Origin of the sequence: Streptomyces sp. NPDC020845 (genome assembly GCF_044334165.1) — a bacterium.
GTDB lineage: Bacteria > Actinomycetota > Actinomycetes > Streptomycetales > Streptomycetaceae > Streptomyces.
Window position 1 is genome coordinate 51743 of the sequence record NZ_JBIRSJ010000017.1, and the last position, 56950, is coordinate 108692.

Sequence of the window (56950 nt, forward strand, 5' to 3'; positions counted from 1 at the left end):
CGGGGGGCCCGGGTGCCCCCCCCGCCGGGGGCCCCCCCCCCCCCCCCCGCACCCAAACCCCCGGGGGGGGCGGTCCCCCCCCCCACCCCCCCCCCGCCCGGCGTTTTCCGGCTCGGCCGGCGTTTGCGAGTGCGCGGCGGAGCCGGCTGTATCGCCACGCGGCGGAGCCGCTCATCGATACGGCCGGCTCCCCCGCGTGGCAGCACCGCAGGCAGGGGCTGCGAGGGAACAGCCCCTGCCCCGAGGCCCCGGGCCGGCCCGGCGGGTGCCCGGCTCTCGCCGGGCACCCGCCGGACACCCGTCAGATGTGTGCCGCTCCCGCGCCCGCCTCCGCGTTGTCGCCGCGCTTGGTGAACGCCGCCACCGCGGCCGCCAGGAGCGAGACGACGCCGGCGACGGTGAAGGCGACGCCCATCCCCGACACGAAGGTGTCATGCGCCACGCCGGTGATCTTGTCGACCAGCTCCGGCGGCGTGTTCGGGGCGAGCGGGGCCTTGCCGACCTCGACCGCCTTGGACGCCTGGTCCAACTCCTGCCCGGACAGCGGCCCAAGGCCGGCCCGCTGCCAGGCGCCGGGCAGATCGTCGTCGACCTTGGCGGCCATGACCGCGCCGAGCGCGGCCGTACCGATGCTGCCGCCGACCTGCATGGAGGCCTGCTGGAGGCCGCCGGCGACGCCGGAGAGCTCGATCGGCGCGTTGCCGACGATGACCTCGGTGGCGCCGACCATCACGGGGGCGAGGCCGAGGCCGAGGAGGCCGAACCACAGGGACATCTCGCCGGTGGAGGAGTCCACGTCGAGGGTGGACGCGCCGAACATCGACACGGAGGTGATCAGCATCGCGGCGACCAGCGGAATCCGCGGCCCGAGCTTGGTGATCAGCAGCCCGGCCACCGGCGAGGCCACGATCATCATGGCGGTCAGCGGCAGCAGGTGCAGTCCGCTGTCGACGGGGCTCATGCCGTGCACGTTCTGCAGGTAGAAGGTGACGAAGAAGAGCCCGCCCATGAACCCGAAGGCCATCAGCACCATCAGCACGGTGCCCGCGGACAGCGGTACGGAGCGGAACATGCGCAGCGGCAGCAGCGGCTCGCTGGTCCTGGTCTCCCAGAACGCGAACGCCGCGAAGCAGACGACGGAGATGCCGAGGAACAGCAGCGTCCGGGAGTCGCCCCACTGCCATTCGCCGGACTTGATCACTGCCCAGATCAGGCAGAACATCGCGCCGGACAGCAGCGCGATACCGGGGATGTCAAAGGACTTGGGGGCGTTCTCGGCGCGGTGGTCCTTGAGGATGGCCAGCCCGAAGACGAGGGCCAGGACACCGACGGGAACGTTGATGTAGAAGACGGACTGCCAGTTGACGTGCTCGACGAGCAGACCGCCGATGATCGGTCCGCCCGCGGTGGACGCCCCGATCACCATGCCCCAGATGCCGATGGCCATATTGAGCTTCTCGGCCGGGAAGGTGGCGCGCAGCAGGCCGAGCGCGGCGGGCATCAGCAGGGCGCCGAACAGGCCCTGGAGTACGCGGAAGACGACCAGCAGGGTCACGCTGCCGGACAGGGCGATGGCGGCCGAGGAGGCGGCGAAGCCGACGACCCCGATCAGGAAGGTCTGGCGGTGGCCGAAGCGGTCACCGAGCTTGCCGGCCGTGATCAGCGAGACGGCGAGGGCGAGCAGATAGCCGTTGGTGATCCATTGGGCGTCGGCGAGCGAGGCGTGGAGGTCTTCGGCGATGGCGGGGTTGGCGATCGCGACGATCGTGCCGTCGAGGGCGACCATCGTCACACCGATGGCGACGGTCAGCAGCGTCAGCCATGGGTGGCCCCGCAGTCCCTTCGGGGGATCGGGTATGGGAGGTTCCGGCGCCGCGTGGGCGACGGTGGTCTCAGACGTCATGTGGGGAGGCTAGTGTCAGTCGCTGACAATTGACAAACAAGTTCACGATTCGGTAACTGCCGGCTTTCCCGCGGGTATGGTGAGCGGCCCGAACGCGCCAGAAAGAGAGCCCCACAGGTGACAACGGACCAGGCGGTGGCCCCGCCACCAGCGGGACTTCGGGAACGCAAGAAGCAACGCACACGAGCCGCCCTGGTGCACTCGGCCCTGGAGCTGTTCACCCGGAACGGATACGACCACACGACGGTCGACGAGATCGCGGACGCGGTCGACGTCTCCCAGCGCACCTTCTTCCGGTACTTCGCCAACAAGGAGGAAGTCGCCTTCGCCGCCCAGGATGTGGCGGAGTCCCACTTCTTCGCCGCCCTGGTCGGCCGCCCCGCCGACGAGGCCCCGCTGGCCGCCCTGCACGGCGCCGTCCTCGACGCCTGGGACACCATCGGCGAGGCCGTCGCGCGACTGGTCCCCCAGGACCTCCATATGCGCATGTACTGCGTGATCGAGTCGACCCCCGCGCTGCTGGCCGTACATCTGCGCCGCACCGCCGAACTGGAGGAGCGGCTGGCCCGGGAGATCGCCCGCCGCGAGGGTCTTGACGTCGACGCGGATCCGCGGCCACGCCTGGTGGTCGCGGCGTTCGGCGGGGCGATCCGGGTGGCCGGCCGGCTGTGGGGCGAGCGCCAGGGGACCAGCATGGAGTCGCTGCGGGGCCTGACCGCCTTCCATCTCGACCATGTCGGGGCGGCGCTGGCCGAACGATGGGACAGATAATCCCAAATCAGACAAACCCAATAAAAAGCCTCCGGCGAAATCCCCTTCAAACGTGAGAAGCGTCACGGCATTTGGCAGCCACTACCACCCGTCTCCTAGGGTGTCCCGCGGTGACTTCCTTCTCTGAGCTCGGCTCCCCCTCCTCCGGCTCCACCGCCTGGCGTGCGCTGCTCGCCCTGGCGGTGGTGTTCGTCCTGCTCGCCACCACCGGCTGGACCGCCATGCGGCAGCAGAGAGGGCCCGCGGGGTCACTGGCCGTGGAGCTGGCCGCCTGGCGCAAGGGACACCTCCCGGCGGTGGCCAGGGGGCACCGCCCAGCGGTAGCCGGGGGAGGCGTACCGGGCGGCCGGGCCCTCCCCGACCCGTCCGGCCCGCCGCGCCGGCTGGCCCGCTTCCTGGACTCGCTCACCGCCGCCCAGCGCGAGCGCCTGGCCCGCCGCTACCCGCTGGTGCTCGGCAATATGAACGGCGCGCCGGTGGAGCTGCGCTACCACGCCAACCGGATCGCCCTCGTCCGGGCCCGGAACATCGAGCGCAAGCGGATGCACGACAGCGCGCTCACCCCGCTCGGCCGGCAGAACGCCGGGCGCCGGATGGAGCGCTACGAGGAGCTGCTGAGCGGCCACCGGCAGATCCTCGCCTTCGATCCCACCGGCTCCGGGCGGGCCGCCGAGGTCTTCGGCGACCTGGAACGCGCCGGCCGCGTCTCGGTCGTGGTGCCCGGTGTGGACACCAACATCCTGAGCTTCCAGAAGGACAAGCGCGGCTACACGGCGGTGGACGGCATGGCCCGCGCCCTCCACGACGCCGAGCGGGCTCTCGACCCGAACGGCAACAACGCCGTCATCGCCTGGGCCGACTACACCTCCCCCAGCGGCGTCGGCATGGACGCCGCCACCGGCAAGCTCGCCGCCGAGGGCGCCCTGCGGCTGCGCGCGCTGGTCAACGGCCTGCCCGCGCTCACCCGCGTCTCGCTGATGTGCCACAGCTACGGTTCGGTGGTGTGCGGGGTGGCCGCCCGCGATCTGGCGCCCAAGGTCACCGATGTCGCCGTCGCCGGCAGCCCCGGAATGCGCGCCGACCACGCCTCCGATCTGGGCACCAGCGCCCGGGTCTGGGCGATGCGCGACTCCGGCGACTGGATCCAGGACATCCCGCATGTGGAGGTCGGCGGGCTCGGCCACGGCGCGGACCCGGTCTCCTCCGACTTCGGAGCCCGCGTCCTGTCCGCCGACGGGGCACAAGGGCACGCCGGGTACTTCGAGCCGGGCACCACCAGCCTGGAGAACTTGGCCCGGGTGGGGATCGGCTCGGTCCAGTCCGTGCGCTGCGCGGACGGCGACACCTGCCGCTCCGGTCTGAGCTGACGGCCGTACCTGCCCCGTCGGACAGCCCGCTCCGCCCCGTCCGGCAGCCCGATTTGCCCCATCCGCCCCCCTGCCGTCGGCCCCGAGCTGACAGTGGGAACCTGAGCTGACGGCTGAAAATTAGCTGACGGCGCAAATTGATTTGACGCGCGTAACCTCCGAGGGGGGACGGGCGGGCCCCCGCCGCATACGATGAGCCGCATGGGTGATGTGCTGGCCGGTTTTCAGACCGTCTGGGAGTTCGATACCGACTCCGTGCTCATCCGCTTCGAACGGGGGATTCGTACGCCGAAGCTGCTGCAGGCGCTCGGCGAGCGTCGCATCCCCTACGAGGCGCTGTCCGCGGTGGAGGTCACCCCCGGCAAACGGGGGACGATAGTGCTGCGCGCCGTGCCCAGACCCGGCGCCGACCCCCTGATGGACGCCGCCGACGGCCAGCTCAAGGACGGGGGTGACCCGTACCGCCTGGTGCTGCCCGCCGAGCGCGGATCGCTCGCCGAGTACTACGCCGAGGAGATCCGCACCACCCTCGGCCCCGCGGCCGCCACCGCCGCCGAGTCCTATCTGGTCGCCGCGCCCACGCCGCCGCTGTCGTTCAAGGCGTACGACGGCAAGGCGTCCTTCGACGGCAAGGCCGTCTCGTTCCGCTGGTTTTGGACCGGTGCCTCCTCGGCCAAATGGAAGGCCGGGGACCAGCGCTTCCGGATCGACGAGCTGTCAGGCGTCGAATGGCGCTCGCCGGAGTCCAAGGGGGGCGCCGGCGGCTCCCCCAAGCAGGGGCGCAGCGGCTATCTGCGGCTGCTGGAGCACGGCGCGGAAGGCGGGCACCGCGGCGCGGACGGCTCGACCACCGGCATGGGCGGGGCGCGTGCGCGTGCGGGTGCGGGCGTGGTCGCATCCGGCTCGGCGGGCGCGGGGAGCACCGGAACCGTGACGCGGCCCGACCACGACCCCGCCGCGGTCGTCTTCGGCCTGGGCTACGGCCTGGTCCACGAGTCGCTGCCGTTCGCCGCGGCCGTGCTGGAGGCCGTACGGAGCTCCACCCCGGACCCGTCCGCCGGCCGCGCCCGCTCAGCGGCCCAGCCAGGACGACGCGACCCCGCCGATATCGCGGACCGCATTCGCCACCTCGGCGAACTGCATACGGCGGGACTGCTGACGGACGACGAGTTCAGCTCGAAGAAGGCCGAACTGCTGGCGGAGCTCTGACGGCCCCGGGCACCTGGGGGCTGGGGGCGCCTGGGGGCTGGAGGCACCTGGGGGCTGGAGGCACCTGGGGGCTGGGGCGACTGAGGGCAACCCCATACCGGGGTATGACGTCCGGGCGCGCCGTCACCCCTACGCTGTAAGCCGCCATGTCCCAGCCGCCGCAAGCCCAGACGCCGCCCGACCGCGGGGCGTCAGGGGCGTCCACCGCCGTGCCGTCCGCCGCGCACGAGAGCCTGCTGTCGGCCACCCGACAGCACACCACCTCCCTCGCACGGGCGCTCGTGACGCCCACATACCCCGCGACCCCGCTGCTCGCCAGGTCTCCCAGGCGCTGGCTGCGGCGGCTGCCGTACACGGTCGCGGGCCTGCTCACCATCATCCTGGTCCCGGTCACCGCCCAGCTTCTCACCAGGGACTACGGCCTGAACGGCGGGCTGGCCAGCATCCTGGCCGCCGCCCAGGCCGGACCGCTGCTGCTGGCCGTCACCCGTCCGCTGCCCGCCTGGTGGATCGCCTTCATCGCCGATACCGTCGGCGCGCTCGCGGTGTTGGGCTACGCCGACCTCCCCGAGCGCAGCTGGCCGTGGCAGCCGCCCAACATCATCGGCTATCTCTTCCTCCTCCTCTTCCTCGCGCTGCGCGAGCCCCGCCGCACCCTGGTCGCGGTCTGGCTGGTCACCGGCGGTGTGGGCGTGCTCCTGGGGATACCCGGCGCGAGGTACAGCGACGGCACCAATGTGCTGCTGTTCGTGCTCGGCGGTGTGGTGCTGCTGGTCGGCGGCGCGCTGCGGGAACGCGGGGACGCGCAGCGGCGGCTGGCCGAGCAGGAGACGATCAGCGAGGCGGAGCGGGCCCGCCGCACCCTGCTGGAGGAGCGCGCCCGGATCGCGCGCGAGCTGCATGACGTGGTGGCGCACCATATGTCGGTGATCACCGTGCAGGCGGACAGCGCCCCGTACCGGATCGGCGGCCTCCCGCCCGAGGCGGAGCGGGAGTTCGACACCATCGCGGCCACCGCCCGCGAGTCCCTGGCCGAGATGCGGCGGCTGCTGGGCGTGTTGCGCAGCGAGGACGCGCGCGGGGAGCGCGCGCCGCAGCCCGGGCTTGACCGGGTGCCACAGCTGGTCGAGGCGACCGTACGGGCCGGGATACCCACCACGCTGTCGATCGCGAAGGACGTGGCCGCGCTCGGGACGCTGCCGCAGGCGGTGGACCTGTCGGCGTACCGGATCGTGCAGGAGGCGCTGGCCAATGTGGTGCGGCACGCTCCGGGCGCCCCGACGAACGTGTCGATCCTGGCTTCCGCGGACCGTACGGGGCTGACCGTGCTGGTCGTCAACGGCCCGGCGAGCGGCACACCGGGACCGCCCCTGGAGACCACCGGCACCGGCCACGGCCTGGTCGGCATGCGCGAGCGCGTCCGGCTGGTCGGCGGCACCCTGGACACCGGCCCGCTGCCCGACGGCGGCTTCCGCCTCGCGGCCCGGCTCCCGCTCGTCGAGATGGCTGAGTCCACCGACGACACGGACGGAAGCCCGGCGGGCGACAGCCCGGAGCACGACGGCCCGGCACACACAGAAAGCACAGACGGCGCGGAAAGGTACCCTCTCGCCCCATGACCATCCGGGTGATCATCGTCGACGACCAGGCCATGGTGCGCGCCGGCTTCGCCGCGCTGCTCGCCGCGCAGAGCGACATCGACGTGGTCGGCGAGGCCCCCGACGGGAAGCAGGCGGTCGACGTCAGCCGCAGCACCCACCCGGACGTCGTGCTCATGGACGTCCGGATGCCCGAGATGGACGGCCTGGAGGCGGCCCGGCGAATACTCGACCCGCCGCCCGGCGTCACCCACCGCCCGAAGGTGCTGATGCTCACCACCTTCGACGTCGACGACTATGTGTACGAGGCGCTGCGCGCGGGCGCCAGCGGCTTTCTCCTCAAGGACGCGCCGCCCGCCGATCTCATCTCGGCCGTACGGATCGTGGCCGCCGGGGAGGCGCTGCTCGCCCCGTCCGTCACCCGCCGCCTCATCGCCGACTTCGCCCGGCAGCGCCCCGCACCGCGCAAGAACTTCACGGCGCGGCGCAGCGGGCTCACCCCGCGCGAGACCGAGGTGCTGGAGCTGATCGCCCGTGGTCTCTCCAACCAGGAGATCGCGGAGTCGCTGGTGCTGGCCGAACAGACCGTCAAGACGCATATCGGGCGGGTGCTCGCCAAACTGGGGCTGCGCGACCGCGCCCAGGCGGTCATCTTCGCGTACGAGTCGGGCTTGGTGACACCGGGTCAGTAGCCGGCGCCCGCTGAGCTTTCGCCTTGGCCCCCGCACCGGGCCACCCCCTACCCAGGTATGACCCGGCAGTTGGCTCCGAGGTGTGACGCTTCGCCACCCACCGCCTTCCTACGTTTCCCTCCGTCATCGCACAACGGAGGGGGACGCGACCATGTCGCATACACAGGTCGGCAGGCACCGGGCCCGCAGCCTGATCACCGCCGCGCTCATGGTCACCGTCATGGCGGGCACCGTCGGCTGGACCGTGGCCCATGAGCAGCAGCCCGTCACCGGCCCGCCGCCCGGTACGGCCGCCTGGCTCGCGGACCACTCGCCGGTCCCCGGCGCCGCGGGCCGGCTGCCCGATCCGGCCACCGCCTCGCCCGCCGAGATCGCGCGCTTCTTCGCCGGGCTCACCGCGTCCCAGCAGCGGACCCTGGCGCTGCGTCACCCCAGCGTCGTCGGCAATCTCGACGGCGCGCCCGTGGCGCTGCGCTACACCGCCAACACCCTCGCGATCCGGGCGGAGCGCGCCAAGGAGCGGGCCGCCGACCCGAAGAGCCCGCTCATCGACCGGTACACCCGACTCCTCACCCCCGGCCGCCGGATCCTGGCCTTCGATCCGCGCGGCCGTGGCCAGGTGGCCGAGGTGTTCGGGGATCTGATGGCGGCGCAGCGCACGGCGGTCCTCGTCCCCGGTTCGGACACCGACCTGTCGACCTTCGACCGTACGGACCACCACCCGTACGGCTCCGCGGCGGGCATGGCCAGGTCGCTGCGCGCGCAGATGGGCCGGGAGGCGCCGGGGGTCCGTACGGCCGTCGTCGTATGGGTCGGCTACACCACCCCGCTGGGCCTGGGCCCGGACGCCGCCACCGGTCGCCTCGCCAAGGCGGGTGTGCCCCGCCTCGACCGCTTCCTCGCCGGTCTGGCCGCGACGGCCGGGGATGCCGCGCAGGCCCCGCCGGCTGTCTTCTGCCACAGCTACGGCTCGGTCGTCTGCGGGCTGACCGCCTCCCGTCTCGACGGCGCCGAGATCTCCGATCTGGTGGTGTTCGGCTCCCCCGGTGTACGCGCCGACAACGCCGCGGACCTCGGCCCGGCCGCCCGGGTCTGGGCGGCGCGCGACGGCTCCGACTGGGTCCGGCGGGTGACCGGCTTCGACTTCCTGGGCCTGGGCCACGGCGAGGACCCGACCGACCAGTCCTTCGGCGCGCGCGTGGTCTCCGCGGACCGGGCCCACGGCCATACGGGCTACTTCGCCCCCGGTACGGAGTCGCTGCGCAACTTCGCGCGGATCGCCCTCGGTCGCTACGCGGCGGTCAGCTGCGCGGACAGTGCGGACGGCGCGGACCACGGCGGCGACTGCCGCCACGGCCTGGTGTGAGGGGGCTCATACGCGAACACGGCAACGCCGGCCTGGACGGATCCAGGCCGGCGTTGTCGTACGGCGTCGGCCCTATGGCCTCAGCTGTGTGGCGTTACGGCTTGTCGAAGGTCCAGACGGCGTGGTCGCCGGGGCCCACGACGAGGGTCGAGTTGCCGATCCGCTCCACGTGCCGGTCGTCCACCGACGCGTTGAGCGACATCTGGATCTGCTTGAGACCCACCTTGTCGGCCGGAACCACGTCGTACTGAATCGTGGTCAGGCCGTCCTTCACGAGGACGCCGCCCGGGACCTCCTTGATGTCCAGCCCGCCGGCCTTGAACAGCGGCAGCTGCGTGTTGAGGTCGCGTTCGGTGACGGCGAAGCGGATACGGGTCAGGTCCCGCATCTGGTGGTCCTTGTAGGTGTCCGGCAGGTAGCGCTGACGGCTGGTGTCACCGGGGTAGCTCGCCGGACCGGTCTTGCTGCGCGGGTCGGCGAAGTACTCCTCCCGGTACTCCATCGCCCACGAGCCGAAGGAGTCATAGGGATAGTCGGCAACGGGGAACTGGACGCCGTCGAACCACGGCACCAGGACGCCGTCGCCGAAGTTACGCGACTGGAGGAATTCGTCCAGCTTGTTGAACCCCTGATCCCGCAGCCCCTGGCTCACCTTCGCCAGGTCGCCGTCGTGCTCGGTCGAGTACGCGACGGAGCTGGAGCCGAAGTTGGCGTCCTGGCCCGGCAGGTCGCCGGTCCCGAACAGCTCGATGTAGGTCTGGCCGCCGTAGAGGTAACGGCCCTTCCAAGTGAGGTCACCACTGCTCGTGGTGCGGACCTCGAAGTTGGCGAACTTCCGCAGAAAGTCCGAATTCTCCACGGCGTCGGCCGTCTCGCGGTCGACGACTCCGTAGGAGTGGTTGTAGTAGAGCACCTGCTCAGCGGCCGACTTCTGGCTCTCGGCGGTCCGCGCCGACTGCGCGCCGGCCTCGACGGTCCCCGTGAAAGCAACACCGGCGACGACAGCGAAGCCGACGGTTGCTCTTAACATCCGACGAATAAACATGGTGCAGATCTTAGTGAAGTGGGTATCGGAAAGGGAAGCGCTATTTGTTATTCCTTGAATGAACGGTCGACAAGACCGGGACTCGGAAGACAAAAAGCACCACCGGGACCAAGTCCACCCTGCAATGCTTTTCCGGTGAGTTCCGGAAATGAGCGTTTTCCAACTTGCCGTAACGCCCACCTTCGCAATGGTCGCCCATACGCCCAACTCCGCCGGAGCGCCGGGGCACGGTCCGAGTGCGGACAACAGCCGCAATTACCGTATCGCCGTGGAGCGACCGGAGGCGGGCCGACCGGCGTTGGTCCATCTGGTGAAACGCGGCAAGAGCGAGTTCATACTGTCGGGGGAAGAACGGGGAGCCGGCGCAACCGGAGTTGCGCTGCCCAACTGCCGGTGGTCGTTGTGCACTGCGCGGCTTCGGCATCAAACGTTTTTCCAAGAGGGGGTGGGAGGAGGCCCGATCCCGCGGGGCATCCCCTCGCCGGAAATTCGATGGCTTTCACACCCGCTCCGTCACCCGGCGGGCACCGGCGTAGATATCGATCTTGAAGTCGAGAACCTGCAGGGTGTCCTGAAGCTCGGCGATTCGCTGCCGCACGCTCTCCCGGTGCGCGGTCAGCAGCTCCTCGCGCTCGCCGAAGGTGTGCTCCCCCTCGCGCACCAGCTCGGCGTAGCGGACCATGTCCGCGACCGGCATCCCGGTCAGCCGGAGCTTGCCGACGAGGGAGAGCCAGTCGAGGTCCTTGTTGGTGAAGCGGCGCTGGCCGGTGTGCGTGCGGTCCACATGCGGCATCAGCCCTATCCGCTCGTACCAGCGCAGGGTGTGCGCCGACAGCCCGGTGTGGGCGACGACCTCGCTGATCGTGTAGCGGTCCTGTCCGGTGGGCCGGGGGTGGGTGGCCGTCCCCGCACATGTCTGCACCTTCACCGGCGCGCTCTCCAACACGGTCATGCCGCCTCGCCGCCCTCTCGCAGTCGTAGATCCGTAGGCCTTTACACCGTCCTCAACGCTATTGACTTGGAGTGCACTCCAAGCAAGCGGAGTTTTGGCGAAATCTTGGGCCCGGTGAGTGCGCACGGCGCCCGGCATTAGGCTCTGCGGCATGGAGAGCCTGCGGTTGATCGAGAACTGGCCCGTCCCCACGGCGGCCGCCGCCGTCGTGCGCGCGGACGGCACGGTGGCCGGATCGTACGGCCCGGCCGGCCATCGCTTCCCCCTCGCCTCGGTCACCAAGCCGCTCGCCGCGTACGCCGTGCTGGTCGCCGTCGAGGAGGGTGCGGTCGAGCTGGACGAGCAGGCAGGGCCCGAGGGCGCCACGGTCCGCCATCTGCTCGCCCACACCTCAGGGCTCGCCTTCGACGAGCACCGCGCGGCCGCCGCGCCCGGCACCCGCCGGCTGTACTCCAACGCGGGGTTCGAGGTGCTGGGCGATCACATCGCCAAGGCCACGGACATCCCCTTCGCCGAGTATCTGCGCCAGGCGGTGCTGGAGCCGCTGGGCATGGCCTCGACCGATCTGCCCGGCTCCCCCGCCAAGGACGGCGTGTCCACCGTCGCCGACCTGGTCCGCTTCGCGGCCGAGCTGCAGGCCCCGCGGCTGCTGGCCGCCGAGACGCTGGCGGCGGCCACCTCCGTCGCCTTCCCCGGCCTGGGCGGGGTGCTGCCCGGCTATGGGCACCAGCGGCCCAACGACTGGGGGCTCGGCTTCGAGATACGCGACGGCAAGTCGCCGCACTGGACGGGCGCCGCGTCCTCGCCCCGCACCTTCGGACATTTCGGGCAATCCGGTACGTTCCTGTGGGTGGACCCGGAGGCGGGGGCGGCCTGTGTGGCGCTGACGGACCGCGCCTTCGGCCCCTGGGCGATCGAGGTCTGGCCCGCGCTGACCGACGCGGTCCTCGCCGAGCTGCGCGCCTGACCCACGTACAACAACACGTACGACAAGGGGCCCTCAGCCGTACGACGGCTCCGCGCGCATCGCCCACACCAGCAGCTCCGCCCCGCTCGGGGCGTGGGCCCAAAGCCCCCGCCCGTCGGTGATCCGCGCCGCGTCCCCCGCCGTCAGGGTCTGCTCGGCGAGACGTATCTCCCCCCGCACCACATGCGCGTACACCCAGGGCGCGGCCGGCAGCTCGATGCGCTCCCCGGCGGACGGCCGCGGCCGCCATACGCTGAGCGTGGCATCCGCCCGCTCCAGGGCGTACGGCGCGGAGTCGGCCAGGCCGCGCACCACCTCGTACCCGGGCTCGGCGCCCGCGTCCGCCGAGGTGAAGCCGGGTGCCGGGGTCAGCCACAGCTGAACGAAGGTCAGCGGCTCGGGGCCCTCGTTGCGCTCGCTGTGCCGCACCCCGCCGCCCGCGCTGAGCCGCTGCACATCGCCGGGGCGCACCACGGTGCGGCCTCCGGTGGAGTCCTCGTGGGTGAGCTCGCCCTCGACCACCCAGGTGACGATTTCCACATCGCGGTGCGGATGCTCGGCGAAGCCAGCGCCCGGCGCCAGCCGCTCCTCGTTGCAGGCCACGAGTGACCCAAATCGCACATTTTCCGGGTCGTAATACCCAGAAAAGGAAAAGGCGTGGCGCGTCTCGATGCCCGCCCCGTCTCCACCCCGGTACCGTTCACCGGCGCGCTGTACCCACATCACCCGGCCCACAGTACCCACGCCCCCACCCTCGTCATCCGATAAGGCAGTCTTGTCCTCGTGCCAGAACCAGCCGCGAACAGCCCTCATCCGCACAGCGCCACCCTGCGCCGCCTGGAGAAGTCCTCCGGGAAGCTCGCAGCGAGCGCCATCGCCCGCATGGACGAGCAGCTGCCGTGGTACCGCGCGATGCCGCCGGAGAACCGGTCCTGGATCGGGCTGGTCGCCCAGGCGGGCATCGCGGCGTTCACCGAGTGGTTCCGGCACCCGGAGGCCCCGCAGGCCATCAGCACCGATGTCTTCGGCACCGCGCCGCGCGAGCTGACCCGGGCGATCACGCTGCGGCAGACCGTCGAGATGGTCCGCACCACGATCGAGGTCATGGAGTCCGCCATCGACGAGGTGGCGGCCCCCGGGGACGAGTCGGTGCTGCGCGAGGCGCTGCTGGTGTACGCGCGGGAGATCGCCTTCGCCACCGCGCAGGTGTACGCGCAGGCGGCCGAGGCCCGGGGGGCGTGGGACGCCCGGCTCGAGTCGCTGGTGGTCAACGCCGTGCTGTCGGGGGAGGCCGACGAGGGGGCGCTGTCCCGCGCCGCCGCCCTGGGCTGGAACGCCCCGGAGCATGTGTGCGTGGTGCTGGGCACCGCGCCCGACGGAGACAGCGAGCTGACCGTCGAGGCGATCCGGCGCGCCGCCCGGCACGCCAAGCTGCAGGTGCTCACGGGTGTTCTCGGCGACCGCCTGGTGGTGGTCGCGGGCGGCTCCGACAATCCGCTCCAGGCGGCAAAGGCGCTGATCGGGCCGTTCGCGGCGGGTCCAGTGGTGGCGGGCCCGGTGGTCTCCGATCTGCTGGCCGCGACCAAGTCCGCGGCGGCCGCGGCGGCCGGGCTCAAGGCGTGCACCGCCTGGCCGGACGCACCGCGGCCGGTGCTCGCGGACGATCTGCTGCCGGAGCGCGCGATGGCCTCGGACCCGGCGGCGCGTGACCAATTGGTGGAGGAGATCTACAGACCGCTGGAGGAGGCGGGGTCTGCCCTGCTGGAAACTCTGAGCGTATATCTGGAGCAGGCAAGCAGTCTGGAAGGCGCGGCACGCATGCTCTTCGTTCACCCGAACACCGTGCGCTACCGGCTACGACGTGTGACCGACGTCACCGGATGGTCGCCTTCCGATGTGCGGTCGGCGTTTACTCTGCGCATAGCCCTGATCCTGGGGCGTCTGGCCGACGCGGACCCCCAGGTCTAGGTCTTTGTCGGAGTCCAACAATTCCCCTAACGGTTCTTCGTCCTTGTCCTCACGGGCGGTCGAGACCGACCACAAGAGAGAGTGTGAGGGTGCTCGTACTCGTCGCTCCCGGCCAGGGCGCCCAGAAGCCCGGCTTCCTGGTCCCCTGGCTCGACCTCCCCGGCGTCACCGAACGGTTGACGTGGTGGTCCGCCGTATCCGGCCTTGATCTGATCCACTACGGCACCAAGGCCGACGAGGAGGAGATCCGGGACACCGCCGTCGCCCAGCCGCTGCTGGTGGCCGCAGGGCTCGCCTCCGCCCACGCCCTGTTCTCCGAGGGCGCCGAGGACTACCGGGATTTGCTCGGCGCGAGCGCCGGGCACAGCGTCGGCGAGATCACGGCGGCCGCGGTCGCCGGTGTGCTGACCGACGAGGCCGCCATGGTGCTGGTCCGCCGCCGTGGGCTCGCGATGGCGGAGGCCGCGGCGCAGGCCGAGACCGGTATGGCCGCGGTGCTCGGCGGCGAGCAGGACGACGTCGTCGCCCATCTGACCAAGCTCGGGCTGACCCCGGCGAATGTGAACGGCGCCGGCCAGATCGTGGCGGCCGGCACCGCCGAGCAGTTGGCCGCGCTGGCCGAGGACAAGCCGGAGGGGGTGCGCCGGGTCGTTCCGCTGAAGGTGGCGGGCGCGTTCCACACCGACCACATGGCCCCGGCGGTCTCGGCGCTCCAGACGCTGATGGAGGGCGCCCCCGTCGCCGATCCGCGTCTCCCCTACGTCTCCAACCGGGACGGACAGGTCGTCACCTCCGGCTCCGAGGTCGCCCAGCGGCTGGTCGCCCAGGTGTCCAACCCGGTCCGCTGGGACCTGTGCATGGAGACCTTCCAGAAGCTGGGTGCCACCGCGATCATCGAGGTGGCGCCGGGCGGCACACTCGTCGGCATCGCCAAGCGCGCCCTGCCGGGCGTCAAGACGCTGGCCCTCAAGACTCCCGACGACCTCGAGGCGGCCCGTGCGCTGATCGCCGAGCACGCTGTTCCGGTCGCCGGCACCCCGGCCGAATAGGAGCTCCCAGAGCATGACCGCGAAGATCAAGCCCAGCAAGGGCGCACCGTACGCGCGCATCCTCGGTGTCGGCGGCTACCGTCCGCACCGCGTGGTGCCCAACGAGGAGATCCTCAAGCACATCGACTCCTCCGACGAGTGGATCCGCAGCCGCTCGGGGATCGCCACGCGGCACTGGGCCGGGCCGGACGAGACGGTGGCCACGATGTCCGTCGAGGCGGGTGGCAAGGCCATCGCCGCGGCGGGCCTGACGCCGGAGCAGATCGGTGGCGTGGTCGTCGCGACCGTCTCGCACTTCAAGCAGACCCCCGCGGTGGCGACCGAGATCGCCCATCTGCTGGGCACGGGCAAGCCGGCCGCGTTCGACATCTCGGCGGGCTGCGCGGGCTTCGGCTACGGGCTGACCCTCGCCAAGGGCATGGTCACCGATGGCACCGCTGAGTACGTCCTGGTCATCGGCGTGGAGCGGCTGTCGGACCTGACCGATCTGGAGGACCGAGCGACGGCCTTCCTGTTCGGCGACGGTGCGGGCGCCGTGGTCGTCGGCCCGTCCAAGGAGCCCGCGATGGGCCCGACCGTCTGGGGCTCGGAGGGCGACAAGTCCGAGACCATCATGCAGACGCTGCCGTGGGACGTGTACCGCGACGAGAAGGCCGCTGAGGTACGCTTCCCCGCGATCACCCAGGAGGGCCAGGCGGTCTTCCGCTGGGCGGTCTTCGAGATGGCCAAGGTCGCCAAGCAGGCCCTCGACGACGCCGGGGTCAGCCCGCAGGACCTCGACGTCTTCATCCCCCACCAGGCCAACATGCGGATCATCGACTCGATGGTCAAAACCCTTGAGCTGCCGGAGCATGTCACGGTCGCCCGTGATGTGGAGACCACCGGCAACACCTCGGCCGCCTCCATTCCGCTCGCCATGGAGCGGCTGTTGGCGACCGGGCAGGCGAAGAGCGGCGACACCGCGCTCGTCATCGGCTTCGGGGCGGGTCTCGTGTACGCAGCGACGGTCGTTACCCTCCCTTAGTCAAGATCCCACGCAGCCCCGAACAGGTCGGACGCTGCGCACTCACCGCAATCACCCGAAGAAGGAGCGCCGCAATGGCCGCCACTCAGGAAGAGATCGTCGAGGGTCTCGCCGAGATCGTCAACGAGATCGCCGGTATCCCGACCGAGGACGTCCTGCTGGAGAAGTCCTTCACGGACGACCTGGACGTCGACTCGCTGTCCATGGTCGAGGTCGTCGTCGCCGCCGAGGAGCGCTTCGACGTGAAGATTCCGGACGACGACGTCAAGAACCTCAAGACCGTCGGCGACGCCGCCGACTACATCCTCAAGCACCAGGGCTGAGCCCCGGGCGCTGTCGCCACCCGAGCGGTGGCAGGTCCAGCACCTTCTCTCCACGTAAAGTAGGAAATCCTGTGAGTTCGACCAATCGCACCGTGGTCGTCACCGGTGTTGGTGCCACGACGCCGCTGGGTGGCGACGCCGCTTCCACCTGGGAAGGACTGCTCGCCGGGCGGTCCGGCGTCCGCCTCCTCGAGGAGGACTGGGCGGCCGACCTGCCGGTCCGTATCGCCGCGCGCATCGCGGTGGAGCCGGGCACCGTCATCCCGCGGCCGCAGGCCCGTAAGCTCGACCGCTCGGCGCAGTTCGCGCTGATCGCGGCCCGTGAGGCCTGGGCGGACGCCGGTTTCACCGCCAGGGCGGGCGCAGAGACATCAGCCGCTGCCGCGGCGGGCCTTCCGGTCGACCCCGACCGGCTCGGCGCGGTGGTGGCCTCCGGTATCGGCGGCGTGACCACCCTCCTCGACCAGTACGACGTGTTGCGCGAGAAGGGCGTCCGCAAGGTGTCCCCGCACACCGTGCCGATGCTGATGCCCAACAGCCCGGCGGCCAACGTCGGCCTGGAGGTCGGCGCCCGCGCCGGGGTCCACACCCCGGTCAGCGCGTGTGCGTCGGGCGCGGAGGCCATCGGCTACGCCATCGAGATGATCCGCACCGGCCGTGCCGATGTGGTCGTCGCGGGCGGCACCGAGGCGTCCATCCACCCGCTGCCCATCGTCGCCTTCGGCAACATGATGGCGATGTCGAAGAACAACGAGGACCCGCAGGGCGCCTCGCGTCCGTTCGACACCGCGCGCAACGGCTTTGTGATGGGCGAGGGCGCGGGCATCGTCGTCCTGGAGTCGGCCGACCACGCCGCCCGGCGCGGCGCGCGGGTCTACGCCGAGGCCGTCGGCCAGGGCATCTCGGCCGACGCGCACCACATCACCCAGCCTGAGCCGTCCGGCAGCGGCATCGCACACGCGCTGCAGAACCTGGTCCACGCCACCGAGCTCAAGCCGGCCGAGATCGTGCATGTCAACGCGCATGCGACCTCGACCCCGCAGGGCGATGTCGCGGAGATCAAGGCGCTGCGCAAGGTCTTCGGCCACGACGTCGACCACATGGCGATCTCCGCCACCAAGTCGATGACCGGCCATCTGCTCGGCGGCGCGGGCGGCGTGGAGACCGTCTCCACGGTGCTGGCCCTGCACCACCGGCTGGCCCCGCCGACCATCAACCTCGACAGCCTCGACCCGGAGGCGGACGGGGACATCGTGCGCGGCGAGCCGCGCCCCCTGCCCGCGGGCACCATCGCGGCGCTGAACGACTCGTTCGGCTTCGGCGGCCACAACGTGGTGCTGGCCTTCCGTTCGGTCTGAGCTTTCCGTACGGTCTGAGCTTTCCGTACGGTCTGAGCTTTCCGTACGGTCTGAGCTTTCCGTACGGTCTGAGCTTTCCGTACGGTCTGAGCCCCCTGCGACGCCAAGGCCCGTACGGCCACTTCTCGGTGAGTGGCCGTACGGGCCTTGCGCATACCCGGACACCGGGCGCCCGGTCCGGCTCAGTGTTCGTCGAAGCTGGCGAAGTACGAGGCCACCATGTCCTCGTCGCCGTGTCCCCGTTCGGTGGCCCGCCGGAACCGCTCCGCGCCCGCGGCCGCCACGTCGAGCCGCACCCCCGCGCGCTCGCCCGCCTCGACGATCAGCCGGGCGTCCTTCTCGGCGGTCCTGGTCGCGAAGCTGGCCTCCAGACGGCCGCTGAGCAGGAGCTCCGCCTTGGCCTTCAGATAGCCCATGTCCAGCGGCCCGCCCGCGACGGCGTCCAGGAAGGCGCGCGGGTCCACGCCGAGCCCCTTGGCGAGGGCCAGGGCCTCGGCGGTGCCGTTGGTGACGGTGAGCACCCAGCTGTTGGCCACCAGCTTGAGCCGGGTGGCCGCGCCCTCCTCGCCGCGCTCGCCCACCCACAGGGTCCGGCCGCCGACCCCGTCGAATACGGGGGCCAGGACCGTACGGGCCGAATCCGGGCCGGCGGCCAGCACCAGCAGCTGTCCGCTCTCGGCGGGCTGCTTGGTGCCCAGGACGGGCGCGTCGACGAAGACCAGCCCGCTCTCCCGGGCGAACGCGGCGAGGGCGTCCAGGGCGCCGAGACCGGCGGTGGTGGACTGGGCCCACACCACCCCGGGGCGCAGCGCGGGGGCGGACTGCCGCATCGCGTCGAGGGCGGCGGGTCCGTCGTACAGCATCGTCAGAACGGCGTCGGCGCCGTCCACCGCCTCGGCGGGGGTGTCGGTGACGCGCACTCCGTGGGCAGTCAGCGGCTCGGCCTTGGCGCGGGTGCGGTTCCACGCGCGGACCTCGAGTCCGGCTCCGGCGAGGTTACGGGCCATCGGGAAGCCCATGATGCCGGTGCCGAGGACCGCGACGGATCGTGCGGGACGGGGCGTGGGGAGGTTTTCGGTCATACCAGAACGCTAGATCTTGGAGCGGGCTCCAGGGCGAACCCCGGCTGCCGGCTCAGACCACCTGGTGGAGCCAGCGGACGGGGGCGCCCTCCCCCGCGTAGCGGAAAGGTTCCAGCTCGTCGTCCCAGGGCTGGCCGAGCAGCTTGGCGACCTCGGCCTGCAGATCGCTCTCCCCGCGCGCCGCGCGGGCGAGCGCGGCGCGCAGCCGGTCCTCGGGGATCAGGATGTCGCCGTGCATTCCGGTGACGGCGTGGAAGATGCCGAGGTCGGGGGTGGAGCTGTAGCGCTCGCCCTCGGCGGTGGCGCACGGCTCCGCGGTCACCTCGAAGCGCAGCAGATGCCAGCCGCGGAGCGCGGAGGCCAGTTTGGAGGCGGTCCCGACCTCGCCCTGCCAGGAGAACTCGGCGCGCCAAGTGCCGGACGCGGCGGGCTGCTTGATCCAGTCGAGGGTGACGCGCACGCCGAGTACGCCCGCGATGGCCCATTCGACGTGCGGGCACAGCGCGCGCGGAGCGGAGTGTACGTACAGAACTCCACGTGTCGTCACCTGGGCCTCCTGTGCGGTTCTCGAGGTACGCCTTCCCCAGCGGCCTCGTGTCCGTACCGGTGATGGCCGGGACAGCACTAGACATTCTGCCCTAATGATCACCCTCGCACCAGCCCCGAGGTTACCTGCAGTGAAATTTTTCGGGCAGAATTCTTCTGAAAACGGACACGATGTGACGCCAGGTAACTTGCCCGTACCGGAACGCTCCCGCTCCCGCCAGGGGCGGAGCTCAACTGGCACGGGAAAAAGCTACCGCGCGGTGCAGCCGGAGGAGTGACGTACCGTCGGTCCTGGACAGAATCACCCAAGAGTCGGAGGGGGAACAGCCATGCGGGGCAGCACAGCACGCCGGCGCCGGACATTTCCGGGGGCACGGTTCGCGTCCACGACCACCCGCACCACCGCCGCGCGCACCAGTGTGGCGCTGCTCACCACGGCCGCCGTGCTGGCGTCGGGCGGCTGCCTCGGCGGCACCGACGACGCCTCACACCCCGGCGGCTCCCGCGGCGGCAAGCGCCCCGCCGCCAAGCCCAGCGTCCTGTGGAACACCAAGCCCGACTCCATCGCCTCCCTCGGCGACTCCATCACCCGTGGCTTCGACGCCTGCTCCGTGCTGTCCGACTGCCCCGAGGTGTCCTGGTCCACCGGGACGGAGGTGAACAGCCTCGCCCGCCGGCTGCTGCCCACCACCTCCCGTTCCGCCACCCGCACCTGGAACTACGCCAAGACGGGCGCGGTGATGGCCGACCTGTCCGGCCAGCTCCAGTCGGCGGTCTCCCGGAAGCCGCAGCTGGTGACCGTCCTGATCGGCGCCAATGACGCCTGCCGCTCCTCGGTCGACGACATGACCACGACGGCCGACTTCCGGGCCGACTTCAGCGCCGCGCTCAAGACGCTGCGCCACGACCTGCCCAAGACGCAGGTGTACGTGGCCAGCGTGCCGGACTTGAAGCGGCTGTGGTCCGAGGGGCGCAAGAACGTGCTGGGGCGGCAGATCTGGAAGCTGGGGATCTGCCCGTCGATGCTCAAGGACGCCGACGCCACCGACCCGGCGGCGGAGGAGCGGCGCCGCCGGGTGGAGGACCGGGTGGACGAGTACAACGCGGTGCTGAAGTCCGTCTGCTCCCAGGACGCGCTGTGCCGGTACGACGACGCGGTGCACAACTACCAGTTCTCGACGGATGAGTTGAGCAAGTGGGACTGGTTCCACCCGAGCAAGGAGGGCCAGCAGCAGCTGGCCGAAATGGCCTACCGCCGCATCACCACCCCGTAGCGGGGCTCAGCCCACTGTCACCCGCACGGACAGTCGGCGGTCGGCCAGGCTGCGGCCCGTCTGGGCGGCGTACGCGCCGGGGATCAGCCGCCAGGCGTGTGCGGACTCGTCCCAGACCTCCGCGGCCCGGCGCGGGAGCGTGACGGCCGCCCGCGCCCTGCCGCCCGGCTCGGCGGTCACGGAGGCGAACCCGGCGAGGCGGCGCACCGGGCGCTCCTCGCCGTCGCCCTCGGGCACCTCGAGATAGACCTGGACCACCTCCCGGCCCGCCCGCGCCCCGGTGTTGCGGACCTCGACGGTGAGGGTGCCCAGGTCGTCGCCGCCCGGCTCCGCCGCCGGGGTGAACTCGGCCGACTCGTAGGCCCATTCGGTGTACCCGAGGCCGTGGCCGAACCAGTACGCGGGGGCCGGGGCGTCCTCCGGCCGCTGTGCCGCGCGCCGCTCCCAGGCGCGGTAGCCGATGAACACGCCCTCGTCGTAGCTCAGCCGGCCGTCCGTCGGCCGGACCTCGCTGACCGGGGCGTCGGCCAGCCGGGCCGGCCAGGTGGTGGGCAGGCGCCCGCCGGGCTCCTCGGCGCCGAGCAGGACGTCCGCGAGCGCGAGGCCCGCGTCCTGGCCCGGGAACCAGCTCAGCAGCACCGCGGCGACGTCCTCGCGCCATGGCATCTCCACCGGCGAGCCGGAGTTGACGACCACCACGGTGCGGGTGCCGGTCGCGGCCACGCGCCGTACCAGCTCGTCCTGACGGCCCGGCAGCCGCAGGTCGGAGCGGTCGAAGCCCTCGCTCTCGACGCGTTCGGTGGTGGCGACCACCACCACGGCGACGTCGGCCGCCGCCGCTGCCGCCACGGCCTCCTCGATCAGCTCGTCGGCGTCGCGCTCGGGGGCGCGGTGCATCAGGCTCAGGGATACGGCCTGCAGCGGGGCGTCCTCAATCTTGACGACCTCGCAGGTGAGGCTGATCCGTACGGGCCGACCCGCCGTCAGTTCGGCGGTCGCGCGCGGCTTGGGCACGCCGAAGAACGCCTCGAAGGGGTCGCGCGCGTCCTCCATGTCCTGCACCCCGTCGTACAGCACCTCGCCGTCGACGGTCAGCCGGAACGCGCCAAGGCCCCGCGTGCCGAAGGTGTGGCGGCCGGATTCGCGCGGGGTGAGGGTGCCGGTGATCTCGACGGTGTGCAGCTCTTCGTACGTCACCCCCTCCGGGAAGTCGTCGAGCCAGCGCACCTCCCCGTTCGGCAGCCGCGACTCCCCCAGCGTCCGCCCGTCCTCGGCGCGCACGACGGCGCGCAGCTCGAACCCCTGGGCGGCCGGGGCGAGTTCATCGGTGGGGTCGGCGCCGACGGCGTAGGTCAGGACGCCCTCGGGCAGGGCGGCGCGCAGCCCCTCCAGCGGCGAGACGACGCGCTCGGGGAAGACCTGGGCGGAGCCGCCGCCGAGCACCCGGGCGTCGCGGGCCGCCGCGCCGAGCAGCGCGACGCCCGTCAGGCGGGCGGGGTCGAGCGGCAGAGCCGTGCGACCTGGCAAGGCTGTGGCGGGCTCGTTGCGCAGCAGGACGAAGGAGCGCCGGGCGATCTCGCGGGCCAGCGCCGCGCCGTCCACGGCCTCCGGCCGGTCGGCGGCGGCCACGGCCGGGGCTGCCCCGTCCAGGCCCTCCAGGACGCCGACACGGGCGGCGAGGGTCAGCACCCGGCGCACCGCCTCGTCCACGTCGGCCTCGGGGACCTCTCCGGCCCGTACGGCGGCGGCCAGCGCCTCGCCGTAGACGGTGCGCGGTCCCGGCATGGCGACGTCGAGCCCGCCGAGCAGGTCCCGTACGGTGTCGCGGGCGGCCAGCCAGTCGGAGACGATGAAGCCGTCGAACCCCCACTCGCCACGCAGCACCCCCTGCTGGAGTTCACGGTGCTCGGTCATCGTCGAACCGTTGACGCCGTTGTAGGCGGCCATCACGCCCCAGGGGCGGGCGTTCTTGACGATGGCTTCGAAGGGGGCGAGATACAGCTCGCGCAGCGCCCGCGCGCCGACCCGGTTGTCGACGGTGAAGCGCTCGGTCTCGGCGTCGTTGGCGACGAAGTGCTTGACGGTCGTGCCGACCCCGCCCTCCTGGACGCCGGTGACGTATCCGGTGCCGATCTCGCCGGTGAGGTACGGGTCCTCGCTGTACGCCTCGAAGTGACGGCCGCCCAGCGGTGAGCGGTGCAGATTGACGGTCGGCGCCAGCAGTACGTGCACACCCTTGCGGCGCGCCTCCTGGGCGAGCAGATGGCCCGCCCGGCGGGCGAGTTCCGGGTCCCAGGTGGCGGCCAGGGCGGTGGGGCTGGGCAGGGCGATGGACGGGTCGTCGGCGCTCCAGTGCACCCCGCGCACGCCGATCGGGCCGTCCGACATCACCAGTGAGCGCAGCCCGATCTCGGGGACGGCGGGCAGCGACCACATGTCCTGGCCGGAGAGCAGCCGCGCCTTGGTGTCCAGATCGAGCTTGCCCAGCGCGTTCTCCACTGCCGTCACGGCGGAACCTCCTGATCGCTGCGGTCGGTCCAGGCCATGGTGGACCGGTCCGCCCGCGATGACCTGTAGCTGGGTAGGCATAGTTACCATTTCGTTATTCTGTTTGAATGCCTACGGCGGCGAATGCCTCAGGCAGCGAGCGGGAAGGCGGGACGGCGATGGCCGAGCGGACACGGAGGGGAGGGAGCGGGGGCGGGGGCGCCAGACGCGGGGCGCGCGGCGAGGAGCGGCGCGCCGAGATCGTCCGCTGTGCGCTCGAAGTGATCGCCGAGCGCGGCTACCGGGGCGCCACCCTGGGCGCGGTCGCCGAGCGCGTCGGCCTGACCCAGCAGGGTCTGCTGCACTACTTCCCCACCAAGGAGGCCCTGCTCGTCGCGGTGCTCGCCGAGCGCGACCAGTGGGACACCGGCACCGCGCGGCGCGCCGAGTCCGCCGCCTGGCCGCTGGATCTGCTCGCCTCGCTGGTGGAGTACAACGCCATGCGGCCGGGGATCGTGCAGACCTTCTCCGCCCTGCTCGGCGAGAGCGTCACCGACGACCACCCGGCCCGCGAGTTCTTCACCCGGCGCTATGAGCGGGTGCGCGCCGATATGGCGGCCACCCTGCGCGGCGAGTTCGGCGACCGGCTGCCCGGGGGCCTGCGGCCCGAGGAGGCCGCGCCGCTGCTGGTCGCGGTGATGGACGGGCTTCAGTACCAGTGGCTGCACGACCCGGAGGCGGTGGACATGCCGGCCGCCTTCCGGTCCTTCCTCGCCCTGCTGGGGCAGCCGACACCGCCGCAGGACTGACACACCCCGTCACCAGCCCTCCACTGGCTGTGCCGAGGTAGCTGCCGCTGATCACCACCGTGTTGCCGCCGCCCACCGAGCCGCCGGGTGGGCGACAGACCGGCGAGGCGGGGCGGCGCGATGTAGTAGAAGTGCCCGAGGACGCCGGTCCCGCCGGGCCCGGTCACGGTCACCGCCCCGGTGCCCCCGGGCGTCACCGCCGTGATGGCGGTCACCCCGGACAGCCGGTTGAGAACCTGCACCGAGCGGTGCCGTCCACGACGCCGCCGGTGTTGGTGGTGGTGCCGGTCGCGATGTCGCAATCGGTGGCCTGAATCGGGAGCGGAGTTGGTGAGGCTGTGCGACAACCATGGACGCTCTGCGACAGGCCGACAAGTCAAGCCGCTCCCCTCACGATCAGGGGTGCGTCCATGGTCGGCTGGTGAGGTGCGGTACGGGGTGCGGTACGGGGTGCGGGTGCTCCCGGGGGTGCGGTGGGCATCGAGGCGGGTGCGCAGTTCCCGAGCGCGTCGTTGACGGCGGCGGGCCGGTCGCCCTGGGCGCGGACGCGCCGCTGGGGCCGGTGGGAATCCACCGGCCCATTGAGCTGCGGGCGGTGCACCCATCGACTCCATGAGCGACAGGTGGAGTCGGGAAGAGAAGGCGGGAGGGGAAACACTTCCGGCACACAACAAGCCCGTGAAGGCTCTTAAGCAGGTTTTCACATCAACTCCCAAGTGCTCCAATTGCGCCTGTCGCGCGTATCGCCCGACTGCTTTACTCAATTCAAGCGAGATTGACAGCCCGGTCTGGTACCGCCGCTGATTCGCTTCACATCGACGACCTGCTTCCCCGGGCGCCGGCCTCGAGGCAACGGGTCTTCACGCCAAGTCGCCGCAACCGGTTGCGCCGGCATAGCCCCGGCCTCGGCGACCCCGGATCCCGAGCGGTCCGCAACTCTGCCGCCCCTCCGCGATTCCGCATCCCAGCCGCACGGCTGGATCCCCGAGCAGTCGTGAAACACCGCCCTGCTCCTTCGAACTCGCCGGAGAGCGACACACCCCCCCAAGGAGAAAGCCATGCCAACCATCACACCCCCCCTGGTGGACACCACCACCGGCACCAACCAGGGCAAAGGCGGGGATACTCTCACCATCAGCGGGTCCGGCTTCACGGGCGCCACCAAGGTGAACTTCGGAGCGAAGTCCATCACCAGCGGCTTCACCGTGAACGGCGCGGGCACCACGGTCACCGTCACCTCCATACCGGTGCTGTGTTCCGGACAGGTGCCCGTCAGCGTGACCGTGGGAAGCATCACCAGCAACTCGGCGCCCTTCTTCTACATCGCCCAGCCGGTCTGCAACACCGTGACCAACAACCAGGGACCGGCGGGCGCCACATCGGTCACGCTGAGCGGCAGCGGCTTCCTGACCGCGACCGGCGTCACCTTCACCGGTGTCGGCCCGGCGACCGGTACGTTCCCGCCCACATCGGACACCCAGCTCACGGTGACCACTCCCGCGCACACCACTCCGATCGCCGGCTGCACCGACACGGTGAGCGTCGTGGTCACCTCCGCCGGCGGCACCAGCACCCCGTCGGGCAGCGGCAGCCAGTACACCTTCTACGACGCCCCCGGCACCCCCACTGTGGGACCCGCGTCGGGGCCGGTCGGCTCGGGCGTCACCATCGACGGCACCTGTCTGGTCGGTGCCACCGAGGTCGCGTTCATCACCGGAACCACCGTTGTCCCGGCGGACTTCGATCAGGTCTCCAACACCCAGATCACCGCCACCGTCCCCAACAGCCTCGTGGTGGGCACCACATACGACGTCCGGGTCACCACGCCGGGCGGCCAGGGCAACGCCGTCCTCGGCTTCGCCGTCACGGCCTGATCCACGGCGCCGCCTCGGCGGAAGGCTCCATCGCACGGCCGCCCGCGTCCGTTCCGCAGGGCAGGGCGGCCCCCGCCGCGCTCCGGCCGACTCACATCAGACGTCAGCCGGGGCGCGGCCGCTGGGACACGCACACCACAAGGAAGACGCCATGGCCCCACCCGTAGTGACCGGTGTCAACCCTGCCCAAGGCTCTCCGTCGGGAGGCACCACCGTCACCATCACCGGCACCGGCCTCACCGGCGCCACTCAGGTCAGGTTCGGCTTCAGCTTCGCCACCAACGTGGTAGTCGTCAACGACACCCAGATCACCGCCAAAACCCCCGCGGGCAGCGGCACGGTCAATGTCACCGTCACCACCCCCAATGGCACCAGCACCCAGACCGTCCCGTTCACCTATACCACCACCCCGGCCCCGGTCCTCAGCAGCCTCAATCCGACCTCCGGTCCCACCACGGGCACCAACACCGTCACCATCAACGGCAGCAACCTCACCGGAGCCACCCAAGTCCTCTTCGGCTCCAACCCGGGGGCGATCCTCACCAACACCGCCGCCCAGATCACCGTCATCGCACCCTCGGGTACCGGCACCGTCAACGTCACCGTCACCACCCCCGGCGGCACCAGCAACCCACTCGCCTACACCTACACCGCCACCCCGGCCCCGCATCTCAACAACCTCAGCCCGACATCCGGCCCGATATCCGGCGGCAATACCGTCACCATCTACGGCAGCGACCTCAGCGGCGCCACCCACGTCCTCTTCGGCTCCAACCCGGCGACCATCCTCACCAACGGCGCCAACCAAATCAGCGTCGCCGCCCCCGCGGGGCCACCGTCCGCGGTCAACGTCACGGTCACCACCCCCGGCGGCACCAGCAATCCGCTGCCGTACTTCTACATCGCCGCCCCGACCGTCACCGATCTGTACCCGCATTCCGGCCCGGACACCGGCGCGAACACGGTCACCGTCTTCGGCACCAACCTGACGCTCACCAGCGTCGTGAAATTCGGAAACAACCCAGCCTCCAACATCAATGTCATCTCCGACGGCCAGCTGACCGTCACCGCCCCAAGTGGTTCCGGCACGGTCGTCGTCACCGTCACCACGCCCGGCGGCACCAGCACGGTGGGGACCGGCGGCGCCTATTACACGTATCTCGGAGCGCCTGTCGTCAACACCCTGAATCCGCCGCATGGCCCGGACTACGGCGGCAACCCGGTCACCCTCACCGGCGCGAATCTGACCTACACCGACTCCGTGACCTTCGGGGGTGTCGAGGCCTCGTTCGCCGCGATCTCGGACTCCCAGGTCGTCGCGGTGGCCCCGGGCGGGTCACCCGGCTCGGTCGACGTCAGGGCGCATACCCCGGCCGGTTACAGCAACCTCATCCCCTACCTTTACGAAGTGTCGTGATCCGGACACGGGGCCGCCGACCACCGAGTCGTGGGTGGAGGAGTACGCCACCACGCCGGGCAGCAGTGCGCAGACCGCTCGGCGGGCGCTGCACACGCGTGCACCGGACGGACGGACACCGACGGCCCCTGTGCCGCGCCGCGGCCACACCGCGCACCGCACGGGAGTCGTGTCCCCTGTGCTCAGCCGATGAACCGCACATCCGGGTGGCTCGGCGTGGGCCCGTCCAGCACCGGCCGGTGCAGTCCGCGCAGATGCCGGTCGAAGAACGCCGTGAGGTAGGCCCTGCGACTCGCCGTGAAACGGGTCGGGTTCACGGTGCCGATCATCTGCTTCCGCAGCCCGTCCGGGAGCGTAAGGCGCTCGGCGAGGGCGGGGAGGACGATCTCGTAGTCGGTGAACGAGTTGTGCTCGGCCGCCTGCGTCCACAGATCGCGCTTCCAGCCCGTGGAGTTCTGCCACAGCGCCCGCCAGGAGGGCGACTGCTCATGGGTGTGCGGCAGCCGCCCCGACGTGGTCGCCAGCCACGCCCCCATCAGCAGAAACGGCCGGTCGAGCCCGCTGTGTGCGACCGGCAGCAGCCGATCGGGGTCGGTCCAGTCGTACCCCAGCGGCCCGTCCAGGTTGACCCCGGCCCGGATCCGGCGGTCAAGACGCATGGCCTCCGCCGTCGTCATGCCGCCGAGCGAGTGGCCGAACATGCCGACCCGCGCCATGTCCAGCGCCGCACCGAGCCCGCTGGGCAGCCGCCGCCCCCCGGCGTCGGGGTTGCCACCGCGCGCAAGCACCTCCAGCCGGTCCAGTACGAACCGGACGTCGGCCACCCGCACCTCCAGCGCCGCCTTGTTGCGGTCGGCGACCGGCTCGATCTTGCCGATCTCCGGCGACGCCTCGGCGACCCTCCCGTCGGGGAACTCCACGGCGTGCGCCTCGTAGGTCGGATCGACCGTCACCACGACATAGCCCTGGCCGGCCAACTCCACCACGGCGCTGGTGTCCAGCGTGCGCTCGTTGTACATCCCGGGCGAGTACAGCACCACGGGCCTGCGCCCAAGACCGCGCGCCACCCCCGCCCCCTCGCGGGCGTGCGTGGTGAACCCGGCCCAGTCGATGGCCCCGCGGTCGACCTTCAGGATCTGCGCGGCCCCCGCCCCGAACGCCTCGGCCGCGCCCGGCCGCATATACGGCGCCGACGCGCCGTCCGTCCCCCGCCGCGCCGGGTACCACACGCTCACCATGAGCTCCCGGTCGCCGGGCCCCCACCGCTCCTTCCGACCCTGGTCCACCAGGTGCAGCTCGACCATCCCGACCGGGTACGGGCCGGTGGGCGCCGGCAACTCGACCCGTATGGCATCACCGGCGGCAGCTTTGTGGCCCTTGCCGCCCTTACCGGAGGACACCGCGCCGGAGGCGAGGGAGGCGGACGCGAGGGTCACGGCGGCCCCCGTGGCGGCGAGGCCGCCGAGTAGTTGACGCCGTGAGAGTCGGGACACGGCGGAAGTCATCAGTCGCATGCCCCGACTCTGGCCCGGCGCACTGCCCCCGCCCCACTGTCGATCGCCAGGTACGCGTCTGACTTTCGTCGGATACGGGTTACTGGGACCTCACCCGAACTCATGGCCGACCGTGCGAGGATGCCGCCATGATGACAAATGGCCGTATGAGCGAAAGACCGACGGACCCGGTCAGACCTCGAAGGTCAACTCCCCGTTGCATGGCCGCACTTGGGGTCACCGCGGGCCTGCTCGGCCTCCTCACCGCCTGCGGCAGCAAACCCGCCTCCGAGGCGGTCGCGGCACCCGCGCCGCCGCCCGCCCCGCACGTCGAAACCCTCGACCCCAGCCAACGCCCCTACGGCGATCTGCCGACCGCCACCCCCTCCGCACCGCCCACCTGCCCGGAGTCCGGGGTGTACGTCCAGGCCGAGGAGCCGAGCGCCGCGATGGGCCTGCGCGCCATGTCCCTGAAGCTGACCAACTGCGGCAAGCGCACCTACACGCTGAAGGGCTATCCGACGGTCCGCGTCCTGGACGAGGGCGGAAAGCCGCTGGATGTCCAGGTCAGCCATGGATCCGCGGGCATCGCCACCCTCGACAACTTCGACGCCCCGCCCCGGCAGGTGACGCTGCGGCCCCAGGAGACGGCGGTGGCAGGCGTGGTGTGGCGGAACACCGTGACCGACCCGACGGTCCCGGCCGTCAACGGCAAGGCGCTGGACGTGGCCCCGTCCGAGGGGAGCCCCCGGCAGACCGTGGCCGAGCTGATCGACCTCGGCAACACCGGCAAGCTGGGCGTCAGCCCCTGGTACATCCCCAAGGAGACCTCCACGAAGACGCCCGCCCCGCGCCGGAGCGCCTGAACCACCACGCGGTAGACAAGGACAGATGGACAGACGCCCGGTGGTGTACACGTTTGCGCGTACACTACCCATATGGACGAGAACACCGTGACCGTACGGGAAGCCCGAGCGCACCTGGCCGACCACATCAAGCGTGCCGAGCAGGGCACTCCCACCGTGATCACTCGCAACGGCGTGCCGGTGGCGGCCGTGGTGCCCATCGCGGAATTCGAGGCGCTGGAAGAAGCAGCCGACGTGCTGCTGGCCCGTGAAGCGGAAGCGGTCCTGGCCGAAGGCGGCCCCACCACAACAATGGCCGAGCTGCTGGCAGACCTGTTCGCCGAGCCCACCCAAGGTGCCGCGTGAAGTACGCGTTCCGGTTCACCGCGGCGGCCCAGCGGCAGCTCCGGGCCATCGACAGGCATGCCGCCATGCGCATTCTCACGGCCCTGACCACGCTCGGCGACGATCCGTACCGCGAGGACGCCGACATCAAGAAGCTCACGGGCCCGTCGGGCCTCTATCGCCTCAGGGTCGGCAACTACCGGGTGGCCTACCAGGTCGAGGACGGCGAGCTCATCATCCTCATGGTCAAAGTGGGCGACCGGCGCGACGTCTACCGCGGCGCCTGAGAGACGGGACACGCGGATCACCGACGACTTCGCCGCCCTCGCGGACTGGCTCGCGCGAGGAGGGTAGCCAACGGGCGTCGGCTACCCCCGCCGCTCAGTCGCCGTCGATCTCGATGTCGATGCCCATGTCCTCCAGGGCGTCTTCCAGCTCGTCGAGCACCTCGTGGACCTCGTCCTCCTGGTCATCGGACACGGTGGTGGTCCGCCTTTCTCATAAGAAACGCACACGGGCCCCGCGGCTGCGAGACCGCCCGCATCATACGCAAGGCCGTTCGGTGACAGCGCAGTTGACGCCCCCCCCGAAGCGCGGCCTCACCCGACCGCCGCCCACACCGTTCGGGCCACGGCCGGCGCGAACTCCGCCACCGGCTGCACGGCCTCCTCGCCCGAGAAGTGCAGAAAGAACGCCCGCTGGAAGCACGCGCCGAGCAGCAGCGCGGCGGCGGCGTGCGGATCGGCGTCGGCGCGGATCCGCCCGCGTTCGCGCTCCCGCCGCAGATGGCCGGTCAGTGCCTCGAGCACCATGTGCGGGCCCCTGTCGATCTTCTGAATGCCCTCCCGGTGGCGGTTGAGCAGGGCCGGCTCCGCGAAGAGAGAGGCCGCCATCGGCATGGCGTCGGCGTAGAAGAGCGAGGCGTGGCGGGCGATCTCCGTCAGGCACTCCTCGACGGTGCGCTCCCCCGGCTCGCCGGTGAGCGCGGCGAGGAGCGGGCCGGCATTGGGCGAGCGCTCGGTGAGCACCCGTACGAACAGCTCCTCCTTGTTCGCGAAGTGCTTGTAGAGCGCGGCCTCCGAGCAGCCCGCCTCGCGGGCGATGGCCTTGGTGGTGGCGTTGGCCAGTCCGGTGGTGCGCATCAGCTTCTCGGCGGCGTCCAGCAGACGCTCCGGGGTGGGCCGACTTGACTTCGGGGTGAGCATTCACTCACCCTACCGAAAGCAGGGGTGAGTGAACGCTCACCCACCCCCCAGGTTCCGCCATCACCCAGGGAGTTCCCCCATGAAACTCACCGTCTTCGGCGCCACCGGCGGCGTCGGCCGTCAGGTCGTCCAGCAGGCCCTCGACTCGGGCCATGAGGTGACCGGGCGCGACCCCGCACGGCTGCCCGTCCCCGCCCATCCACAGCTCCAAGTCCTCACCGCCCGCGACCTCGCCCACCACGAGCCGCTGCTCCCCGCCGTCACCGGCCGGGACGCGGTGATCTCCGCCGTGGGCCCGGCGAGCAACGCACAGGCGAAGACCACCCACATCGCCGGCACCGCCCTGCGCGCGATCACCGCGGCCATGGATCAGGCGGGCGTACGCCGGCTGTCCGCCGTCAGCGCCGCCCCGGTCGGCCCCGTGGCCGAGGACGAGGGCCCGCTCACCCGCGCGCTGGTCTTCCCACTGCTGCGCAGGGTCCTGCGCGACACCTACGCGGACCTGGCGGCCATGGAGCAGGCGATCAGCGCGAGCGACACGGCATGGACCGTCGTACGGCCGCCCAAGCTGACGGACAAGCCGCACACCGGCGCCTACCGGCGCGTGATAGGCGGCAACGTTCCGGGCGGCATGACCATCAGCCGCGCCGACGTGGCGGACGCGCTGCTGACCTGCCTGGACGACCCGGCCACCGTGGGCCAGGCGATGGGAATCGCCACATAGGAAACCAGCCGGAACCGCATCGGCCGCCCATCGGCCGCCACCACACCTGCCACGACCCACCATCCAGGCCCCGGCCCGGACCACCGGAAGGAAAACCGCGTGACCACCCAACACACCGGCACCACCCACGTCGTATGCCTGGGCGACAGCCTCACCAGCGCCCAGGTCAGCGTGGACTACATCAAGATGCTCAAAGAGCGCACCGCCGGACACCCCTACGCCTTCACCAACGCGGGCGTGAACGGCGACCTCGCCTACAACGCCCTGCAGCGCCTCGACCCCGTCGTCGCCCAGCGGCCGGACGTCGTCATCGTGCTGATCGGCACCAACGACGCCAACGCGAGCCTCAGCGAGAAGAACGTCCGCATGTACACCAAGATGAAGCAGTTGCCGAGGCGGCCGACGATCGACTGGTACCGGCAGAACCTCACCGCCATCGCCCACCGGCTGACCGAGGAGACCGACGCCCGGGTCGCCCTCTCCTCGCTGCCGGTGCTGGGGGAGGAGCCGGGCTCGGCGCCGATGCTGCGGGCTGGCGAGTTCAGCGAAGTAGTCAAGGAGACGGCCGCCGCCTGCGGCACCGCGTACCTGCCGCTCTACGAACGACAGACCGACCACCTCAGAGGGTGTGGCCGCACCCCCCGGATCGACTTCCGGGACGGCCGGGCGCTGTCCAGCCGGGCCGCGATGCAGCACTTCATGCTGCGCCGCTCCTTCGACAGCATCGCCCGCCGGCGCGGCCTGGAGTTGACGACGGACTTCATCCACCAGAACAGCCGCGGAGCCGCGATGATCGCGGACGTGGTCGAGGAGTTCCTTCGCACCGCCGGCCATGCCACCAGCACCGTCCGGCCGCGCGGCGAAACCGGCTGACATCATGAAGCCGTGTCGAACATCTTCACCGACGCCATCCGGGTCTACGCCCGCCCCGGCGACCGCATCGACGCCGTAGAGGCGCAGTGGATCACCTGGATCCTGCTCGGCCGCCGCGGCTCGTACCACGTCCCGGTCCTGATCCGGCGCGAGCCGGAGGGGGCTTACGTCGACATCCAGTACGGCTCGGGCAAGAGCCCCGACATCGTGAACTTCTGCCAGGACCACGCCCCGTATCTCTACGGCGCCATCTGGGGCCGCCACTACAACGAGGGTCGCGACCGCGACGTGATCTGGCAGGACGACGTCAACGACGGCCCGTACCGCTACTGCCGTTACGGCTTCGACGAAGTGCGCGTCACGACCGCCGACGACCGCCCGCCCGTCGCCCCCGAAGCGCCCTGGCACCGCCACCCCGACGGCTCATGGCGGCTGTCCGCGGGCGGCAGCTACCTCACCGGCAACTGCCGCCAGGCCGATGTCGGCCCCATGGCCACGCCCACGACCCCGCTGCCCGACCCGCCACCGACGGCCCTGCCCACCCCCACCACCCCGAACGACTGGGGCGACCCCCTCAGCGCCATCGACCCCCTCTGGCTCGCCCCGCTCGCCGACGAGCACCCGACGGCCACGCTGATCGAATACCGCTGGCGAGGCCGCATCGTCCACCGCGCCCGCGAGGACGACGACTGGGACGGCCCCTCCTGGCAGCACCGCTGCGCCGACGACTGGGACAACTGCCTGGACCCCGACTTCCTCCGCGCCACCGGTGCGACGGATCTGCTCGCGCCCGACGAGGTCTACGCGCGCGACCGCGCGGAGTGGGAGAAGCGCGCAGCGCGCTGACGGTGGGGCGCGCGTCCCGTCAGATCCCCGGCAGCATCTCCTGCTCCACATCACGCGCGGGCGGCCTCGGCGCACTGCGCACCGCCAGCTTCGCCCGGCACTCATCCCCCAGCCCCCACAGCCGCGCCTCACGCCCGCGCAGCGGCCGCCCGCACATACGACAAGTGACGCGGCGGCGCGGAGCGCTGGGCTCCTCGACGAGGCCGGGCAGCGTGATGGGGTCGTCGGCGGTCATGACTCTGGTGTACCAGGTGAGGCCCGGACCGCCATAGGCGATCAATCTCTATACGAAGTACGATGTACTGTGTATAGAGAAACTGCGCTAGTGCGATCTTGTAAGGAGAGAGCCTGTGAAGGTCACCTCTTGTGCCGTGTCCCTCAACGTCGACGATGTCCCCGCCTCCAGCGCCTTCCTCGTCGAACACTTCGGCTTTCACGAGCAGATGGCCGCCGACGGCTTCGCGTCCCTGACCCGCGACGGCCTCGCCATGAACGTCATCTTTCTGCGCCGCGGTCTGGAGACCCTGCCCGCCGACCAGCGCGACGAGCACGCCGCCGGCCTGATCCTCGCCTTCGTCGTCGAAGACCTCGAAGGCGAGCTGGCCCGCCTGCGGGCCGAGGGCGTCACGATCACCATGCCGCTGACGGAGGAGGAGTGGGGCGAGCGCGCCTTCCAGGTCCGCGACCCCAACGGCGTCATCGTCCAGCTCGTCGACTGGAACGGGCCCACCGGCAACTGAGGCGGCTGAACTCGACCGGGGATACTTTGACGGCCAGTCAACACATCATGACGCGTCGAACCCCGCATGCAGTTGGGACATCTCACCCATGAGTCACAGTCAGCCTCCGCCGCAACCGTACGGTGTGAACAACGCTGCCGACCCAGGACAACAGGGCTACGCCTACCCGCAGGCCCCCACACCTTCCGGCTGGCCGGGGTATCCCCCCGCCCCTCCGCAGGTTGGTGGCACCAAGCGGAAGAACATCGGCATCGCGGTGGGCGTGCTGGCCGCTGTCGGCGTGATCATCGGCAGCTTCGCGCTGTTCGTCGGGGACGGTGACGGAACCGAAACCGTCCCCGACGACGGAAAGCGCTACGAACTCACCGCACCGGCCACCGTCCTGGGGGAGTACAAGGTCTGGGGTGACCCAGCCGAGGAACAGGACGCGGCCAGTGACGAGGCGGGCCCGCTCGGCATCAGCAACGGGAAACGCATCATCAACACCTGGTCGACAGTCGACACAACCGACCCCGACTCGGACTTCGACAACAACAAGAGCATTGTCTTCATCGGCTTCTACGGCGATGTGGACGATCCAGAAAAGTCCGTTGACGCGTACTTCGACATCGTTCAGCGCGGATCGCGGCTCTCCGAAACCATCGGCGACAAGGAGAAGCAGTCACCGAGGGGGTTCAAGAACGGGATCATGAAGTGTCAGCACCGGAAAGCCGACGCCGAGCCCGGCCAGCCGGAGATCACCCCCTTGTGCGTCTGGGGCGACCACAGCACGGTTGGCATGGTGACCGTGGTCGATGCCACCAAGGAGAAGCTGTCCCTTGAAGAGGGCGCCAGGATCGCGGCTGATCTGCGGAACGCGATCCGAGTAGAGATCGAGTAGCCGACGGACGGCCGGTCCTGCTGAGCCGTGCCGGCACGGAGCGTGAGCACCACTGGGCAGCATGCGACTGGAGGGGCGGGGGGGGGGGGCGGGGGGGGGCCCCCCCCCCCGCCCCCCCCCCCCGCCCCTGTATCTGTTCGACAACGAAGCCGCTGTCGCCCCGCGCGGACCCCGACACAAACGTGAAAATCATTCGACAACCATTCGACGCATGGCCATTGACACCCCTTACGCCCGGTGACTACCGTCACGCCAGGATTTCGAACGTGTGACGAAATATCGAACAACACACACCGCACCACTCGCGAAAGGGCACACCGCCTTGCGCATCACCGGAATCAGCACGCATGTCGTCGGCACCCCCTGGCGGAACCTGACCTACGTGCAGGTCCACACCGACGAAGGCATCACCGGCGTCGGTGAGACCCGCATGCTCGGCCACACCGACGCGCTGCTCGGCTATCTCCGTGAAGCCGAGGCCAACCACATCGCCGGGTCCGACCCCTTCGCCGTGGAGGACCTTGTACGGCGGATGAAGTACGGCGACTACGGCCGTGCGGGCGAGATCGTGATGTCGGGGATCGCCTGCATCGAGATGGCCTGCTGGGACATCAAGGGCAAGGCCCTCGGTGTGCCCGTCTGGCAGCTGCTCGGCGGCAAGGTGACCGACAAGGTCAAGGCGTACGCGAACGGCTGGTACACGACCGAGCGGACGCCGGAGGCCTACCACAAGGCCGCCCAGGGGGTCGTGGAGCGCGGTTACAAGGCGCTGAAGATCGACCCGTTCGGCACCGGGCACTTCGAGCTCGACCACAAGGAGACCTTGTACGCGGTCTCGCTCATCGAGGCCGTGCGGGACGCGATCGGCCCGGACGCCGAGCTGATGCTGGAGATGCACGGCCGCTTCTCCCCCGCCACCGCCGTCCGCCTGGCGAACGAGCTGGCCCCCTTCAAGCCGGCCTGGCTGGAGGAGCCGGTGCCGCCGGAGAACCTGAAGGCGCTGGAGAAGGTCGCGGCCAAGGTGGACATCCCGGTCGCCACCGGTGAGCGGATCCACGACCGCATCGAGTTCCGCGAACTCTTCGAGAGTCAGGCCGTGGACATCATCCAGCCGGACGTCGGCCACATCGGCGGCATCTGGGAGACCCGCAAACTGGCCGCCACCGCCGAGACCCACTACATGCTCATCGCGCCGCACAACGTCGGCGGGTCCGTGCTCACCGCCGCCTCCCTCCAGGTCGGCTTCGCCTCGCCCAACTTCAAGATCCTCGAGCACTTCAACGACTTCGCCGACTCGGAGATCAAGAAGGTGGTCAAGGGCGCCCCGCAGGTCGTGGACGGCTACTTCGAGCTCTCCCACGCCCCCGGCCTCGGCGTCGAGCTGGACACCGACGCCGCCGCCGAGTTCCCGCAGCAGCAGGCCCGGTTCGATCTGTGGGCCGAGGGCTGGGAGAAGCGGGACCCCAAGCGGACGGACAGCGAGTAAACGCGGTCAGTGCATAGGGAAATCCCTCGACCCGCGCCAAAGGGGTGGACGAACGCGATTCCCGCGGCGGCGAGGGGGCAGAAAACGCCCGGCGGAGACGACAGCGCCTCCGGCGGGAGGGCCCACCCGGCCCCCGGCCGGGGCGGGGCAGGAACGGAGCAGATGTGAGCGGCACAGAAGACGCCCCCGTAAGAGAGGACGCCACAGAAGACGCCCTCGTGCTCGACGGGCCGGGCAGCCACCGGCTGGAGACCCGCCCCGTCGCCGAGCCCGGCCCCGGGGACGCGCGGGTGCGGGTGCACGCCTCCGGGATCTGCGGCAGCGACCGCGAGATCTACCAGGGGAACCGGCCCGAGGGGTATGTCCGCTACCCCATCACCCCCGGCCACGAGTGGTCGGGCACGGTCGAGGCCGTCGGGGCCGGGGTGCCGGCCGCGCTGGTCGGCCGGAAGGTGGTCGGCGAGGGGTTCCGCAACTGCCAGGTGTGCGACCGCTGCCACGCCGGGGACACCACGCTGTGCACCGCCGGGTACGAGGAGACGGGCTTCACCCAGCCGGGTGCGATGGCCACCACCCTCACCCTCCCGGCCCGTCTGCTGCATCCGCTCGCCGACGACGCCGACCTGTCCGCCGCGGCGCTGCTGGAGCCCGCCGCCTGCGTGGCGGCCGCCGCGCTCAAGGCGAACGCCCAGCCGGGTGAGCGGGTCGCGGTGGTCGGCACCGGTACCCTCGGCATGATCGCGGTGCAGTTCCTGGCCGCGGCCTCCCCCGCCGAGCTGCTGGTGGTCGACATCCGCCGGGACCGGGAGGAGCTGTCGCTGTCCTTCGGCGCGACGGTGTTCCACACCCCGGACACGCTGCCCGAGACCGAGGCCGGGACGTACGACATCGTTATCGAGACCGCGGGCTCCGCCTCCGCGGCCCGGGACTCCGCCGCGCTGCTGCGGCGCGGCGGGCGGCTCGTGCTCACCGGCCTCCCGGCGGCGGGCGCGGACGGTCTGGACCCCACCGATCTGGTGGTGCGCCAGCTCGAGGTGCAGACGGTCTTCGGGGCCCCGCCCGCCGCGTGGGCGCACGCCGTGCGGGTCTTCGACGCCGGGCTGCTGTCCCTGCTGCCGCTGGTCACCCATGAGCTGCCGCTCACCGACTTCGGCAGCGCGATCGACCTGGTCGGCAGCGGCGATCCCAAGATCGGCAAGGTTCTGCTGCGCCCGCAGGGCCTCCCGTAGTCGCGTCGGTACGGGCCGCCCTGACACGGCCCGTACCGGCGTGCATCCAAGTACCCGAACTTACCCTCAAGTACCCAATCACCCGAATGTCATTCGAAATGTCGGACAACGGTCAGATGTCAGGCGACACCAGGCATTCCCACCGCCCCATGCACCACCCCGAACCCCCCGCATCACCCACCCCGGACGACGACGTGCCGGGCAGCACAGCAGCCGGACGCCGAAACACCGGCCATCACTCCACAAGGAGCACCGTGACCGCCGCCTCAGCCACCACCTCCGGCCCCCGTCGCCCCGCCGACGCGGCCCTCGCGTCGCTCGGCCACTCCGCACCCGCCGCCGACCCCGCCGACGCCTCCCCGCACTCCTTCCCGGACGGCGGCAGCTGGCGCACCGAGGTCCCCTCCGTGGAGGGGCCCGAGGCGCTGGCCACCGTGTTCAAGGAGGCCAGCCGCCTCGATGTGCCGATCCACCGGATCAGCCAGGGAAGCGGCGTATGGATGCTCACCGACTCCGAGATCACCGAGATGGTGGAGTCCTGCGCCGAGCGCAACGCCGAGCTGTGCCTGTTCACCGGCCCGCGCGGCACCTGGGACATCGGCGCCGCCACCCGTACCGACTCCCGCGGCGGGGGCTTGCGCGCCCGCGGCCATGACGCGGTCGCGGGCTGTGTCGAGGACGCGCTGCGCGCCGCCTCGCTGGGCGTCAAGTGTCTGCTGGTCGCGGACGAGGGCGTGCTGTGGCTGCTGCACCAGCTGCGCGAGCGCGGCGAGCTGCCGGCCGACACCACCTTCAAGCTGTCCGCGCTGGTCGGCCCGGTCAACCCGGCCTCGTTCGCGGTGTACGAGCAGCTGGGCGCCGACTCCATCAACATTCCGTCGGACCTTACGCTGGAGCACCTGACCGAGATCCGCCGGGTCTCCGGCGCGCCGATGGACTTCTATGTGGAGGCCCCCGATGACCTGGGTGGCTTTGTCCGCATCTACGACGCCGCCGAGCTGATCCGCCGCGGCGCCCCCATCTACCTGAAGTTCGGGCTCAGCAAGTCCCCCGGCATCTACCCGTACGGCGCTCAGCTGCGCGATGTCGCACTGAACAGCGCACGTGAGCGGGTACGCCGAGGCCGGCTCGTGCTCGACATGCTCGCCCGGCTGGGCGCGGACGGCGGGATGTCCCCGCTGGGCTCCCGGCTGCCCGGCTCGCTGCGGCGCTTCGCCACGGCGCAGTCACAGCCCGCGCCCCAAGAATCCTGAGCCACGGACGCACAAGGGAAGGACGACCCGATGATCATGCGTAAGGCCAGAGCGGTACGAGCCTTGGCGGCACTCGCCGCCCTGCTCACGCTCTCGCTCACCGCCACCGCCTGCGGTCAGGAGGCGGTCGGCGGCAGCCGCTACAAGGGCGGCAACAGCAACACGATCGGCATCTCGATGCCGACCAAGTCGTCCGCGCGGTGGATCGCCGACGGCAAGAACATGGTCAAGCAGTTCCAGGCGGCGGGCTACAAGACGGACCTCCAGTACGGCGAGGACGACGTACGCGCCCAGGTGGCCCAGCTCGAGAACATGGTCACCAAGCAGTACAAGCTGCTGGTGATCGCGCCCATCGACGGGACCGCGCTGACCGACGTGCTGCAGAGCGCCCACGACGCGAACATACCGGTGATCTCCTACGACCGGCTGCTCCTGGGCTCGAAGTACGTCGACTACTACGCGACCTTCGACAACTTCAAGGTCGGCGTGCTCCAGGCCACGTATCTCGTGAACAAGCTCGGGCTGCCCAAGGACAAGGGGGACAAGAAGGGCCCGTTCAACATCGAGCTGTTCGCCGGGTCGTCGGACGACAACAACACCCGGTACTTCTTCAACGGCGCGATGAGCGTGCTCAAGCCGTACCTCGACGACGGGCGGCTCGTCGTGCGCAGCAAGCAGACGAAGCTCAACCAGCTGTACACGGCGAAGTGGAGCGCCAGCGCCGCCCAGAACCGCATGGAGGACCTGCTCAACGCGGCGTACAGCAACGCCGACGTCGACGCCGTGCTCTCGCCGTACGACGGCATGTCCATCGGCATCCTGTCCGCGCTGCGCGGCGTCGGATACGGCACGAAGGACAAGCCCTACCCGGCCGTGTCCGGGCAGGACGCCGAGCTCCCCTCCGTGAAGTCCATCATCCGCGGTGAGCAGACGCAGACCGTCTACAAGGACACCCGCAAGCTCGCCAAGGCCACCGTCCAGATGGCCACCGCGAAGCTGACCGGCGGCAAGCCCCAGGTCAACGACACCAAGTCGTACAACAACGGCAAGAAGACCGTGCCGGCCTACCTGCTCAACCCGGTCAGCATCGACAAGTCCAACACCCAGCTCCTCGTAAAAGAGGGCTACTACACCGCCGGCCAGCTGAAGTAGGGATGGAGGCCGGGAACATGAACCACATTCTCGAAATGCGCTCCATCACGAAGACCTTCCCCGGCGTAAAGGCGCTGTCCGACGTCAACCTCCTCATCCACGAGGGCGAGATCCACGCCATCTGCGGGGAGAACGGCGCCGGGAAGTCGACCCTGATGAAGGTGCTCAGCGGGGTGTACCCGCACGGCAGCTACGAAGGTGAGATCCAGTTCCAGGGGGAGGTGTGCGCGTTCAAGGACATCAAGGCCAGTGAGCAGCGCGGCATCGTCATCATCCACCAGGAACTGGCCCTGATTCCCTATCTGTCCATCGCCGAGAACATCTTCCTGGGCAACGAACACGCCAAGGGCGGCCTGATCAGCTGGAACGAAACGCTTCGGCACGCCACCGCGCTGCTCAAGCGGGTCGGTCTCACGGAGTCGCCGCAGACGCGGGTCGCCGATATCGGGGTGGGCAAGCAGCAGCTCGTGGAGATCGCCAAGGCGCTCTCCAAGGAGGTGAAGCTGCTGATCCTGGACGAGCCGACCGCGGCGCTCAACGACGAGGACAGCGGCAAACTCCTGGAGCTGCTGCTGGAGTTCAAGGCCCAGGGCATCTCCTGCATCATCATCTCGCACAAGCTGAACGAGATCCGCAGGGTCGCCGACTCCGTCACCATCCTGCGCGACGGCCAGACCATCGAGACCATGGTCGTCCGCGAGACACCGGAGGCGGAGCCGCAGGTCTCCGAGGACCGCATCATCCGCGGGATGGTCGGCCGCGACCTCGACAACCGCTTCCCCGAGCGCACCCCGTACGAGGGTGACGACGCCTCCGAGGTGGCCATGGCCATCGAGGACTGGACCGTACGCCACCCCATCGACCAGCAGCGCAACGTCGTGGACGGGGTGTCGCTGAACGTCAGGCGCGGCGAGATCGTGGGCATCGCGGGCCTGATGGGCGCGGGCCGCACCGAGCTGGCGATGAGCGTCTTCGGGCGCGCCTACGGCCGGTACACCGGCGGCCGGGTCTACCGCGACGGCAAGGAGGTCCGTACCCGCACCGTCCCGGAGGCGATCGAGCACGGCATCGCCTATGTCACCGAGGACCGCAAGCACTACGGGCTCAACCTCGACGACACCATCAGCCGGAACATCTCGCTCTCCTCGCTGGCCAAGGTGGCGCGCCGCGGCGTGGTCAACGAGCACGAGGAGTCGCGGGTGGCAGAGCGGTTCCGCAAGACCATGAACATCAAGGCGCCCACGGTCTTCGAGCAGGTGGGCAAGCTCAGCGGCGGCAATCAGCAGAAGGTCGTGCTGAGCAAGTGGATCCACGTGGGTCCTGAGGTGCTGATCCTCGACGAGCCCACCCGTGGCATCGACGTCGGGGCCAAGTACGAGATCTACACGGTCATCAACGACCTGGCGGCACAGGGCAAGGCCGTCGTCTTCATCTCCTCGGAGCTGGGCGAGTTGCTGGGCATGTGCGACCGGATCTACACGATGGCGGCTGGGCGGCTGACCGGGGAGGTCGCGCGGGCCGAGGCGACTCAGGAGGTTCTGATGCGCCACATGACCAGGGACAGAGGAGACGAAGGATGAGCACGGCGACCCAGGACACCAAGAACCCGGCACCACCGCCGGCCGGCACCCCCCGGAACCTCGTGGAGCTGCTGATCCAGAACTGGTCGCTGCTGGTGCGGAGCATGCGGGCCAATGTGCGCCAGTACGGGATGCTGGTGGCGCTCGCGCTGATCATCGTCATCTTCCAGATATGGTCCGACGACATCCTCCTGCGGCCGCTCAACGTCACCAACCTGGTGCAGCAGAACGGCTACATCCTGATCCTCGCGATCGGCATGATGATCGTGATCATCGCGGGCCATATCGATCTGTCGGTCGGATCACTGGTCGCGTTCGTCGGCGCCTTCGCGGGCGTGTTGATGGTCAACCACGATGTGCCCTGGCCGCTCGCGGTCATCCTCTGTCTGCTGGTCGGCGCGGCCGCCGGGGCGTGGCAGGGCTTCTGGATCGCGTACGTCGGGATCCCGTCCTTCATCGTCACCCTGGCCGGCATGCTGGTCTTCCGCGGCGGCACCCAGATCCTGCTGGACGGACAGTCCCTGTCGCCCTTCCCGGAGGGCTTCCGGAAGATCAGCATCGGCTTCATCCCGGAGATGGGCCCGTACACGCAGTACCACAACCCCACCATGGTCATCGGCCTCGCGGTGTGCGCGGTGGCCGTCTGGCAGGAGTGGCGGGGCCGGCAGCAGCGTGCGGCGTATGAGCTGGACGTGATGCCGATCGGCCTGTTCTACGTCAAGTGCGTCGCGATCGTGGCCGCGGTGATGGCCTTCGCCATGACCCTCTCCAGCTGGCACGGCGCGCCGTTCGGCCTGCTGATCCTGGCGGGCCTGATGGTGATCTTCGCCTTCGTGATGCGCAACACCGTCGTCGGCCGGCATGTGTACGCCCTGGGCGGCAACCAGCCCGCGGCCAAGCTGTCGGGTGTCCGCGACAAGCGCGTCACCTTCATGGTCTTCGTCAACATGGGCCTGCTGGCCGCCCTCGCCGGCCTGGTCTTCACCGCCCGACTGGGCTCCGCCACCCCGAGCGCGGGCCTCAACTTCGAGCTGGAGGCCATCGCCGCCGCGTTCATCGGCGGCGCCTCGGCCAGCGGCGGCGTCGGCACCGTGCTGGGCGCGATCATCGGTGGTCTGGTGCTCGGTGTGCTCAACAACGGCATGTCGCTGGTGGGCATCGGCACCGAGTACCAGCAGGTGATCAAGGGCCTGGTGCTGCTCGCCGCGGTGGGCTTCGACATCTGGAACAAGCGCAGGGTCGGTTCGTAAGTCCGTCTCCCACCTCTACTGATGGAGCCGCACATGACCACGAGCAGACGCACACTGATGACGGCGGCAGCGACCGCCGGGCTGGCAGCCACGGCCGTCGGTACGGGCACGGGCACGGCTTACGCGAAGGGCGCGAAGGGAGGCGGACGCGCGGTGAAGGAACACTTCGGAACGCTGGCCGACGGCACCAAGGTCGACCGCTGGACGATCGAGAACGGCCGCACCCGGCTGTCCGTACTCACCTACGGCGGCATCGTCCAGTCCCTGGAGATCCCCGACCGCCACGGCCGCATGGCCAATGTGTCGCTGGGCTTCGCCGACCTGGACTCGTACGTGGCCGGCAGCCCGTACTTCGGCGCCCTGATCGGCCGCTACGGCAACCGCATCGCGAACGGCAAGTTCACTCTTGACGGCCACGCCTACCAACTCCCCGTCAACGACGGCCCCAACAGCCTCCACGGCGGGGACAAGGGCTTCGACAAGCGGATCTGGTCCATCGAACCGTTCGAGGACGGCGGCAACGTCGGCCTGACCCTGCGCCGGGTCAGCCCCGACGGCGAGATGGGCTACCCCGGGAAGCTGACGGTCCGCGTCGATTACACCCTCACCTCGACGGGCGACTGGCACATCGACTACGAGGCCACGACCGACAAGGCCACGGTCGTCAACCTCACCAACCACACCTACTACAACCTGGGAGGCGAGGGCACCGGCTCCATCTACGACCACCGGCTCCAGATCGCCGCCTCCCGCTACACCCCGGTCAACAAGACCCTCATCCCGACCGGCGAACTGGCGAAGGTCGCCGGCACACCGTTCGACTTCCGTCGGTCGAAGGCGGTCGGCCGGGACATCCGCGAGGCGCACCAGCAGGTGCTCTACGGACAGGGGATCGACCACAACTTCGTCCTGGACAAGGGCATCACGAGCCGTCCCGAACACATCGTGACGGTCAGCGAGCCGGAGTCCGGGCGGGTGATGCGGATCGCGACCACCGAGCCGGGTGTGCAGTTCTACACCGGCAACTTCCTGGTCGGGACGCTGGCGGGCACATCGGGGAAGGTCTACCGGCAGGGCGACGGCTTCTGCCTGGAGACCCAGCACTTCCCCGACTCGCCCAACCAGCCCGGATTCCCGTCCACGGTGCTGCGGCCGGGAGAGACATACCGGTCGACGACGGTGCACTCGTTCTCGACGCGCTGAGCACCGCCCATCTCCCTCCCACCCCGCGCGATGGCCTTAGAGTGCGGGGCGGGAGGGAGTTCGCATGCGGGGTCTGGACCCGGACCGGGTCGCGGAGGTCATCGTCACCTATGAAACGGACGATGGCGGACGCAAGGGCAAACGCGGATCGGGGTACCTGGTCACCGACCGTACGGTCCTCACCGCCGCGCATGTGGTGGCGGATGCCGCCAGCATCCAGCTCAGGTTCCGCGCGGACCAGGAGGGCGCGTGGAGTGCGGACGGGGTCGTCGTGTTCACGGCCCCGCGCATCGATATCGCGGTGGTGTCCCTCATGGACACCCCGGACCTGCCTCCCGTCCCAACGGTCACCTTCGGCAGACTGGTGGACGCCGACGGCGAACTCCCCTGCTCGATGATGGGTTTCCCACGCTTCAAGCTCCGCGAGGACGCACCCGGATCGGGCTCGGGCTCGCGTTTCCGGGACGCCCACCACCAGCAGGGCACCATCTCCCCCTGGTCCAACACCCGCCAGAAGACCCTCTCCATCCGGGTCGACGCCCCCGCCCCGGACCCCGACCCCGAGGTGTCCCCCTGGGAGGCCATGTCGGGCGCGGCGGTGTGGAGCGAGGGCCATCTCATCGGCGTCGTCATCGAACAGCACGCTACGGAGGGCCTGGGACGGCTCACGGCCTCACGCGTGGACCGCTGGCACGAGGCGCTGAGCGAGGCGGAGTCGGCCCAACTCGCCCTGTTCACCGGCCTTCCCGCGCGGCGGGAGGGGCTGCGGCAGGTCCGCGTGCCCGCCGGGCGCGCGGGGCAGCGGGAGGATGCCATACGGGCCCTGCTGAGCGCCGAACGCACGGACTCCGACGTCCAGCCCTACCGCTTCCTGGACGCCAACGCTCCTGGTCTGGAACGGGTCTACGTCCACCAGCGGGTCGTGGAACACACCGAAGCGGCGGCCGCCCCCGAACCCATCCCCGCCGAGGAAATCCTGGAGCTGCACCGGCACGTGCTGATCGAGGGCGAGGCGGGGGCGGGGAAGTCGACGTTCACGCAACGGGTGGCGCGGCGCGGTGCGGACGCACCCGGGGCGCGGGAGCACGCCGTACGCATCCCCGCCGTCGACCTGACCCACGGCGCCCCGCTGCCCTCCCTGCTTCGCGACTCGGTGCAGCGGCGGCTCGGAGGCCACTTGGGGACCGAACTCCCCCGCGACCTCTTCGAGTCGGGCGGCGACGGTGGCTGGCTCCTCTTGGTCGACGGCCTGGACGAGATCGTGGACACGGCGGCGCGGCGGCGCGTGATCTCCATCGTGGCGGCCAACGCGTCGGGCCCGTACCGCTGGGTGGTCACCACCCGCTTCCTGCCCCTGCACGAGCTGGCCCCCTTGCGCGACGCGGGCCTCGCCTCGTACGCCCTCGCCCCCTTCGACGAGTCCCAGCTCCGCGAACTGGCCCGCCGCTGGCTGGACGGGGAATCTGAGCGGGCCGAGGCTTTCCTGCGGGAGGTCGAGCGCAGCGGGCTGCGGCAGTTGGTCCGTACGCCCCTGGTCGCGGCGATCACCCTGTCGATCTTCCGCCGAGCGCCGGGTGCCGCGCTCCCGACCGGGCGCCCCGGCCTGTACCAGGAATGCGTCGGCTATCTGCTCAGCGGTCGTCCAGGGGAGGAGGAACGGCGGGCCGGGCTGCTTCGGGCCGTGGCTCAGGCAGGCGGCTCACGGCGGCTCGCGGAGTGGCTGTACGGCGCGCGTGTCCCGCTGCTCACCGCACTCGCCCACAACACGCTGACGGCTGACGCACCGCTGCTGGAGGAGGCGCTGCGGTGGATCGCCCAGCAGGCCGACGAGCCCACGGACTTCCTGCACGGCTGGCGCGAGGTGGTCACCGGTCTGCTGAGCGGCGCCGGGCTGTTGCTGTACGAGAAGGGCCCGGGAGAGTCGCTCTGGGCTCACCGCAGCTTCGCGGAATACCTGGCCGCCCACGACACGGCGAGTCGGCTGCCCGCCGACTGGCCGGGGGCGGAGCCGCTGCGGGACGAGTTGGTTCGGGACGCGCTCCATGGGGAGCGGCGGGACTTCGGGGTGCTGGCCATCGCGTGTTGGGCGAGGCGGGCGGGGGCCGATGCGGAGGCGTTGGTGGGGTGGCTGCTACGGAGCAGTGACGACTACGACCTCTTTGGCAAGCACCAGGGGTCCAGCATCATCGTCTTGGACGGGGACAGCAGTGTTCCGGACGACCACGCGGCGCTGGCCGGGCGGCTGCTGGCGGAGGGGGTGCGGGTGCCCGATGCCCTCACCACCTCGGTGCTGAACCGGCTGCTGGAGAGGGCCGGTTCCGGCTGGCACGCACAGGAGTTCTGCGCTCTGATCGCCGCCCAGCCCATGCGCGACGCGGCATACCAGGCCCTGGTGACCATGGCCGACAACGATCGGCTCAGCATCACCGCGCGCACAGGTGCCGTCGTTGCGCTCGGGCGCATCTTCGGTTTCGAGGCCGCACTGGCAAAGGCCGAGCGTCTTCTGGCGTCGCGGCAGATTGAGCACACGAGTTATGCGTCGCCGAACTCCGGGGGAACCTGGAGCGGTCCGGTCAGTGAAGGACGGATCGCCGCGGCGTACCACCTGCTGGCCCTGGGCAACCGGATCCACGGCCCCGTGCGACGTGTCCTCACCGATATGTCACTGCGGGCCGACGGCGACCTGGAGCGCGTACTCCTCGGCAACTGCGCTGTCGCACTGGGGGACGCAGTATCGCTGCTACGCCTGCTGGATCTGCCTCCCGACGGTGACCGGCTGCCCAACGCGGACGACATGCGGCTACTGATCGCGGCGGGTGCATATGACACAGCGGACTCCATGACCGACGCGCTCTTCACCATGGTGGAGGATTGGCCGCCCAATATCAGCCGCTTGTGGAAGGGCGAGCGGGAGTACTGGCTCGGGGACATCGTCCAGGCTCTGTGTGCCACTGCCGAAGCGTTCTTGTCCGCCGGACGGGATGAGGCGGCTGCGGCTGTCGCATGGAGGATCCTCGGCACCCCTCTCCCGTCCGACGAAATGAACGCCACCCCGTACACCGTGCTGGCGCGAACGGGCGTACCGGAGCCGGCCCTCGCCGCACTCGCTCCCGGAAAGGACGGCACCTCACCCCCTCTGGACGGGCCCTACTGGGCCGAAGTCGCCCGCACGCTGCATGGCGAGGGTTATGTCGACGAGGTACGGAACGCTACGGAGGCACGCCTCGCCCTTCCCATGCCATTGGGCGATGCGGTGGAGATCGCCAAATACCTCATATGGGCTGGAGACCCGCGTGGTCTGGAGGCGCTGCTGACCATCGCCAACCACCCCGACACTGAGGTCTCAACCGCTCTGCGCGCGGTCGAGGACCTGCTCGGCGGAGAGTTCCACGCGGTGGCGGTCGACGCGCTCATCGCACTGTCCCGGCGGCCGGTATCGGGCGATGTGGGACTGGACATCGCCCGGCTCCTCGCCGGTGCGGGGGTGGAAGACGAGGCCAGCCGCCTCGCGCTGACCCTGGTGCGCACGTACATGGGCGATCCCGACACCTGGGAAATGGTGGCTCTCACAGAGCCCCTGCGGCTGCTGTCCGCTCTCCGCCCCGAGGAGGGACGGGCCCTGCTGCTCGAGGCGGCCGCCTCCCCCCGCCTGCCCACGCGGGACTTGGCAGATCTGGCCCGGATGCTGGAGCGGTGCGGCGAACGGGGGGCTCTGGAGGATCTGCTCCGGCGATGGTCAGCTGTGGCCACGGACGACTACGAATTCATGCGGCTTGGCGGCTTCCTGGCACGCTGCGGCAAGAAGGGCGAGGCGGCCGCCGCATACCGGAAGGTGCTCGCGCTGCGTGCGGGCGACGCCGAGCTCCGCAGCCTGTACGGGGTCAGGGAGGCCGTGGACGGGCTGCGCTCTCTCGGCGCTCCCCTCACCCCGGAAGACATCTCCGCGCTCCGGACCGTGTACGCCTCACTCGCGCCGCCCGACACCGCCTTCTCGCGCCGCCGAGACGTCGAGTGGCTGGCCGCCCTGCTCAATCAGCGCGCTGAAGGAGAGGACGAGGGGTAGGCCGACGTACGGTCGGTCCCTCCTGTCCCGCGCAACGGATTCGCAGCGCGGGGCAGTAGGGCGTTCGCGTTGCTTCGTGGTCAGGCGGCGGGGAACTCCCCGCCCTTGACGGCGGCGACGAACGACGACCAGGCGAACGACTCGAAGACGAGCGCCGGGCCGTGCGGCTCCTTGCTGTCACGGACGGGGACTATGCCGCGCGAGGCGACGAGGTTGGCGGCGACCTCGATGCAGTCGCCTCCGTTGTTGCTGTAGGAAGACTTGAACCAGCTGGGGGAATCGGTCGTCACGAGATGCCCTTTCGTACCCGCTCGATCATGGCCACAGACTCCGCCTGCGAGCAGGCTTCGGCCTGTAGTTGATGGTAGGCCGTCAGCATGGGCGCCACGGACGTACTCTCTCGGTCCAGGTTTCCTTGAGCCTGGGACTCGGCGTAACAGATCACGGACCGGTCCGGCAGCGTCAACAGGTTGACGGGCAGATCGAACGTCCGGCGCTCCCCTATCTCGTACGGTGCCACCTGTAGCAGCGTGTTCGGCAAATTGGCGAACTCGACCAGATGGGCCAACTGGGCGTCCATGACGTCGGCCCCGCCAACGGGCCGACGGATACAGCTCTCGTCCATGGTCACAAACACCATGGGTGGCCGGGGACGCACCAGCGCGACCTGTCGTTCTGCCAGGAACGAGACACGTTCATCAGCCTGTTCGGGTGTGATAGCGCCCCGCCGCACGGCGCTGTCGGCCAACACCCGTGCGTACTCCGGCGTCTGCAACAAGCCGGGGACGATCCCAATGTTGTAGAGCCGGATCTCTACTGCCTGGGCCTCGTACCCGACGTACTCCGGGAACCCCTCCAGCAGACTGCCGTTCCGGAGCTCCCCCCACGCGCGTTCGAACGAGTCTGAGGTCCCGGTGAGCCCGAGGGCCGTGTCCGCGCACCGCGAGAACCGGCGCGTTGGCGGTTTGCAGCCTGTTTCGACCGCCGAAACATGCCTCCCCGAGTAGCCCATCCGCTCACCCAACTGGTCCTGAGTCCAGTCGCGCGCTTCCCGCTTGCTGCGTAAACGCGCCCCGTAGGCCGCTTGGGGCGAGGCGTCCGGGTTCAACTCCTTCAGGTTTACCAATGTGCCCTCCGTGCCTGGAACGTTGAAGACACCCCGCCTGTAGACCACGCTGGGCGCTCCCAGTAGTGGTAACACTACGGAGAGGAGCCATCGATGGTTGGCGAAACCACAAATCCGCCAGGACAGGCCGACGAACAGCACGAACAGCAGGGGCAGCAGGGCAGCGGCGACCGGCCGACCCTGGAGGAACTGCGGCAGCAATCGGTGGCCCTGGGCGAACAGATCGCTCAGCATCTGGGGCGGGGGTCGAAGTGAACCGCGCGGACTGGACCACCACCCTGCCCCGTCTCGCGGTCGGCATGGTGGTCTACGACCGGCACTACGACATGCCCGCGACCATCGCCGACTTCGACGGCCCGATGGTCTGCCTCACCCGCCCCACCGGCCTCAAATGGCGATCGCACTGTGCCTCAGTGCGACCAGCCACCGCGTACGAGCAGCGCCAGCTACGCGCCATCGCCAAGCTTCACGCCCAGCGCCGACGAGGCAGCACTTCGCCGGAGTGAGCCCCCATGGCAGATGGCCCCTGGCACGCCGAATGGACGTTCATCAGCACATCCGGCGTCACCACAGGAAAAGCCGACCGCGCGCGGTATGTCGATATCCGCACCGCCATCTTCACAGCGGCCGACAAATCGCTAGGGGACCTGGCCCACGAGGAAACCACCGAACGAGACGAGCCCTGGAAACTCCTCGTCGCAGCCCTGTACTCCGAAGCAATGCTCTCAGCCGACGAAACCGGCACCTGGCACTACGCGAGTCCGGACGGCTGGGCGAACGTGACGGTTCGCTTCACCCCGTAGCCGCTACGGCTGCGCCCCGGAATAAGGCGCCGCAGGGTAACCCGGCTGCGTACGGTCGTCGTCCCCGTCCGCATCGTCATCGTCATCCGCCCGCGCCTCCTCCCCCATCAGATCCCGTACGAACAGCGTCGCCCCCGCCACCGCCCCCGGCATCAGGAACACCGCCACCAGCGGCAGCAGAAAGGCCAGCGCCAGCGGGACGCCGAAGCCGAGGCTGAACATCCGGCGGCCACGCAGCAGCCGACGCCGCTCCTTCAGCAGCACCCCCCGCCGCAGCAAGGCAATCGACGTAAGTTCCTCGGTCAGGAAGAAGCCCGTGACGCAGAAGGCGAGCACCGGGATCACGGTCTGGCCGATCACCGGTACGAAGCCCAACGCGAAGAACAGCACGCCCCACAGCGCTACCCGGAACACCAGCGCGATCGCCTCGCGCAGGCCGATCCACAGCTCGCGCCACAGCGGCAGACCGGACTCGGGCGCGGTGCCGGACTCGGAGATGTCGACCTGTTCGGAGAGGGATTCGTAGAAGGGCTGGCCGACGAGCAGCGTGACCGCGGTGAAGGTGAGGATGGCGAGGAAGAGGCAGACGCCGACGAAGAGGACGGACAGCCCGCCCCGGAAGACGTCCAGCCACGGCGAGGGCCAGCCGTCGGCGAAGGGGGTGGCCCAGTCGATGATGTCGTCGGTCCAGAAGAACAGCGCGACGAGCGCCGCCGCGTACCCGACGAGGGTGATGAGGGCGGGAATCATCCCGAACCCCCACCACCGTCCGTGCCGGGCCACCCAGCGCTGCCCCTTCACCAGATAGCCGAACCCGGCCGCAAGATCACGCATGGGGCCGTAGCTTACTTGGCCTGGGTGAACCTCTTACTTCCGCGCGTACACCACTCCCAGCTTGTCGATCTCATCCCCCGCACGCCCCGTGAAGCCGGTGATCTGCCACCCCGCGGGGGCGGTGTACGTCACGGCGCTGAGGAAGGCCGGGTGTTCGTTGTTTTGACGTCCTCACCCTCGTGAACGTGGGTGACTCCCGCCTGCCCCGCTGCGTGCAGCGGCGAGGCTTCGGGTGGGTTCCTGCTTCGACGAGCGCTGCCCCGGCGTGCGGGGTCTGACGTGCTCTCCACAGGCGTTTTGACGCTCCGCCTCGCGGCGCATTTCGGCGGCGCGTTTCCGTCCAGCGGCGCGTATGTTGACCTCGGCGTTCTCGTCCCGGTCATGGCGTGTACCGCACCCCGTGCAGGTCCAGGCGCGGATGTGGAGCTGCTCGCGGCCCTTGGGGCCGGTGAGGCGTCCGCACCTCGGGTTGGAGCACAGCTGGGTGGACGGGAACCACCGGTCGACCTTGACGAACGTCCGCCCGTACCGTTCACACTTGGCTTCGAGGGTGCGGACGAAGGTGCCGAGGGACTGGTCGTGGACGCTCTTGCCGAGCCCGCCGCGCCGAGTGGCCATGCCCTTCACGTTCAGGTCCTCCACGTAGACCGCTTGGCTCTCGCGGACGATGCGCGTGGTCTCCTGCTCGATGAAGTCGCGCCGTTGGTCGGCGACGCGGGCATGGATCCTGGCGACGACCTGCCTGGCCTTGCGCCGGTTGTTCGATCCCTTCTGCTTGCGGGAAACAGCACGCTGGGCGCACCTGAGCTTGCGTTCCTGACGGCGGAAGAACTTCGAGGATGCGATCTTCCGGCCGCGCAGCACGGCGTAAGAGGACAGCCCCAGGTCGATCCCGGTGTCCGTCTCCTCCACATCCAGCTCGGGCCAGGGCTTGTCGTCCACCTCCACCACGAAGGATGCGAAATACCTGCCCGACGGGTCCTTGATGATGGTCACGGACGAGGGCGCGGAGGGCAGCTCGCGGGACCAGCGCACCTGGATGTCGCCGATCTTCGGCAGCCTCAGCTTGCCGCCTTCGGTGATGGACCAGCGGGCGTTCGCAGTGAATCGGATCGTCTGCCGGGCGGTCTTCTTCTTCATCCTTGGCGGGCCCATCACCGGGCCGCGTCGGGTTCCCATCTTCGAGGCGAAGAAGTTACTGAACCCCCTCTCCAGATCGCGCAGGGACTGCTGGAGCACCACGGCAGACACCTCGCCGAGCCAGGCCCGCTCGGGAGTCTTCTTGGCCTCGGTGATGACCTGCTTGGACAACTCAGCCGCCGCCGGCCACGGCAGGCCCTTGGCGTGGGCATCGTGGCGCAAGCGGAGGGCATCGTTCCATACGACGCGGGCGCACCCAAACGCCCTCGCCAGCTTGCCGCACTGCGAAGGGCTGGGGTACACGCGGAAGTTGTACCGGAGCTTCATACCGATCACCGTACTGGTCGATTTATGGCTAAGCATGGATCGATCGGAACTGGCAGACATTGCATGTTTTCTCGCATACGCGTTTGGTTTTCGTGACGAAGTGTCGACACAAGGTTTTCACCACGCGCATCTGACGCATACGGAGGAGATCACACGCAGCGTGTGCGCCAACTTCCGGAGGCGAGCTGGTGGACTTCGCCCGGTGATTGCGGGCGATTGAGTACCGCCCCGCCGGAGTCGGCTCCGGCGGGGCGGTACGGGTGCGAGGTGCGGGGGTGGTGCTCAGATCTTGCCCGCTCCGGCCTGCCCGGTCACCGTCGAGACGACCGACGACGCGGGCTCGGCGGTGTACGAGTACGGCGGGTTGGTGAAGCTGCCGACCTGGGAGATCTCGGTGGCGGCGCCACCCAGGTCGTTGCCGCGCAGCACCGCGTATCCGTCCACGTCGCTGTCGCGGTTGGTGGTCACCGCCACCTTGGTGTCGCGGAACACGTTGTTCTCGACGAGCATCTGCGCGCCCATCCTGGGGTGCACGGCGGTCTCCGCGCCCTGCACGTAGTTGTCGTAGAAGTGTCCGGTCCCGAACCGCAGGCTCGGGATCCGCGAGTACACGTTGGAGAACCAGTTGTGGCTGTAGGTCACCTTCAGGTGGCCGGTGTCCTCGCTCGCGTTGTTGTCGCTGTGTCCGACCAGGCTGCCCTTGAAGTGGTCGGCGAACTTGTTCCAGGACACCGTGACGTTGTCGGACGCGTGGTTGATGTCCAACAGGCCGTCGTAGTAGTCCTTGTCGTGGTCCCGGTCGGCCGAAAGGGTGTTGTGGTCGATCCACACCTTCGTGGACTTCTGGACGGTGATGGCGTCCGCGGGGGCCACCGGCTTGCTGATGTTCAGGTTGCGGATGACGACGTTGGTCTTCTCCTTCAGCCGCAGCCCACCGCCGGTGAACCCGGACGACGAACCCACGCCCAGCACGGTGGTGTTGGACCCGATGTCCACCTGCCCGGACAGCGAGATGAGGCCGGACACCTTGACGACCTTCGCGCTGTCGCTCGCGACGGCGCTCTTGAAGGCGGCCAGGGTGGTGACGGTGGTGGCGGAGGCGTTGCCGCCGCCGGTGGTGCCCGCGCCGAAGCCGATCGGCGAGTTCTCGGCCGTGATGGCGGCGCCGGCCGTGTCGCCGGACGGCGCGCCGTGGGCGGAGACGGCCGAGACGGTGCCGAGGGTGAGCGCGGCCACGACACCCGCGGCGAGGGCGGTGAGTTGGCGCCTGCGGAGGATGGTGCGCTGTTCTGTCATGGGGGGGGAGTCCTCTCATTCCGAGAAGATCTCCACACGGGAGGGGAGGCAAGCGCTTGCTGAAGAGCGGCAAGCACGCTGGTCGCTAGGGCCGGTGGAGATCGCCAAAGGTGCGGCTCTGACGTGTTCTCTGACGTGTTCGACTCTGCTGCCAAGCGGGTGGTCAGTCCGTGCCAGCAGAGGGCAGCTACCGGGAACGAAGCTAGTAAGCGCTTGTAGTGATGTCAACGCCCTTGTCGTCACCGTCAACAACCCTTCACCCAATGCCCATCGCATCACTCCCGCCACAAGGAGTTGGCGTTAAAGACCTGTTGACGCGCGGAGACTTTGCCGAACCCACAGCGGCCGCACAGCAACCCTTTCTAGTTTGCGTGCTCATGACAGACCACGCGGCAGAGCCGCAAATCGACAAGGTGTCCGCCCCCATCGGGCGCCGCAGAGTACTGATCGCCGGTAGCGCCGCCGCCGCGGCCGTCGGACTGGGCGCGGCCGTCGCCACCGCCGGCCGCGCGGAAGCCGAAGCCGAACCTCAGGCCGCATCCCCCCGGGTCGCCCCCGCGGCGGCCGCCGTCTGCACCCTCACCAAGGAGCTCACCGAAGGCCCCTACTACCTCGAGCACGCGCTCGTCCGCTCCGACGTCTCGGAGAGCAAGCCCGGAATCCCGCTCCAGCTCGCCCTCACCGTCGTCGACAACGCCACCTGCGCACCCCTCGACAAGGCGCTCGTGGAGATCTGGTACTGCGACGCGCTCGGCGAGTACTCCGGCTTCGTCGGCAACAACGGCCACCAGGAGCCGGACAACGGCAAGTTCCTCCGCGGCGGCGTGCTCACCGGCACCGACGGAATCGCCAAGCTCACCGGCATCTACCCCGGCTGGTACCGGGGCCGCTGCATCCACATCCACCTCAAGGTGCACACCGACGTCACACTCACCTCCGACGGCTCGTTCACCGGTGGCAACGAGATCCACACCGGCCAGCTCTTCTTCTCCGAGACCGTCACCCAGGCGGTCGCGAAGCTCTCCCCGTACTCCACCAACACCGTCCCCCGCACCACCCTCGACGCCGACGGCATCTACGACGGCGGCGGGGCGGCCTCCGGGCTGCTGACCCTCACCGCGCTGGGTTCCTCGACCTCGGCGGGCTACAAGGGCACCCTCACGGTCGGCGTGGACCCCGACGCCTGACCGGACGCACTCTCCCGTCTGACGCACTCTCCCGCCTTACGGCCCCCGCCCGGCGCGCCACCCATGGCCCGGCGGGGGCCGTCTTTTTCGCCGCAGGGGGTTGACGACGGTCGAAACCCTGCCTACCTTCGCTGAGACATCAGATGTCTGATGTCTGATGCACACGGCAAGGAGGTCGACAGCAATGCCGCTGTCCGACGACATCGCCGAGCGACTGCTGTCCGCGATCATCGACGGCCACTACCCGCCCGGCACCGCGCTCCCCCCGGAGGCCGTGCTGGCCGAGCAGCACGAGGCCAGCCGGCTGACGCTCCGCGAGGCGATCAAGGTTCTGCGGGCGCAGAACATCGTCCGCATCCACCGCGGCCGGGGCACCTACGTCAACACGCCCGACCAGTGGACCGCGCTCGAACCGATGATCCGCGCCGCGGCCGCCGGGCCCCGGACCGGCGGTGCGGTCTCCGAGAAGCTGATCGAGGCACGGCGGATGATCGAGGTCGGGGCGGCCCAGCTGGCCGCCACCCGGCGCTCGGACGACGACCTGGCGCAACTCGACGAGCTGCTGGAGGAGATGCGGACCGCCGCGCGGGCCGGGGACACCGAGCAGTTCGTCGAGGCGGACATCGCCTTCCACGACGTGGTGATGCGGGCCTCCGGCAACGCCTTCGTACCGCTGCTCTTCGAACCCTTCGGCAGGCTGCTCGTCGAGGGCCGGCGGCAGACCTCGGCCGTGCCCCAGATCCGTACGAACGCCATCCAGCACCACGAGGCCGTCCTGGAGGCGCTGCGCGCGGCGGATCCGGAGAAGGCCCGGCGCGCGATGGACGACCACATGGCGCAGACGACGGACGATCTGCGTACGCATGTCATGCGGGTCGCCGAGCAACCGGACGCCTGAGCCCACTCTGTCCCGCCCCTGAGTACCACTTTCCGGGCGCACCCTGACCGTCACACCAGAGGGCGCCAAACCACGGCCCCGGCCTGCCCGGACACCCCAGCCTGCCCGGACACTCCCGGCCTGCCCGGAACGCACGAAAGTAGATCCACCCATGTCCCAGACCCTCCACTTCCCCGAGGCGCACGAGCTGCCCCCGCCCCGCGAAGTGACCCCCGCCGAGGTGACCGCCGCGCTCGCCGCGGACCGCCGCCTGGTCGTTCTCGACGACGACCCGACCGGCACACAGACCGTGGCCGATGTGCCCGTCCTCACCACCTGGACGGTCGAGGACCTGCGCTGGGCGCTGCGCCAGGACAGCACGGCCTTCTTCGTGCTCACCAACACCCGCAGCCTCGCCCCGGACGCCGCCGCCGCCCGCAACCGCGAGGTCGTCCGCGCCCTGGCGCAGGCGTCGGCCGCCGAGGGCATCGGCTACGTACTGGCCAGCCGCAGCGACTCCACGCTGCGCGGACACTTCCCGCTGGAGACGGACGTCCTGGCCGACGAGGTGCCCGTGGACGGTGTCGTCCTCGTCCCCGCGTACATCGAGGCCGGGCGGCTCACCGCCGACTCGGTCCACTGGATGCGTACGGCGGAGGGGATGCTGCCGGTCGGGCAGAGCGAGTTCGCGCGCGACGCCACGTTCGGCTACGCCAACTCCCGCCTCCCGGAGTGGATCGAGGAGAAGACGGGCGGCCGGGTGGCCGCGGCCGACGTGCTGCGCATCACCCTGGAGGACCTGCGGGTGCGCGGCCCCCAGCACGTGGCCGGGCTGCTGGGCTCGCTGCGCGAGGGCCGGACGGCCGTCGCGGACGCCCTGACCGACGACGATCTGCGCGTCCTCGCCCTCGCCTCGGCCACGGCGGAGGCCACCGGCACCCGGCTGCTGTACCGCTGCGGCCCCTCCTTCGTACGGGCCCGCGCGGGCCAGGCCGCCCGCGCCCCGCTGACCGCGGAGGAGCTCCGGGCGGGGCGGGACGCGGCGGCCCCGGCAGGCCAGGGTCACGGTCACGGCCACGTCCAGGGCCACGGCCTGATCGCCGTCGGCTCGC

Annotated in this window: 52 protein-coding genes and 1 pseudogene (1 of these 53 only partly in view); 37 read left to right on the forward strand and 16 right to left on the reverse strand. The window is 70.2% G+C overall.

What is annotated here, in order from left to right; genetic code table 11:
• Positions 1-301: 301 nt before the first annotated feature.
• On the reverse strand, positions 302-1903 hold the full coding sequence (locus tag ACH4U7_RS38815) for an MFS transporter (RefSeq protein ID WP_398532476.1): 1602 nt from the start codon (positions 1901-1903) through the stop codon (positions 302-304).
• A 117-nt stretch (positions 1904-2020) separates the two neighbouring features.
• Between ACH4U7_RS38815 and ACH4U7_RS38820 the strand changes: the two genes are divergently transcribed.
• The 6 genes from ACH4U7_RS38820 to ACH4U7_RS38845 all read left to right on the forward strand — a co-directional run bounded on the left by ACH4U7_RS38820 (position 2021) and on the right by ACH4U7_RS38845 (position 8906).
• The gene (locus tag ACH4U7_RS38820) at positions 2021-2674 is read left to right on the forward strand and encodes a TetR family transcriptional regulator (protein WP_398532477.1); all 654 of its coding nucleotides are present in this window, start codon (positions 2021-2023) and stop codon (positions 2672-2674) included.
• Positions 2675-2784: 110 nt separating this feature from the next.
• Positions 2785-4041, forward strand: a complete 1257-nt coding sequence (locus tag ACH4U7_RS38825; protein ID WP_398532478.1) for an alpha/beta hydrolase — start codon at positions 2785-2787, stop codon at positions 4039-4041.
• A 201-nt stretch (positions 4042-4242) separates the two neighbouring features.
• Positions 4243-5250, forward strand: a complete 1008-nt coding sequence (locus tag ACH4U7_RS38830; RefSeq protein ID WP_398532479.1) for a DUF4429 domain-containing protein — start codon at positions 4243-4245, stop codon at positions 5248-5250.
• 146 nt (positions 5251-5396) lie between these two features.
• Positions 5397-6869, forward strand: a complete 1473-nt coding sequence (locus tag ACH4U7_RS38835) for a sensor histidine kinase (protein ID WP_398532480.1) — start codon at positions 5397-5399, stop codon at positions 6867-6869.
• Positions 6866-7540, forward strand: a complete 675-nt coding sequence (locus tag ACH4U7_RS38840; protein WP_398532481.1) for a response regulator — start codon at positions 6866-6868, stop codon at positions 7538-7540. Before ACH4U7_RS38835 ends, ACH4U7_RS38840 begins: the two co-directional genes overlap by 4 nt.
• A gap of 151 nt (positions 7541-7691) precedes the next feature.
• Positions 7692-8906: an alpha/beta hydrolase gene (locus tag ACH4U7_RS38845; protein WP_398532482.1), complete on the forward strand. Its 1215-nt coding sequence runs from the start codon at positions 7692-7694 to the stop codon at positions 8904-8906.
• A gap of 94 nt (positions 8907-9000) precedes the next feature.
• Here the strand turns inward: ACH4U7_RS38845 and ACH4U7_RS38850 are convergent, their stop codons facing one another.
• Together ACH4U7_RS38850 and ACH4U7_RS38855 are read right to left on the reverse strand one after the other, a co-directional pair.
• On the reverse strand, positions 9001-9936 hold the full coding sequence (locus tag ACH4U7_RS38850) for a DUF5829 family protein (RefSeq protein ID WP_398532483.1): 936 nt from the start codon (positions 9934-9936) through the stop codon (positions 9001-9003).
• 514 nt (positions 9937-10450) lie between these two features.
• On the reverse strand, positions 10451-10903 hold the full coding sequence (locus ACH4U7_RS38855) for a MerR family transcriptional regulator (protein WP_398532484.1): 453 nt from the start codon (positions 10901-10903) through the stop codon (positions 10451-10453).
• Positions 10904-11054: 151 nt separating this feature from the next.
• Between ACH4U7_RS38855 and ACH4U7_RS38860 the strand changes: the two genes are divergently transcribed.
• Complete coding sequence (locus ACH4U7_RS38860) at positions 11055-11870, forward strand: serine hydrolase domain-containing protein (protein WP_398532485.1); 816 nt, start codon at positions 11055-11057, stop codon at positions 11868-11870.
• Positions 11871-11903: 33 nt separating this feature from the next.
• On the opposite strand, the gene ACH4U7_RS38865 is transcribed toward ACH4U7_RS38860, so the two are convergent.
• Complete coding sequence (locus tag ACH4U7_RS38865) at positions 11904-12593, reverse strand: pirin family protein (RefSeq protein ID WP_398532660.1); 690 nt, start codon at positions 12591-12593, stop codon at positions 11904-11906.
• A 60-nt stretch (positions 12594-12653) separates the two neighbouring features.
• On the opposite strand from ACH4U7_RS38865, the gene ACH4U7_RS38870 reads away from it, so the two are divergent.
• From ACH4U7_RS38870 to ACH4U7_RS38890, 5 genes are all read left to right on the forward strand, one after another.
• Positions 12654-13838 carry a PucR family transcriptional regulator gene (locus ACH4U7_RS38870; protein WP_398532486.1) on the forward strand — a complete coding sequence of 395 codons (1185 nt, stop codon included), beginning with the start codon at positions 12654-12656 and terminating at the stop codon, positions 13836-13838.
• A gap of 89 nt (positions 13839-13927) precedes the next feature.
• A complete protein-coding gene (locus tag ACH4U7_RS38875) occupies positions 13928-14887 on the forward strand; it encodes an ACP S-malonyltransferase (protein WP_398532487.1) in 960 nt (319 codons plus the stop codon).
• A 13-nt stretch (positions 14888-14900) separates the two neighbouring features.
• Entirely contained in the window at positions 14901-15911 is a 1011-nt protein-coding gene (locus ACH4U7_RS38880; RefSeq protein WP_398532488.1) for a ketoacyl-ACP synthase III, read from the forward strand.
• Between the two features lie 74 nt (positions 15912-15985).
• On the forward strand, positions 15986-16234 hold the full coding sequence (locus tag ACH4U7_RS38885) for an acyl carrier protein (protein WP_065958912.1): 249 nt from the start codon (positions 15986-15988) through the stop codon (positions 16232-16234).
• Between the two features lie 71 nt (positions 16235-16305).
• Positions 16306-17592: a beta-ketoacyl-[acyl-carrier-protein] synthase family protein gene (locus tag ACH4U7_RS38890; RefSeq protein WP_398532489.1), complete on the forward strand. Its 1287-nt coding sequence runs from the start codon at positions 16306-16308 to the stop codon at positions 17590-17592.
• A gap of 182 nt (positions 17593-17774) precedes the next feature.
• Here the strand turns inward: ACH4U7_RS38890 and ACH4U7_RS38895 are convergent, their stop codons facing one another.
• Both ACH4U7_RS38895 and ACH4U7_RS38900 read right to left on the reverse strand, forming a co-directional pair.
• Positions 17775-18674, reverse strand: coding sequence for an NAD(P)-dependent oxidoreductase (locus tag ACH4U7_RS38895; RefSeq protein ID WP_398532490.1), 900 nt, complete (start codon positions 18672-18674; stop codon positions 17775-17777).
• A 52-nt stretch (positions 18675-18726) separates the two neighbouring features.
• Positions 18727-19221 (reverse strand): DUF3145 domain-containing protein, encoded by a 495-nt coding sequence (locus ACH4U7_RS38900; protein ID WP_014180019.1) that lies wholly within the window; start codon positions 19219-19221, stop codon positions 18727-18729.
• 328 nt (positions 19222-19549) lie between these two features.
• On the opposite strand from ACH4U7_RS38900, the gene ACH4U7_RS38905 reads away from it, so the two are divergent.
• Positions 19550-20494 (forward strand): SGNH/GDSL hydrolase family protein, encoded by a 945-nt coding sequence (locus ACH4U7_RS38905; RefSeq protein WP_398532491.1) that lies wholly within the window; start codon positions 19550-19552, stop codon positions 20492-20494.
• A 6-nt stretch (positions 20495-20500) separates the two neighbouring features.
• Here ACH4U7_RS38905 and ACH4U7_RS38910 read toward each other — a convergent pair whose 3' ends face one another.
• Positions 20501-22993: a glycoside hydrolase family 3 protein gene (locus tag ACH4U7_RS38910; RefSeq protein WP_398532661.1), complete on the reverse strand. Its 2493-nt coding sequence runs from the start codon at positions 22991-22993 to the stop codon at positions 20501-20503.
• Positions 22994-23160: 167 nt separating this feature from the next.
• On the opposite strand from ACH4U7_RS38910, the gene ACH4U7_RS38915 reads away from it, so the two are divergent.
• From ACH4U7_RS38915 to ACH4U7_RS38925, 3 genes are all read left to right on the forward strand, one after another.
• Positions 23161-23790, forward strand: a complete 630-nt coding sequence (locus ACH4U7_RS38915) for a TetR/AcrR family transcriptional regulator (RefSeq protein ID WP_398532662.1) — start codon at positions 23161-23163, stop codon at positions 23788-23790.
• Positions 23791-24848: 1058 nt separating this feature from the next.
• Positions 24849-25664 carry an IPT/TIG domain-containing protein gene (locus tag ACH4U7_RS38920; RefSeq protein WP_398532492.1) on the forward strand — a complete coding sequence of 272 codons (816 nt, stop codon included), beginning with the start codon at positions 24849-24851 and terminating at the stop codon, positions 25662-25664.
• A 151-nt stretch (positions 25665-25815) separates the two neighbouring features.
• Positions 25816-27081 (forward strand): IPT/TIG domain-containing protein, encoded by a 1266-nt coding sequence (locus ACH4U7_RS38925; protein WP_398532493.1) that lies wholly within the window; start codon positions 25816-25818, stop codon positions 27079-27081.
• A 182-nt stretch (positions 27082-27263) separates the two neighbouring features.
• Here the strand turns inward: ACH4U7_RS38925 and ACH4U7_RS38930 are convergent, their stop codons facing one another.
• Positions 27264-28595 (reverse strand): lipase, encoded by a 1332-nt coding sequence (locus ACH4U7_RS38930; protein WP_398532494.1) that lies wholly within the window; start codon positions 28593-28595, stop codon positions 27264-27266.
• A gap of 200 nt (positions 28596-28795) precedes the next feature.
• On the opposite strand from ACH4U7_RS38930, the gene ACH4U7_RS38935 reads away from it, so the two are divergent.
• The 3 genes from ACH4U7_RS38935 to ACH4U7_RS38945 all read left to right on the forward strand — a co-directional run bounded on the left by ACH4U7_RS38935 (position 28796) and on the right by ACH4U7_RS38945 (position 30051).
• Entirely contained in the window at positions 28796-29440 is a 645-nt protein-coding gene (locus ACH4U7_RS38935; protein ID WP_398532495.1) for a DUF4232 domain-containing protein, read from the forward strand.
• Between the two features lie 72 nt (positions 29441-29512).
• Complete coding sequence (locus tag ACH4U7_RS38940) at positions 29513-29785, forward strand: type II toxin-antitoxin system prevent-host-death family antitoxin (RefSeq protein WP_362193467.1); 273 nt, start codon at positions 29513-29515, stop codon at positions 29783-29785.
• Positions 29782-30051 carry a type II toxin-antitoxin system RelE/ParE family toxin gene (locus ACH4U7_RS38945; protein WP_398532496.1) on the forward strand — a complete coding sequence of 90 codons (270 nt, stop codon included), beginning with the start codon at positions 29782-29784 and terminating at the stop codon, positions 30049-30051. The genes ACH4U7_RS38940 and ACH4U7_RS38945 overlap by 4 nt, the downstream gene beginning before the upstream one ends.
• A gap of 312 nt (positions 30052-30363) precedes the next feature.
• Here the strand turns inward: ACH4U7_RS38945 and ACH4U7_RS38950 are convergent, their stop codons facing one another.
• Positions 30364-30969 (reverse strand): TetR/AcrR family transcriptional regulator, encoded by a 606-nt coding sequence (locus ACH4U7_RS38950; RefSeq protein ID WP_398532497.1) that lies wholly within the window; start codon positions 30967-30969, stop codon positions 30364-30366.
• 79 nt (positions 30970-31048) lie between these two features.
• On the opposite strand from ACH4U7_RS38950, the gene ACH4U7_RS38955 reads away from it, so the two are divergent.
• From ACH4U7_RS38955 to ACH4U7_RS38965, 3 genes are all read left to right on the forward strand, one after another.
• The gene (locus ACH4U7_RS38955) at positions 31049-31693 is read left to right on the forward strand and encodes an NAD(P)-dependent oxidoreductase (RefSeq protein WP_398532498.1); all 645 of its coding nucleotides are present in this window, start codon (positions 31049-31051) and stop codon (positions 31691-31693) included.
• A gap of 99 nt (positions 31694-31792) precedes the next feature.
• Positions 31793-32566, forward strand: a complete 774-nt coding sequence (locus ACH4U7_RS38960) for an SGNH/GDSL hydrolase family protein (protein WP_398532499.1) — start codon at positions 31793-31795, stop codon at positions 32564-32566.
• 12 nt (positions 32567-32578) lie between these two features.
• Entirely contained in the window at positions 32579-33412 is an 834-nt protein-coding gene (locus ACH4U7_RS38965) for a hypothetical protein (RefSeq protein WP_398532500.1), read from the forward strand.
• Between the two features lie 19 nt (positions 33413-33431).
• Here the strand turns inward: ACH4U7_RS38965 and ACH4U7_RS38970 are convergent, their stop codons facing one another.
• Entirely contained in the window at positions 33432-33647 is a 216-nt protein-coding gene (locus ACH4U7_RS38970) for a DUF6011 domain-containing protein (protein ID WP_398532501.1), read from the reverse strand.
• 115 nt (positions 33648-33762) lie between these two features.
• Between ACH4U7_RS38970 and ACH4U7_RS38975 the strand changes: the two genes are divergently transcribed.
• The 10 genes from ACH4U7_RS38975 (at position 33763) to ACH4U7_RS39020 (ending at position 48248) form a co-directional block, all read left to right on the forward strand.
• Entirely contained in the window at positions 33763-34152 is a 390-nt protein-coding gene (locus tag ACH4U7_RS38975; protein WP_398532502.1) for a VOC family protein, read from the forward strand.
• Between the two features lie 256 nt (positions 34153-34408).
• Entirely contained in the window at positions 34409-35032 is a 624-nt protein-coding gene (locus ACH4U7_RS38980) for a hypothetical protein (protein WP_398532503.1), read from the forward strand.
• Positions 35033-35354: 322 nt separating this feature from the next.
• Positions 35355-36518, forward strand: coding sequence for a mandelate racemase/muconate lactonizing enzyme family protein (locus ACH4U7_RS38985; RefSeq protein ID WP_398532504.1), 1164 nt, complete (start codon positions 35355-35357; stop codon positions 36516-36518).
• A 218-nt stretch (positions 36519-36736) separates the two neighbouring features.
• Positions 36737-37747: a zinc-binding dehydrogenase gene (locus tag ACH4U7_RS38990; protein WP_398532663.1), complete on the forward strand. Its 1011-nt coding sequence runs from the start codon at positions 36737-36739 to the stop codon at positions 37745-37747.
• Between the two features lie 254 nt (positions 37748-38001).
• Positions 38002-39000 carry a hypothetical protein gene (locus ACH4U7_RS38995; protein WP_398532505.1) on the forward strand — a complete coding sequence of 333 codons (999 nt, stop codon included), beginning with the start codon at positions 38002-38004 and terminating at the stop codon, positions 38998-39000.
• A 36-nt stretch (positions 39001-39036) separates the two neighbouring features.
• Positions 39037-40152, forward strand: a complete 1116-nt coding sequence (gene chvE / locus ACH4U7_RS39000; protein WP_358636816.1) for a multiple monosaccharide ABC transporter substrate-binding protein — start codon at positions 39037-39039, stop codon at positions 40150-40152.
• 17 nt (positions 40153-40169) lie between these two features.
• Positions 40170-41732 (forward strand): multiple monosaccharide ABC transporter ATP-binding protein, encoded by a 1563-nt coding sequence (gene mmsA / locus ACH4U7_RS39005; RefSeq protein ID WP_398532506.1) that lies wholly within the window; start codon positions 40170-40172, stop codon positions 41730-41732.
• On the forward strand, positions 41729-42982 hold the full coding sequence (gene mmsB / locus ACH4U7_RS39010; RefSeq protein WP_398532507.1) for a multiple monosaccharide ABC transporter permease: 1254 nt from the start codon (positions 41729-41731) through the stop codon (positions 42980-42982). The genes mmsA and mmsB overlap by 4 nt, the downstream gene beginning before the upstream one ends.
• A gap of 33 nt (positions 42983-43015) precedes the next feature.
• On the forward strand, positions 43016-44185 hold the full coding sequence (locus tag ACH4U7_RS39015) for an aldose epimerase family protein (protein ID WP_398532508.1): 1170 nt from the start codon (positions 43016-43018) through the stop codon (positions 44183-44185).
• A gap of 64 nt (positions 44186-44249) precedes the next feature.
• A complete protein-coding gene (locus ACH4U7_RS39020) occupies positions 44250-48248 on the forward strand; it encodes a trypsin-like peptidase domain-containing protein (RefSeq protein WP_398532509.1) in 3999 nt (1332 codons plus the stop codon).
• An 80-nt stretch (positions 48249-48328) separates the two neighbouring features.
• On the opposite strand, the gene ACH4U7_RS39025 is transcribed toward ACH4U7_RS39020, so the two are convergent.
• Entirely contained in the window at positions 48329-48538 is a 210-nt protein-coding gene (locus ACH4U7_RS39025; RefSeq protein WP_358636284.1) for a DUF397 domain-containing protein, read from the reverse strand.
• Positions 48535-49374 (reverse strand): helix-turn-helix domain-containing protein, encoded by an 840-nt coding sequence (locus ACH4U7_RS39030; RefSeq protein ID WP_398532664.1) that lies wholly within the window; start codon positions 49372-49374, stop codon positions 48535-48537. The genes ACH4U7_RS39025 and ACH4U7_RS39030 overlap by 4 nt, the downstream gene beginning before the upstream one ends.
• Before the next feature lie 251 nt (positions 49375-49625).
• Here ACH4U7_RS39030 and ACH4U7_RS39035 point away from each other — a divergent pair, with 251 nt between their 5' ends.
• Both ACH4U7_RS39035 and ACH4U7_RS39040 read left to right on the forward strand, forming a co-directional pair.
• Entirely contained in the window at positions 49626-49880 is a 255-nt protein-coding gene (locus ACH4U7_RS39035; RefSeq protein WP_398532510.1) for a hypothetical protein, read from the forward strand.
• 6 nt (positions 49881-49886) lie between these two features.
• The gene (locus ACH4U7_RS39040; RefSeq protein ID WP_398532511.1) at positions 49887-50177 is read left to right on the forward strand and encodes a hypothetical protein; all 291 of its coding nucleotides are present in this window, start codon (positions 49887-49889) and stop codon (positions 50175-50177) included.
• A gap of 3 nt (positions 50178-50180) precedes the next feature.
• Here the strand turns inward: ACH4U7_RS39040 and ACH4U7_RS39045 are convergent, their stop codons facing one another.
• The 4 genes and pseudogenes from ACH4U7_RS39045 to ACH4U7_RS39060 form a co-directional block, all read right to left on the reverse strand.
• Positions 50181-51011 (reverse strand): EI24 domain-containing protein, encoded by an 831-nt coding sequence (locus tag ACH4U7_RS39045; RefSeq protein WP_398532512.1) that lies wholly within the window; start codon positions 51009-51011, stop codon positions 50181-50183.
• A gap of 33 nt (positions 51012-51044) precedes the next feature.
• Positions 51045-51146, reverse strand: a pseudogene (locus ACH4U7_RS39050) (jacalin-like lectin); the annotation flags it as partial.
• Positions 51147-51182: 36 nt separating this feature from the next.
• Positions 51183-52478: an RNA-guided endonuclease InsQ/TnpB family protein gene (locus ACH4U7_RS39055; protein ID WP_398532513.1), complete on the reverse strand. Its 1296-nt coding sequence runs from the start codon at positions 52476-52478 to the stop codon at positions 51183-51185.
• 282 nt (positions 52479-52760) lie between these two features.
• Entirely contained in the window at positions 52761-53774 is a 1014-nt protein-coding gene (locus tag ACH4U7_RS39060) for a polysaccharide lyase family 1 protein (RefSeq protein WP_398532514.1), read from the reverse strand.
• A 377-nt stretch (positions 53775-54151) separates the two neighbouring features.
• On the opposite strand from ACH4U7_RS39060, the gene ACH4U7_RS39065 reads away from it, so the two are divergent.
• The 3 genes from ACH4U7_RS39065 to ACH4U7_RS39075 all read left to right on the forward strand — a co-directional run.
• Entirely contained in the window at positions 54152-54961 is an 810-nt protein-coding gene (locus ACH4U7_RS39065; protein WP_398532515.1) for an intradiol ring-cleavage dioxygenase, read from the forward strand.
• 184 nt (positions 54962-55145) lie between these two features.
• On the forward strand, positions 55146-55859 hold the full coding sequence (locus ACH4U7_RS39070; RefSeq protein ID WP_398532516.1) for a FadR/GntR family transcriptional regulator: 714 nt from the start codon (positions 55146-55148) through the stop codon (positions 55857-55859).
• Positions 55860-56010: 151 nt separating this feature from the next.
• On the forward strand, positions 56011-56950 hold the 5' portion of the coding sequence (locus ACH4U7_RS39075; protein WP_398532517.1) for a four-carbon acid sugar kinase family protein. 506 nt of this gene lie beyond the right edge of the window; only the first 940 of its 1446 coding nucleotides appear in the window; its start codon is at positions 56011-56013; its stop codon lies off the right edge, out of view.

What these genes read in the sequence shown, in the direction of transcription:
- ACH4U7_RS38815 (WP_398532476.1), bottom strand. Translation starts at nt 1,903, where the DNA reads ATGACGTCTGAGACCACCGTCGCCCACGCGGCGCCGGAACCTCCCATA.
- ACH4U7_RS38830 (WP_398532479.1), top strand. Translation starts at nt 4,243, where the DNA reads ATGGGTGATGTGCTGGCCGGTTTTCAGACCGTCTGGGAGTTCGATACC.
- ACH4U7_RS38835 (WP_398532480.1), top strand. Translation starts at nt 5,397, where the DNA reads ATGTCCCAGCCGCCGCAAGCCCAGACGCCGCCCGACCGCGGGGCGTCA.
- ACH4U7_RS38840 (WP_398532481.1), top strand. Translation starts at nt 6,866, where the DNA reads ATGACCATCCGGGTGATCATCGTCGACGACCAGGCCATGGTGCGCGCC.
- ACH4U7_RS38845 (WP_398532482.1), top strand. Translation starts at nt 7,692, where the DNA reads ATGTCGCATACACAGGTCGGCAGGCACCGGGCCCGCAGCCTGATCACC.
- ACH4U7_RS38850 (WP_398532483.1), bottom strand. Translation starts at nt 9,936, where the DNA reads ATGTTAAGAGCAACCGTCGGCTTCGCTGTCGTCGCCGGTGTTGCTTTC.
- ACH4U7_RS38855 (WP_398532484.1), bottom strand. Translation starts at nt 10,903, where the DNA reads ATGACCGTGTTGGAGAGCGCGCCGGTGAAGGTGCAGACATGTGCGGGG.
- ACH4U7_RS38860 (WP_398532485.1), top strand. Translation starts at nt 11,055, where the DNA reads ATGGAGAGCCTGCGGTTGATCGAGAACTGGCCCGTCCCCACGGCGGCC.
- ACH4U7_RS38865 (WP_398532660.1), bottom strand. Translation starts at nt 12,593, where the DNA reads ATGTGGGTACAGCGCGCCGGTGAACGGTACCGGGGTGGAGACGGGGCG.
- ACH4U7_RS38880 (WP_398532488.1), top strand. Translation starts at nt 14,901, where the DNA reads ATGACCGCGAAGATCAAGCCCAGCAAGGGCGCACCGTACGCGCGCATC.
- ACH4U7_RS38885 (WP_065958912.1), top strand. Translation starts at nt 15,986, where the DNA reads ATGGCCGCCACTCAGGAAGAGATCGTCGAGGGTCTCGCCGAGATCGTC.
- ACH4U7_RS38895 (WP_398532490.1), bottom strand. Translation starts at nt 18,674, where the DNA reads ATGACCGAAAACCTCCCCACGCCCCGTCCCGCACGATCCGTCGCGGTC.
- ACH4U7_RS38905 (WP_398532491.1), top strand. Translation starts at nt 19,550, where the DNA reads ATGCGGGGCAGCACAGCACGCCGGCGCCGGACATTTCCGGGGGCACGG.
- ACH4U7_RS38915 (WP_398532662.1), top strand. Translation starts at nt 23,161, where the DNA reads ATGGCCGAGCGGACACGGAGGGGAGGGAGCGGGGGCGGGGGCGCCAGA.
- ACH4U7_RS38920 (WP_398532492.1), top strand. Translation starts at nt 24,849, where the DNA reads ATGCCAACCATCACACCCCCCCTGGTGGACACCACCACCGGCACCAAC.
- ACH4U7_RS38925 (WP_398532493.1), top strand. Translation starts at nt 25,816, where the DNA reads ATGGCCCCACCCGTAGTGACCGGTGTCAACCCTGCCCAAGGCTCTCCG.
- ACH4U7_RS38930 (WP_398532494.1), bottom strand. Translation starts at nt 28,595, where the DNA reads ATGCGACTGATGACTTCCGCCGTGTCCCGACTCTCACGGCGTCAACTA.
- ACH4U7_RS38935 (WP_398532495.1), top strand. Translation starts at nt 28,796, where the DNA reads ATGGCCGCACTTGGGGTCACCGCGGGCCTGCTCGGCCTCCTCACCGCC.
- ACH4U7_RS38940 (WP_362193467.1), top strand. Translation starts at nt 29,513, where the DNA reads ATGGACGAGAACACCGTGACCGTACGGGAAGCCCGAGCGCACCTGGCC.
- ACH4U7_RS38950 (WP_398532497.1), bottom strand. Translation starts at nt 30,969, where the DNA reads ATGCTCACCCCGAAGTCAAGTCGGCCCACCCCGGAGCGTCTGCTGGAC.
- ACH4U7_RS38955 (WP_398532498.1), top strand. Translation starts at nt 31,049, where the DNA reads ATGAAACTCACCGTCTTCGGCGCCACCGGCGGCGTCGGCCGTCAGGTC.
- ACH4U7_RS38970 (WP_398532501.1), bottom strand. Translation starts at nt 33,647, where the DNA reads ATGACCGCCGACGACCCCATCACGCTGCCCGGCCTCGTCGAGGAGCCC.
- chvE (WP_358636816.1), top strand. Translation starts at nt 39,037, where the DNA reads ATGCGTAAGGCCAGAGCGGTACGAGCCTTGGCGGCACTCGCCGCCCTG.
- mmsA (WP_398532506.1), top strand. Translation starts at nt 40,170, where the DNA reads ATGAACCACATTCTCGAAATGCGCTCCATCACGAAGACCTTCCCCGGC.
- mmsB (WP_398532507.1), top strand. Translation starts at nt 41,729, where the DNA reads ATGAGCACGGCGACCCAGGACACCAAGAACCCGGCACCACCGCCGGCC.
- ACH4U7_RS39015 (WP_398532508.1), top strand. Translation starts at nt 43,016, where the DNA reads ATGACCACGAGCAGACGCACACTGATGACGGCGGCAGCGACCGCCGGG.
- ACH4U7_RS39020 (WP_398532509.1), top strand. Translation starts at nt 44,250, where the DNA reads ATGCGGGGTCTGGACCCGGACCGGGTCGCGGAGGTCATCGTCACCTAT.
- ACH4U7_RS39040 (WP_398532511.1), top strand. Translation starts at nt 49,887, where the DNA reads ATGGCAGATGGCCCCTGGCACGCCGAATGGACGTTCATCAGCACATCC.
- ACH4U7_RS39045 (WP_398532512.1), bottom strand. Translation starts at nt 51,011, where the DNA reads ATGCGTGATCTTGCGGCCGGGTTCGGCTATCTGGTGAAGGGGCAGCGC.
- ACH4U7_RS39055 (WP_398532513.1), bottom strand. Translation starts at nt 52,478, where the DNA reads ATGAAGCTCCGGTACAACTTCCGCGTGTACCCCAGCCCTTCGCAGTGC.
- ACH4U7_RS39060 (WP_398532514.1), bottom strand. Translation starts at nt 53,774, where the DNA reads ATGACAGAACAGCGCACCATCCTCCGCAGGCGCCAACTCACCGCCCTC.
- ACH4U7_RS39065 (WP_398532515.1), top strand. Translation starts at nt 54,152, where the DNA reads ATGACAGACCACGCGGCAGAGCCGCAAATCGACAAGGTGTCCGCCCCC.
- ACH4U7_RS39070 (WP_398532516.1), top strand. Translation starts at nt 55,146, where the DNA reads ATGCCGCTGTCCGACGACATCGCCGAGCGACTGCTGTCCGCGATCATC.